Source organism: Faecalicatena contorta (genome assembly GCF_003149105.1).
GTDB lineage: Bacteria > Bacillota > Clostridia > Lachnospirales > Lachnospiraceae > Muricomes > Muricomes contortus_C.
In genome coordinates, this window is record NZ_QGDS01000013.1 from 1 (window position 1) to 57,671 (window position 57,671).

Sequence of the window (57,671 nt, forward strand, 5' to 3'; positions counted from 1 at the left end):
GAGCATTTCCGAACGAGAACGCATTGCTAAAACTGCTGTATCTGCGAATAACAGAGCTATATAAGAAATGGGAAGGAGGTCATGTACATAGCTGGGCACTGGTGAGAAACCAGTTGGATGTAGATCCGAAAATCCAGCCAAGAATTCGAAAATATGAAAGAGTCTAAGAATCTAACAACCACCATCATATACGGATGGTCTGATTGTGGTACCCTAAAATGGGCCGCCCCCGTTGACGGGGAGAAAGCAAGGCTGAACTCATGAAAATACCGGTGCATGAACACCGGTATTATAAAAAATCAAAATTTACACATTTTACTTGACAAACCCTTTTATGTAATAGGAAAGTGCTTTACCTATTACATAAAAACCCTCCGGGGGATGCGCACTGCGGCGTAAAAGGTAGATGTCGCTATGCGACCGCCGCAGGCGCAAGAGTTTGCTTTGCAAACTCTTTGTTCTATTATAGGAATCTTTCTTGTCCTGCTTTGTGTCGAAACAATTCTCGTTTTCCCCGTCATCATCTGACAAAATTTCAGGGCCAATCCATTTATAATAAGTCTTGCTTGAGTGCCAAATCGATTTAGTACCAACGAGAAAGAGGGTGGAGCATGTACTATGAATTATACATAGACGTGTTATTTCTTGTAAATTTTATGATGGACTCCCTTTTGCTCCTGACCGTGAATCAGATGCTGAAATGTTCTACCACACATGGACGTATTTATTTAGGCGGAGCTGTCGGCGCAGGACTGACATGTGCTGTAATAGCCATACCGGTGCCAGCCGTTATAAAATTTATTATATTCCACGCAATTATCAATACAATAATGATTAAAACTGGATTGAGAGTCAAAGGAAAGAAACAATTTTGGAAAGCATTTGGTCTGTTGTATATCGCATCCTTCTTGTTTGGAGGAATTCTGCAGGCACTTCATCCATACGTGCGGGTAGGAAGCCTGTTTTTTGCTTCTGCTGTCGGCTGTTATTACCTGATAAAAGGAATCTGGAGATTTCTTACAGGGCAAAAAGAGCTGCAGAAAAAATTATGCGAGATTACATTATATACCGGTGCAGGTGAGCAGAGAGTAAAGGCATTAATCGACACCGGAAATAGTTTGAAAGACAATGTATCGAAAGAGCCGGTGAGTGTAATAGACCAGGCTCTGGCAAAAGCTATATTGACAGATAAAGATGCGCAAAACGGATTTCGTTACATACCATACAGAACGGTAGGGAAAGAAAGTATTATGCCCGTATTCCGTATAAAGAAAATGTGTGTCCATCTGGAAGAAGAACGATGGATAGAAAATCCGGTCATTGGAGTTTGTGAGGAGCGTGTTTCAGAACAAGAAGAGTATCAGATGATTTTAAATCCGGACCTATTAGGAGGCATATAAAATGGTTGTAAAAGTAGCAGTACCCCAGCAGTTTAAACTAAAAGTAATACCAGACATCAGAAGTATTTTCTTTCCAAATCATAAAGAAATACATTATATTGGAGGATCCGAGGTGCTGCCGGCCCCGCTGGAGACTGAGCGGGAAACAGAGGTGATACAACATCTCGGTTCAGAATATGACCAGGAGGCAAAGAAGCTTTTGATAGAGCATAATCTGCGGCTGGTTGTATACATAGCAAAAAAATTTGATAATACGGGTGTGGGCGTGGAGGATTTGATTTCAATTGGTACCATTGGATTGATTAAAGCCATCAATACCTTTAACCCTACAAAAAATATCAAGCTTGCCACATATGCGTCCCGTTGTATTGAAAATGAAATTTTGATGTATCTGCGCAGGAACAGCAAGACAAAAATGGAAGTATCCATAGATGAACCGCTGAACGTGGATTGGGACGGAAACGAACTTCTTTTGTCAGATATACTTGGCACAGAGGAGGATACCATATATAAGGATCTGGAGAATGAGGCAGAGCGTAAGCTGTTAATAAAAGCAATCAATAAACTATCCAGCAGAGAAAAGCTGATTGTAAAAATGCGTTTTGGGCTGGACCATCCCGACGGGGAAGAAAAAACCCAGAAGGAAGTAGCAGATTTGCTGGGAATTTCTCAGTCATATATATCCAGGCTGGAGAAAAAGATTATGCAGAGATTAAAAAGAGAAATGATAAGGTATACTTCTTGAACGACTAATGTTCAGGCTAGTTGATTGAGATGTAATTATGAACCTGGTTTTGCAATCAAAAGTCATTGCAAGACCAGATTTTTTTGCTTGTAATAGGGAGTGGGACAGGTATATAATGATTACATGAAGTACGAACTAAGGGGAGGAAAGGCTTATGAAACTGAAATTTATCGGAGCAGCTCATGAAGTAACGGGAAGCTGCCATCTATTACAGGCGGCAGGAAAGAATATTTTAGTGGATTATGGTATGGAGCAGGGGCCTGATTTGTATGAGAATCCGGGGCTTCCAATTGCAGAGTCAGAGGTTGACTACGTACTTTTAACCCATGCGCATATTGACCATTCAGGATTATTGCCTTTGTTGACAAAGAAGGGCTTTCAGGGACAGATAATTACCACATATGCTACTGCGGATTTGTGCAATATTATGCTTAGAGATAGTGCGCACATCCAGGAGTTTGAAGCAGAATGGCGCAACAGGAAAGGGCGCCGTGCAGGGCAGCCTGTGTATGAGCCAATTTATGTGCTCCAGGATGCACTGGATGCAATTGAGCGGATTGTCCCCTGTCAATACCGGGAACGTATCCGGTTGTGTGATGGTATTGAAGTACGCTTTACGGACGTTGGGCATTTACTTGGTTCTGCCAGTATTGAAGTGTGGATTACCGAGAGAGATGTTACGAAGAAAATCGTATTTTCGGGAGATGTGGGAAACATTAACCAGCCTATTATAAAAGACCCCAGCTATACGGAGTCTGCAGATTATGTTGTGGTTGAATCCACTTATGGAAACCGTGTTCATTCCCGGGAAGACATTGATTATGTAAAAGAATTTGTTCAAATTGTAAGGGAGACCTTTGATAAGAAAGGTAATGTAGTCATTCCTTCTTTTGCGGTGGGCAGGACCCAGGAATTATTATATCTTATCCGGGAAGTAAAAGAGCAGAATCTGTTGAAAGAATATCCTGACTTTGAGGTGTATCTGGATAGCCCGCTGGCCATTGAGGCAACAAAGATTTTTACAAAAAATATGAAGGAATGTTTTGACGAGGAGGCGCTTCAGCTGGTCAATGCAGGAATCAATCCTCTTATATTTCCAGGGCTGAAGACATCTGTCACTAGTGAGGATTCCAAGATGATTAATTTCATCCAAAAACCAAAGGTTATCATATCTGCCTCCGGTATGTGTGATGCAGGACGTATCAGGCATCATCTGAAACATAACCTGTGGAGGGAAGAATGCACCATTTTGTTTGTTGGTTATCAGGCCAATGGAACTCTGGGCAGAAGGATTTTGGACGGTGAGAAAAATGTGAAGCTTTTCGGTGAACCAATCGAAGTACATGCCAGGATTGCCAGCCTTCATGGTGTCAGCGGTCATGCGGATATGAACGGGCTGCTGGATTGGCTGGGGGGATTCAAGACGCCAATTGAGAGGGTATTTGTAGTACACGGTGAGGATACGGTGGCGGAGGAATTTGCCAATACCATACAGGAAAGACTGGGACATCCGGCGTGGGCTCCATTTCCAAGCGCTGAGGCCGACCTGGCGTCAAATGAAGTTGTAAGTGAAGGTGTCCGCATACCTGTGAAAGCAAAGAAGCCTGCTCAAAAACGTGCAGATGCGGCATTTGAAAGACTACTTGCAGCGGGCAGACGTCTGTTGGACGTTATTTATAAGAATGAGGGAATTGCCAATAAAGATAAAGCAAAGTTTGAAAGTCAGATTCATAATCTGGCGGATAAATGGGATAGCTGGAAGTAGAAAACCCTTGACTTTTATGCCATATATGCTAAAATGATTGTGTCATGCATAGATACTGTAATCGGAACTATCATGCAAATATAGGCCAGACAGTGATTCTGTCTAAAGCTCATCGGACAGGGCTGGCCGCTGCCGCGGGTGGTGATATAGCGCCACATATTGATCGAGTTAAAAGCTCAGTTTTATAAGCTGGTTAATTATAACCTTGCAAATGCATACCACTTGTGAAATGTTCAATAGAGGAGTAGTAAAAGTATATTTGCTGTATAAGCTCTGATGAGAGGACAAAGATTACTGTATACACTGTGCGGATTATTTTATTTGTGAAATACGATAAGAAAATTTCGGAACATGATGTATATAACAGGTAGTGCTGCTTTTGCGCACTATCTGTTTTTTTATGCCGCGCTTCACAGATATGGGAGGTGGAAGAATGAATCAAAAACGACAATTACAGGCACCAATTTACAGTGCACTTGAACGCTTCCGAAAAAAGAGGGTGGTTCCCTTTGATGTACCCGGCCATAAAAGAGGCAGGGGAAACCCGGAGCTGGTAGAATTATTAGGAGAAAAATGTGTAGGGATTGATGTGAATTCCATGAAACCGCTGGATAATCTCTGTCATCCAGTGTCCGTTATAAAAGAAGCGGAGGAGCTGGCAGCAGATGCGTTTGGGGCAGCCCACGCCTTCCTGATGGTGGGAGGAACTACTTCTTCTGTCCAGACCATGATACTTTCAGCGTGTAAAGCGGGGGACAAAATCATATTGCCCAGAAATGTACACAAGAGCGTGATTAATGCTTTGGTACTTTGTGGTGCCATTCCGGTATATATAGACCCAAAGGTGGATCAGATGCTGGGTATTCCGCTGGGTATGGAGTTGGAGGATGTGGAAAAGGCAATCAAGGAGCACCCGGACGCTTCGGCAGTGTTTGTAAATAATCCGACATACTACGGAATATGCTCTGATATCAGGAGTATTGTAAAAATAGCACATAAGCATGGTATGCTTGTGCTGGCGGATGAGGCCCACGGGACCCATTTGTATTTTGGAAAGGATTTACCCTGCTCTGGAATGGAAGCCGGTGCGGATATGGCGGCGGTGTCCATGCACAAATCGGGAGGAAGCCTGACCCAGAGTTCCCTGCTTCTTACAGGTCCGGGAATGAATGCCCGTTATGTGGGGCAGATTATTAATCTGACCCAGACAACCAGTGCTTCCTATCTGCTCATGTCCAGTCTGGATATTTCCAGAAGGAATCTTGCCCTCAGAGGGGAAGAGACTTTTGCAAAAGTAGCCCAGATGGCGCAGTACGCCAGAGAAGAAATCAACGGCATCGGGGGCTACTATGCCTATGGCTCTGAACTGAAGAATGGAGGCAGTATTTTTGACTTTGATGTGACCAAGCTGGCTGTTTATACGAGAGATATCGGTCTGGCGGGAATTGAAGTATATGATTTGCTGCGGGATGAGTATGATATTCAGATTGAGTTCGGGGATATCAGTAATATTCTTGCTTACATTTCCATTGGGGACAGGATTCAGGATATTGAGCGCCTGGTTGGGGCGTTGGCAGATATCAAAAGGCTTTACAAAGAGCCTAAGAAAAATGTATTCCTGGCGGAATATATTGCTCCTAAAGTTGTAACCACACCTCAGGCGGCATTTTATGCAGAGAAAGAAAGTCTTCCCATTGAAGAGACTGCAGGAAGAGTATCCGGGGAATTTGTGATGTGCTATCCTCCGGGAATCCCGATTCTGGCACCTGGGGAGCAGATTACAAAGGAGCTGACGGATTATATCCAGTTTGCAAAGGAAAAGGGATGTTCCATGCAGGGACCTGAAAGTCCCGACCTTTCCAGGCTAAATGTTTTAAAGGAGGGATAAGAAAATGGATTTCTGGGTAAGTGAGATGCATACGAATAACGTGAAAATCTCTATCCGGGTGGAGCAGCAGTTGTTCAGTGCGCAGAGTGAATTCCAAAGGATTGATATTTTTGAAACCCCTGAATTTGGAAAAGTGCTGACTTCTAACGGAAATATAATTTTCACAGAACAGGATGAATTTATTTATGATGAGATGATTGTGCATGTGCCTATGGCGGTACATCCCCGTGTCAGAAATGTACTGGTCATCGGCGGAGGGGATGGCGGTGTTGCCAGAGAATTGTCTTATTATGGGGAAATAGAGCATATTGATGTGGTGGAGCCGGACCAGTTATTTGTATATGCCTGTCGGGAGCACTTCCCGGAAGATGCCAATGGGCTGGATGATGCCCGGGTCTCCATGTATTATGAGGACGGGTTAAAATTCCTGCGTTCCAGACAGGATGCCTATGATTTGATTATCAATGACTGTACGGACCCCCTGGGGCATGCGGCAGGGCTGTTTACAAAGGAATTTTATGGAAGCTGTTTCCAGGCACTTCATGAAGACGGCATTATGGTTTACCAGCATGGCAGTCCTTTTTATGACGAGGACGAAGATAGCTGCCGGATTATGCATAGAAAGGCGTACCGCAGTTTTCCAATTAACAGGGTATACCAAGCCCATATCCCCACCTGTCCGGCAGGCTACTGGCTGTTTGGGTTTGCCTCACGAAAGTACCATCCAATTAAAGACATGGATGCTAAAAGGTGGAAGAAAAGAGAGATAAAAACAAGTTATTATACAACCAATCTGCATATGGGCGCATTTATGCTTCCCAGGTATGTGGAGGATTTGTTAGAAGAGGAGGAAGTTTAAAATGAGCAGAGTATTAGTAATCGGCTGTGGTGGTGTTGCGTCTGTAGCAATTCAGAAATGCTGTCAGAATGAGAGTGTATTCACGGAGCTTTGTATTGCAAGCAGGACAAAAGAAAAGTGTGATGCTTTGAAAGAAAAGCTGGAGGGAAAAACCTCTGTAAAATTAACAACGGCCTATGTAGATGCAGATTGTGTAGGAGAAGTGGTTTCCCTTATTAAAGAATATAAACCAGAGGTGGTTTTAAACCTGGCACTGCCCTATCAGGACCTTACAATTATGGAGGCCTGTCTGGAGTGTGGTGTGAATTATATTGACACTGCCAATTATGAGCCGGAGAATACAGATGATCCAAAGTGGCGCGAGGTTTATGAAAAGCGCTGCAGGGAAAAAGGATTCACTGCATATTTTGACTATAGCTGGCAGTGGGATTACGCTGAAAAATTCCGGGAAAAGAACCTGACAGCCGTTTTAGGTTCAGGATTTGACCCGGGGGTAACCAGTGTTTTTACTGCTTACGCACAGAAACATTATTTTGATGAAATACACACCATCGATATTTTGGACTGTAACGGAGGTGATCACGGCTATCCCTTTGCCACCAACTTCAATCCTGAAATCAACCTCCGTGAAGTCTCTGCCAACGGAAGCTACTGGGAGAACGGACACTGGGTGGAGACAGAGCCAATGGAAATCAAGAGGACTTATGAGTTCCCACAGGTAGGTGAAAAGGATATGTACCTCCTTCATCACGAAGAAATCGAATCGTTAGCAAAGAATATACCGGGTGTGAAGCGTATCCGATTTTTCATGACTTTTGGGGAAAGTTATCTGACCCATATGAAATGTCTGGAAAATGTAGGAATGCTATCCACCAGTCCCATTGAATTTGACGGAAAAGAAATTGTTCCTATTCAGTTTTTAAAGGCATTGCTGCCTGATCCTGCTACATTGGGCCCCCGCACAAAGGGTAAAACAAATATTGGCTGTATTTATACCGGTATCAAAGATGGAAAAGAGAGAACTATTTATATCTATAATGTGTGTGACCACCAGGAATGCTACAAAGAGGTAGGCAGTCAGGCAATCAGTTATACAACAGGAGTTCCGGCTATGATTGGAACTGCGCTGGTTGCAGAGGGAATCTGGGATAAGAAAGGTGCGGTGAATCTGGAGGAACTGGATCCCGACCCATTTATGGATATGTTGAATCAATATGGGCTGCCCTGGGTGGTAGAAGAACATCCAATGACGGTGGAATAAAAAATGAAGATAGAGGAATTAAAAACGCCGGTTTATTTGGTGGATGAGAAGAAGCTGGAGGAAAATCTTCAGATACTGGGAGAAGTACAACAGAATACCGGATGCCGGATTTTGCTGGCACAAAAGGCATTTTCCATGTATAAGGTTTACCCTTTGATTAGAAAATACCTGGCAGGGGCAACTGCCAGCGGATTATATGAGGCAAGACTGGGGGCAGAAGAGATGGGCGGTGAGAACCATGTGTTTTCCCCTGCATATACAGAGGCGGAAATGAAGGAACTTTGCACAATTTGCGGCCATATCAGCTTTAATTCTATTTCACAGCTAGAAAAACACAGAAAGATATGGGAAACGTCACCAGTCAGTGTAGGACTTCGGGTGAATCCGGAACATTCTACACAGGAGGATCATGAAATTTATGATCCTTGTGCTCCAGGCTCGCGTCTGGGAATTCGTTTGTCCCAGTTTCCCCGGGAATTGCCAAGGGGAGTGGAAGGGCTGCATATCCATACTTTGTGTGAACAGGATGCAGCGCCTTTAATTGAGACCTTTGAGACAGTAGAAAAGAAGTTTGGCAAATACCTTCACCAAATCAAATGGCTGAACCTGGGAGGCGGACATCATATTACGAAGCCGGGATATGACAGAGAGGTGCTGGAGACATTAATTTGCAGAATTCAGGACACATACAAGGTAAAGGTATATTTAGAGCCGGGAGAAGCCATTGCCCTGGATGCAGGATATTTTATTACAGAAGTGATGGATATTGTGGAATGGGAAACTCCTGCTCTTATTTTGGATGGATCTGCAGCCTGCCATATGCCTGATGTGCTGGAAATGCCCTACCGGCCTCCCTTGAGAAACAGCGGACTGCCGGGAGAACGGGCAGTTACCTGTAAGCTCGGCTCAAGAACCTGCCTTGCGGGAGATATCATAGGAGAATACAGCTTTGATGTCCGGCCTGAAATTGGCGACAGACTTGTATTTGAGGATATGGCAATCTACACTATGGTGAAAAATAACACCTTCAATGGAATGCCCCTCCCGGATATTGCATTGCTCCGCAAAAATGGAGAATGTGAACTTGTCAGGCGATTTGATTATAAAGATTTTAAGGAGCGCTTATCCTGATGAAGATATTAGACAGCTTACCTAAAAAAGACGGATATCATATGCCGGCGGAATTTGCCCCCCATGCAGGCACTTTGGTAATCTGGCCGGTGCGCCCGGGCAGTTGGGGGAAAGATCCGGCAGAAGCCCAGGAGGCATTTTGCAGGATGATTCATGAGATATCCAAAGGTGAAAAAGTTTACGTATTGGCAGATAACGAACATATAGAAGAGGCCCGGAGTGCAGTTGAAAAAACGAAGGGAGGAAAGCCCGGTCAGGAAATCGTCCTGCTGACCATAGACAGTGACGATGCATGGGCAAGAGATGTATGTCCTACCTTTCTGACAGATGGTTTACATGTCCGGGGCGTGAACTGGAAGTTCAATGCATGGGGTGGAGAAGAGGACGGCTTGTATGCTTCGTGGGAAAAAGATAATGTCGTAGCAGAAAAGGTTTGTGCTGCTTTGGATTGTTCCTGCTATGATGCCGGGGACTTTGTGCTGGAAGGAGGTTCCATCCATTCTGACGGTGAGGGAACAGTTCTGGTTACAGAAAGCTGTATGTTAAGCAGCGGCAGAAATCCCGGTCTTTCCAAAGAGCAGATAGAGCAGAAGCTAAAAGATTATCTGGGCGCTGAAAAGGTTCTGTGGCTTCCCAGGGGAATTTCCAGGGACGAAACCAATGAGCATGTGGATAATGTCTGTGCTTTTACTGCCCCGGGTGAGGTTGTTCTGGCCTGGACCGATAACTCTGAAGATGAGCAGTACGAACTCTCAAAGGCCTGCCTGAACTATCTGGAAGCACAAGAAGATGCCAAAGGGCGGAAACTGGTGGTTCACAAGCTGCCTATACCGGAGGTTCCCGTCTGTGTCAGGAAAGAGGACGTGGACAAATATGAGTTTGAGATTGGGGAAGACATCAGAGAGGCAGGGGAAAGGCTTGCTGCCAGTTATGTGAACTTTTATTTTACGAATGATTCTGTAATAGTCCCCCAGTTTGGCGGGGAGAATAAGGAAAGTGACAGGCGTGCCTTGGACATTCTGAGGCGTATTTGTCCCGGACGTAAAATTACAGGAATTGACAGCCGTATCATCCTGCTGGGCGGAGGGAATATCCACTGCATTACCCAGCAGATACCAAAAGGAGAAATGCAATGAGCAAAACAACAGTTGCCGTTATCCAGATGCAGTGTACAAAGGAAGTGCGGCAGAATATAGAAAACGCGGAAAAGTATGTACGTCAGGCAGCAGATATGGGCGGGCAGATTATACTTTTGCCCGAATTATTTGAGCGGCAGTATTTTTGTCAGGAAAGACAGTATGGATATTATAGTTATGCACTAAGCGCAGAGGAGAATCCGGCAGTATGCAGGATGCGGGAGCTGGCCCAGGAACTGGCACTGGTTATTATTGTCAGTTTTTATGAAAAGTCAGGAAATGTATTATACAACTCCGCAGCAGTAGTGGACGCAGATGGGAGTCTGCTTGGAGTTTACCGCAAAACTCATATTCCGGACGACCACTTTTATCAGGAGAAATTTTATTTTACTCCGGGAGATACCGGATTTACCGTGTGGGATACGAGGTATGGAAAAATCGGTGTGGGAATCTGCTGGGACCAGTGGTTTCCAGAGACTGCCCGGTGCCTGGCTTTAAAAGGGGCAGATGTGATTCTATATCCAACTGCTATTGGCAGTGAGCCTATATTGGATTGCGACAGCTCCGGTCACTGGATGAGAACCATGCAGGGCCATGCGGCGGCAAATATTGTCCCAGTGGCGGCAGCCAACAGATATGGCGTAGAAACTGTAGAACCATGCGCAGAAAATGCAGAACAAAATTCTGTCTTGGAATTTTATGGAAGCAGTTTTATTACAGATGAAACCGGTGATATTTTATGTTGTGCAAAAAAAAGTGGGACAAAAATTTTGCTTGCAGAATTTGATTTTGAAAAAATCAGGCAAGAGCGGCTGGAATGGGGGTTATTCAGGGATCGAAGGCCAGATTGCTATGGGGAGATATGCGGCCATTTTTAAATAGACAGTATTTGTCAAGGTCTAAAACTTTCTAAAATTTCCTCAGACTGGGAATAACCAGTGCATGGATTGAGAATCATTTTACTAGATTAAAATTTTTCATCTAGGAGGATTCTCATTATGGCTCTGAATAAAGTTGAACTATGTGGCGTGAATACAGCGAAGCTTCCACTCTTGAAAGAAGAAGAGAAGGAGGCTTTGTTTACTCGTATCAAAGCGGGGGACGAAGAAGCAAGGGAAGAGTATATCAAAGGAAATTTAAGGCTGGTCCTGAGCGTGATTAAGCGGTTTTCCAACAGCAATGAAAATGCAGACGATTTATTCCAGATCGGGTGCGTGGGGTTAATGAAGGCGGTAGACAATTTTGACCCTGACAGGCTGGTGAAATTTTCAACTTATGCCGTACCTATGATTATTGGGGAAGTACGCAGATACCTGAGGGACAATAATTCCATCCGGGTCAGCCGCTCTCTGCGTGATACAGCATATAAGGCAATTTATGCAAAAGAAGGATACATGAAGAAACACTTAAAAGAGCCTACTGTCCAGGAAATTGCGGAGGAAATCGGAATCTCCAAGGAAGATATTGTGTTTGCCCTGGATGCAATCCAGATGCCCATGAGTCTGCATGAACCGGTTTATAATGAGGGCGGGGACACACTCTATGTTATGGATCAGGTCAGTGACAGAAAGAACAAAGAAGAAAACTGGGTGGAAGAATTGTCACTTGAGGCAGCTATGGAGCGTCTGAATGAGCGGGAACGCTATATAATTACCCTGCGGTTTTTCGAAGGCAAAACCCAGATGGAAGTAGCAGAAGAGATAAAAATATCCCAGGCACAGGTCAGCAGACTGGAAAAAAACGCCCTAAAAGTAATGAAACAATATCTATTGGGGTGACCGATAGTGATTAGCGAGGTATTTTCGAGCTTAGCACGTAGGTCGTTCTTTGAGATTAGCGAGGTCTTTTACGAGCTTAGCGAAAAGAACTTCCTTTCCAAGCAGCAGAGAAAGATGAACTTAGCGAAAAGAACTTCCCTTAAACTTCCTTATGGCAACTTGATATTTACATTTTCACGACTTTATACTATGATAAATATAGAATAAAGTGAAAATGGAGAGGAACCATGTATAAAATTTGCATTTTTGACTTAGACGGAACCTTGGTGGATACGCTGGATTCTCTAACTTTTTCTGTAAATGAGACATTGAAAGAGATGGAACTTCCACCGGTTTCCAGAGAAGAGTGCCGCATATTTGTAGGTGAGGGCGCCAGACGGTTGATGGAAAAGGCGCTGCTGGCAGGCGGACAGGAAAATCTGCAGCGGATTGATGAAGCCATGGAAATATATGGTCGTATATTTGATGCCAACTGCACATATCATGTAATATCCTATGACGGAATCCCTGAGCTGTTAAGAGAAATGAAGGCTTTAGGTATTCGCCTGGCAGTGTTGTCCAACAAGCCTGACAGACAAACTGTCCGTGTAGCAGAAGAGATTTTTGGAAAAGATACTTTTCAGTGGATTCAGGGACAGAAGGCAGGCATACCCAGAAAGCCTGATCCATCCGCGGCACTTAAGATTGCCGGGGAACTGGGGGCCAGACCGGAGGAAACTATCTACATCGGAGATTCAGAGGTGGATATTGCAACCGGTACGGCAGCGAAGATGATGACCATTGGGGCATCCTGGGGCTTTAGGGGCAGGGCGGCACTTGAGGCAGCAGGAGCCGGAGTGATTGCAGATGCTCCGGAAGAAATTCTAAAATGGATTCGTGAAACTTAGGAGGTGGAAAGTCATGAATGAATATGATGAGGAGTGCCTGATCACATTTTTAAAGAAGCAAGCTCAATTATTTGATGAACCGGTAGCGGGAACATTGGAGGAAGCCGAAGCTTTTCTGGAAGACTGTATGGCAGTAGTAGTTGGCTCCTTCAAAGAAGTAAGGGAATATTTCGAGGAAAGTGGAATTGATGTGGACACAATGTCAGACGAAGAACTGGAAGACGCTTCCGAGGTTTTTGCACTTCCAGGCGGCCGGTATCTGATTGTGGAAGGATAATATTCTGAAAAGTTTTATAAGCAATGGGACAAGAAAGAATCCTGCAAGCAAGATTCTTTGTCTGGGGTGGGTTGCGATAGCAACACCTTCTTTGTCAACCCAGTGCGATTCCCGGTCAGGGGGTTATGTAATAGGAAACGAAGTTTCCTATTACATAAAAATAAAAGCCGCAGTATCATTTCACTGCGGCTTTTGCTATGGCCTCTTTTATTGCATCCAGTATTACCTGTGATGTATAAGGTGTATCTTTGGAGAGGGATATATCCTCCAGAGATTGTTTGTCATAGACCTGATCGGCGATATCCTCAATTGCAGGCTGGATAAGCGGGAATACAGTCGTCATAGCCTCATCCAGATTGGAAAAGCGTATAGAGTTAATATGAGCCTCATCTACCGACACTTCAACTTCGAGATTTGTGTTGTTTAAGGTCAGCGTGGAAGTATAGATGCCCGGAGTGTATTGTTTTTTCGCGTCTGCACCTTTATCCTTCCCTCCCGGGCGGAACATGACAACCAGTAAAATTACCAGCAGTATGCCAAGTGCCACGAAGACAGTAGTATAGATAATTTCTTTCATGTGCAGAACGATAATTTTAGTTTTGGAACCCATTGAAGAGACCTCCCGTGTAGTCATTTTAGTTCTGGATAATGGAAACAGAGAAAAAAAACTGCCCATTTCACTTTTTATAAGTGTATGACAGGAAATAGAAAAATATTCGTGAGTTTTGCGTGACAAATAGAGTGCCCTACTGTAAAATGGATAAGAAACAAGAAAACATCCATGTCACTAAGGAAACAACCATACTGCTAAGTTCGAAAGAACCTCACTAAGTAGTATAAGCAAGTCGACAGGATGTACTTTGCAGCTAAAGCTTGAAAAGACCAAGCTAAGCTGCATAAGCAAGAGGTGAAGGATATGTATATCATAGCAGGTCTGGGAAATCCGGATAAACAATATGAAGGTACAAGACATAATGTGGGATTTGAAGTGATAGATTCCATTGCGGAAAAATACAATATAGCTGTAGACATAAAAAAACACCGCGCTTTTATAGGAAAGGGAATTATCGGCGGACAAAAGGTCATCCTGGCAAAGCCGCAGACTTATATGAACCTGAGCGGAGAAAGTATTATCAGTCTTGTGGAATATTATAAAATAGATGTGGAGCAGGAACTGATTGTCATTTATGATGATGTCAGCCTTGATGTAGGGGCACTTAGAATCCGTGAAAAAGGAAGTGCAGGCGGACATAATGGAATTAAGAATATTATTGCCCACTTAGGAGGGCAGGTTTTCCCCAGAATTAAAATGGGGGTAGGTGAAAAGCCTCCCAGATATGATTTGGCAGATTATGTGCTGGGGCATTTTACGAAAGCAGAGCATGAGCTGATAGAAGAGGGCTGCAGATCTGCGGCACATGCTGTGGAAATGATAACCGCCGGGGATATAAAAGCAGCAATGAATCAGTATAACCGGAAAAAGAAGGAAGAGTAAAAGACATGCAGGCTTTTTTAGCACCACTTGCCGAATTGGCAGAGTATAAAGAAATATTAGACAGACGGCGAAAGGATGAAGGGATTTTACAGATAGCAGGCTGTGTTAATTCCCAGAAAACACATTTGATTTATTCATTGGGCGATGGTTGCTTTTATAAAATCATCGTTTTTTCCAGTGATGAAAAAGCCAAAAAGGCTTATGAAGAATATCGGTTTCTGGATGAAAATGTATATCTTTATGCAGCCCGGGACTTGTTGTTTTATCATGCCGATATCAAAGGGAAGTATCTTGCAAAGCAAAGAATGGAAGTTGTGCAGGCCATCCTTGAGACAGAAGAAAAACAGGGTACAGAGACAGCCGGTATTACGGTGATTACAACGATAGATGCATTTTTGGACGGTATGCCATCTTTGGAAGAGATTGCAAAACAAAAAATTCATGTATCAGGAATTGGAACTATTAACCTTACGAATCTGCAGGAAAGACTGGTATCCATAGGGTATGAGCGTGAGGTTGAGATTGAAGGACCGGGACAGTTTGCTGTCAGAGGCGGAATTTTGGACATATTTCCTCTGACGGAAGAAATGCCGGTGCGTATCGAATTGTGGGGGGATGAGGTAGATTCTATCCGTACATTCGATGTAGATAGTCAGCGTTCGGTGGAAAATCTGGATGAGGTAGATATTTATCCCGCGGCAGAATTTCTTGGAGAAAGTAAAGAAGGTGTTTCGTTTCTGGATTATTTTCCTAAAGGCAAGAGTCTTCTTTTTTTGGATGAGCCGCTGCGTCTCATAGAGCGTGCTGATGAAGTAGAAGAAGAGTTCCAAAACAGCAGGAGAAACAGGGAAGAGGCGGGAATTCAGGATACAGATGATGAACTTAAGGTATTTCCTGTAAAAGAAATCATTGAGAAGATGAACCGGTATTGTGGAGTCGGGACAACAACGCTGGAATCCAAGTGCGGCAGTTTTCATGTGCGGGAGACATACAGCCTTCAGACAAAGGGAGTAAACCCATATAATAACAGTTTTGAAATGCTTACCAGAGATTTGAAGAGACTGAAACGCAGCGGATACCGGGTCATTTTGCTCTCAGGTTCCAGAACCCGCGCCAGGCGTCTGGCAGAGGACTTGAGAGATTATGATTTGAGCAGTTTTTATAGCGAGGACATGCACCGTATTGTACAGCCGGGTGAGATTATGGTGGCTTACGGTCACGTGTCTGAGGGATATGAATATCCCATGCTGAAGTTTATGGTGATATCGGAGACGGATATCTTCGGAAAGCAGAAGAGAAAGAAACGCCGCAAAGTCTATGAAGGTCAGAAAATCCAGAATTTCTCAGAGCTTAAAGTGGGGGATTATGTAGTCCATGAGAACCACGGCCTGGGGGTTTACCGGGGAATTGAAAAGATAGAGGTAGACAAAATTACAAAAGATTATATGAAGATTTCCTATGCGGAAGGCGGAGCTCTTTATATTTTAGCAACACAGCTTGATTTGATCCAGAAATACGCAGGGGCCGATGCGAAGAAGCCTAAGCTGAACAAACTGGGCGGGACACAGTGGACAAAGACTAGAAATCAGGTGCGGCAGGCTGTAAAAGCTGTAGCAAAGGACCTGGTGGAGCTTTATGCGGCAAGACAGGAGGCCCAGGGTTTTGTATATGAGCAGGATACTGTGTGGCAGAAAGAATTTGAGGAAATGTTTCCCTTTGAGGAAACAGAAGACCAGTTAGAGGCCATCGCTGATACCAAACGGGATATGGAAAGTAAAAAAATCATGGACCGGCTGATTTGCGGGGATGTGGGATATGGAAAGACGGAGATTGCAATCCGTGCCGCATTTAAGGCGGTTCAGGAAGGAAAGCAGGTTGTTTATCTGGTACCTACCACTATCCTGGCCCAGCAGCATTATAATACATTTGTGCAGAGGATGAAGGATTTCCCGGTACGGGTGGACCTCCTCTGCCGTTTCCGCACGTCCATGCAGCAGAGAAAAACAGTGGATGACCTGACAAAGGGGCTGGTTGATATTGTGATTGGAACTCACAGAGTTTTGTCAAAAGATGTGCAGTTTAAGGATTTAGGCCTTCTGATCATTGATGAGGAACAGCGATTTGGCGTAACCCATAAAGAAAAAATTAAGAAGCTGAGAGAAAACGTGGATGTACTGACTCTGACTGCAACACCTATTCCGAGAACACTCCATATGAGTTTGATTGGAATCCGTGATATGAGTGTTCTGGAGGAGGCTCCTATGGATAGGCTTCCGATTCAGACTTACGTTATGGAATATAACGATGAGATGGTACGCGAGGCAATCGAGAGAGAGTTGTCCAGAGGAGGGCAGGTATACTATGTTTACAACCGTGTCAGTGATATTGCAGATGTGGCAGGCAGAATCCAAAAGCTGGTGCCGGAGGCAGCGGTATCCTTCGCCCATGGCCAGATGAACGAACGTCAGCTGGAAAATATCATGTATGATTTTATCAATGGAGATATTGATGTGTTGGTATCTACCACAATCATTGAAACAGGGCTGGATATTTCGAATGTAAATACAATGATTATCCACGATGCCGACAGGCTGGGACTGTCCCAGCTTTATCAGCTCAGAGGAAGGGTGGGACGTTCTAACCGGATGGCGTATGCATTTTTGCTGTACCGGAGGGATAAGCTGCTCAGGGAAGTGGCTGAAAAACGTCTGGCTGCAATCCGGGAGTTCACAGATTTAGGCTCCGGCTTTAAAATCGCCATGCGGGATCTGGAAATCCGGGGGGCAGGAAATCTTCTCGGAGCTGAGCAGCATGGACATATGGAGGCTGTGGGATATGATCTGTATTGTAAAATGCTGAATGAGGCAGTGAAGCAGCTGAAAGGGGAAATGGAAGAAGATATCTATACCACTACTATGGATTTGAATATCGATGCCTATATTCCGGAATCTTATATTCCAAATGAATATCAGAAGCTGGACATCTATAAGAGGATTGCCAGTATAGAGAATGAAGAAGAAATGGATGACATGATTGAAGAGCTGATTGACAGGTTTGGGGATATACCAAAGAAAGTACAGCAGCTTCTGAATATAGCAGGTCTAAAAGCACTTGCTCATTCTTCTTATGTAACGGCAGTGGAGCAAAAGGGGGATTCCTACCAGTTTACAATGTATGAAAAAGCCAGAGTACAGCCCCAGAGGATTCCCGGCCTCTTGAAAGCTTACAATGGAAGTCTGATATTCAAAGCAGAAACGCCGCCTTATTTCCTTTATCAGAAAAAGGGATATAATAAAAAGGAGAAGGACGAAAATGTACTGGAGCTGGTGAAAAAGCTGTTAAATGACATAAAAGGCTTGTTAGAATAAGAAAAACGGGATATAATGGTAAAGTTAAAACATACGCAGGAGGATGTTTATGGGACAGTTCAGAAAAAAATTGATAATTACAGCGGCGGCAGGTATCTTTGCAGTATCATCTCTGATGGGATGCAGCAGCCGTTCTATGGATAATGAAGCGGTAGTTGCGGAAGTAGGGGACGAAAAGATTTCACTGGGCGTTGCTAACTTTTATGCCAGAATGCAGCAGGCTCAATATGAGTCATATTATGCCAGTTTTTTGGGTACAGCCGGAGAAGAGATGTGGACTCAGGACATGGGGGATGGAAAGACCTATGAAGAGACAACAAAGGAAAATGTATTGAAAGCTTTGGAAGATCTGTATCTCCTGAAGCAGCATGCTGCAGATTATGAGGTGGCACTGACAGAGGAAGATGAAAAAGCAATTGATAAGGCTGTCAGCCTTTTTGTGGAAGGCAACACTTTGGAAGGAAAAGAAGCAGTGTCAGGAGAAGAGAAGTATGTGAAGACTTTTCTGGAACTTGCTACGATTCAAAGCCGGATGGACGGCCCAATGAAGGAAGGTGTGGATGAAGAGGTCTCTGAAGAAGAGGCCGCTCAGAAGAGTATACAATATGTATTTTTCTCTTATACGAAATCCACTGATGACGGCAGTACAGAGCAAATGTCTGATGATGAGAAAGCTGCACTTAAGAAAACCGCGCAGGAATTTGCAGAGAATATAAAGAACGGCGGGGACATGGAAGCGGCGGCGGCTGAGAAAGAGCAGAAGGTGTTGACGGCATCCTTTGACTCAAAATCAACATCTCCGTCTCCGGATTTGATAAAAGCAGCCGATGCGCTGGAAAAAGAAGGTGATGTAACGGATATTGTAGAGACTGATAACGGTATTTACGTTGCAAAGCTCACCAGCATGCTGGACCGGGAAGCTACAGACGCAAAGAAGACATCTATTGTGGAAGAGCGCAAACAGAAACAGTATGATTCTCTGCTGGAAGACTGGAGAAAAGCTACAGATATTAAAGAGCATAAAAGCGTATGGAAAAAGGTAAGTTTTATCGACCAGGGTGTTTCCATCAAAGATAATACAGAGGAATCTGCCGACAAAGCAACGAGTGAATCTGATAAGTAAACGAAAGGGGCAGTTTTAGCCCAAGTCAAATACCTCGCAGCATTCGCCAAGGTCAAGCGGGCTTGACTTTGGCTCGTTGCCCGCGGGAATAAATGAGACTCATATACGGTGTATTTGCCGTGCATGAGCCTCATTTTGCGTTTCTTGTAAGCCACAGAAACCTTCGCCGCAGACCTGGAATTTACTTACATAGGAGGAATACAAATGGGAATAATGGAATTATTTTTGCTGGCTTCAGGGCTGTCAATGGATGCGTTTGCAGTGTCTGTCTGTAAGGGCCTGGCGATGCCGGGGATTACCGTAAAAAAAGCGTCTGTAGTAGGCGTATGGTTCGGCGGGTTCCAGGCATTGATGCCCCTGCTTGGATATTTTCTTGGTACACAGTTTAAAGATAAAATTACAGCCATTGACCACTGGATTATATTTATCCTGCTTGGCATCATCGGTTTTAACATGATCCGGGAAGCATTGTCAGGAGAATGTGAGGCCACCAATGACGCACTGGATATAAAAACAATGTTTGTGCTTGCCGTAGCCACCAGCATTGATGCTCTGGCTGTGGGAATTACATTTGCATTCCTTAACGTGAAGATTTTTTCTGCCGTATCCTTTATTGGTGTGACTACATTTATTTTATCCGCTGCAGGTGTTAAAATTGGAAATGTATTCGGGACAAAATATAAGGCAAAGGCAGAGCTGGCAGGCGGAGTTATTCTGATATTGCTGGGAACAAAGATATTGCTGGAACATCTTGGCTTGCTTTTATAAGTCAGAAGTCCCAGCACCCATCAATCACTTCTCTTGCTACATAGAGGGAACGGTCCTCCCTTGTGCGCAGTGTCCATTTTACAAGTGTCAGCTGCCGTTCTTGTATTTCAATACAAGTAATGCATCTGGGATGCACGCAGCTCCCGGTATTGAAATAGGGAAATTCATTTGATCCTAACATGGGCCTGTGGGTATGACCCGCAACCAGAATCTTCTTCTCCTTGCTGGCCCAGTCCGACAGCCGTTTTTCTATCTTTTTTTTCTGTGTATAGCTTCTGGCTGCACTTGTCGGATCGGATACACCCACGGCCTCTAAAGGCTTCCAGAGATACCGGACAAGAAATCTGCTTACAGGACTTAAAGTGTTATTCAAAAAATCCGCCTGATGCCCATGTATCAGGTACAAATCATTTCCATGTTCCATATCTTTTAAAATCAGACTTTGCATATAACATATATCGGGAAATAGCGGAACTTCAGATATCTGACCGCTGACATGGTAAGTGGAACAATGCCGTCTGCAGTAACTACACCGCTTCTTACTTAGGTCATGGTTTCCATAGAGCATGAACAGACGGTTTTTATTCTTATATTTGGACAGCAGCCAGAATACATTGCTGTGTATGTCAATGATTCTTGCAAAGGAACGGTTTTCCCACAGTTCATCCCCATCCCCCAGTTCAATATAAGTGTATCCTTTTTCATAATAATAGTTCAGTGCGGCAAAATAGAGATTCTGATTTTTTAGAAAATTATCATTGTGGTTGCCGGTGCCCCTGTGACAGTCACTCATAAGTACAAAGCGGGAAGTGCTGTACAGGGGAACTTCCAGGGCATCTTCAAAAGCACGGGAAATACGTTTATACCAACTCATGAGCATCCCCATCTCTTTCTTCTGAACTTTCTGATACGAAGCATTTTCCGGAAAATAGGGGGCATAAAGTAATACAGATACAACATCCGGTCCACAGTCATATCAAAAGGACTGGTTATCCATAGATAGAGACGGCAAAATATTCTGGATTTCCAAAGTACGTAGCTCTGTACCCAGGAATCCCATGGGACACTTGGAATACTCTTGGGTTCCGTGAAGTAGAATTGTACAGTGCTGCTATAAACCAGCAGTTCACTGTTCTTATAGCCAAGCCTGTCAAGAGCAGCGGTAAAAGCATGGCACATATCTTCATCAGGAAAGGTTATGGTAATCTCTAGATTCAAATCTTCCGGCTGGTTGGAAACTCCTGTCATAAAACCTGCCAGCCACCAATGGGGCTTGTAAATGCTGAAAAGAGTTCCGTCAGAATCTATCAGGCGCAGTTTTATAGGAAGCATTTCTTCCTGAGGGACAGCATGGAAGATTGTCTGCGGTCTCAGTGCCGGGGGGACAACAGAGTCAGCGCAGTAGATTCCAGCTTCTGCTCCGGTATAAATACCGTACTGTCCCTTCCAGAACTTAATCAGCCAGGTTTTACCATGGTAATTGAAATATACCGGTTCACAGTCAAAGACCATATTCAGAGAAAGGGCTGCCAGATCGTAAAAATCCCCATATCCAAGCTTTCTCTGCCATGCATCGGTCCGGGCAGCAAACACATCCTGAACAAATAAGTAAGAGAAGCCGAAGGGGCGCGCCAATTCACTCAGCAGACTGCATTTCTCAAAATAAGGCATTTCATAAACTTTTCTTCGGATGTACGTTCTTCTGCGCCGGAGCAGCAGAAAAAAAAGAACCAATAATACAATCAAACCGGGAATAATGATATACATACTAAAATTCCTAAAGCTGTTCTTCCTATACTATATGCAGAATTTTATAAACCGTGTATCTGTTCATGGTTCTGAACAGATGCAAAACCGTAAACATTCCCCGGCACAGCCTTTAAATATATTCTAACTTCTCAAAATACTGCATCAGGATATCAGCACAGTTCTCAACCCCTAGTTTGGAAGTGTCAAGTATCATATGGTAGTCGTTTACATCTCCCCAGGTTTTTCCTACATGTTCATAATAATACGCAGCACGTTCTTCATCTGTATGCTCCACCTTCTCACGGGCATCCTCATAGGAGAGGGATTCCAGCTCCATGATTCTATGTATGCGGTCCTCTTTGTCTGCATAGACGAAAATGTTCAGAACATTCATTTTGTCTTTCAGGATATCGGAAGCACAGCGGCCAAGGATGATACAGGGATTGGCAGCAAGTTCACGGATAGCTTCCGCTTCGGTATCATACATGTGGGCACCCATCTGTTGTTCAATATATGCTTTGTCATATACAGGGATATCCAGCCGCTTGGAAAGCTCTTTTGCAATCACACTTGCACCGGTGCCGAAACGGCGGCTCATGGTAATTACTAATTTCATGTGAATTCCTCCTTCGTGTATGCGATTAAGTTTTATGTAAATACTTTGTTTTTCTTATTATAGCATTAATCCAGAAGTGGGAAAAGGAAAAAAAGAAAATTGCCCGGAGGGTTTGCATAATGGTTCTCCAGGTATTATAATAAGCAGTATCCGATTTGAAAGGAGACGTACCATGAAAAGTAAGAAAATCTGCTTGGTTATTGCCTGTGTGCTTGTATTTTTGGTACTTCTTTTCATATCGAAAGAAGTAGGAGAACACAGCAGCCAAGGAACCTTATCCAGACTGAAAAATGAGAGCACTTCCTGTCAAAGCCAGAACCAGGCAGCGGGCATGAAGACGGAAGATAGGGGAAACATTCTTTTTTGGGAATCCAAAGATGACAGCCTTATAAATGATGGCAGGACAAGAGAAGAGTTTGCTGTAATTTCTCTGTTTTTTCTGATAGATTTCCTGATAATTATTTTTTCCAGGCTATTTCCGGGAGGCAGGACATGGCTGGTTATCTGGTCATTCTGTATGGCGTTTCAAGGGTATACTATGCGTAAACTTTACATTCTCCAGGCCCAGGATGGAAAAAAGGAACCCTATTTCTACTTTGTTTCATAAGGATAAAAAAGGATTACCTGGATAGCTATGCAAGCCAGGGTAAATAAGAGGAGGATATATTTTGAAAGCGAATAAAAGAAATATATGGATTGTACTGTGTGTCATTGCAGCGTTTATTTATATTGCCATTTTCGGATTAGGAAGTGGATTTAAGGGCGCAGTGGATATGCGTTTTGGAATTGACATCCGTGGTGGTGTAGAAGCTATATTTGAACCTGAGGGAGTGGACAAGACGCCCTCTGCATCGGATCTGGAATCTGCCAGAATCGTAATAGAAAACCGTCTGGATGCACAGAACATACTGGACCGTGAAGTGACAGTAGATAAAGAGAATGGAAATATCATTGTCCGGTTCCCTTGGAAGTCTGACGAGAAGGAATTTAATCCTGAGGCGGCGATTGCTGAATTAGGAGAGACTGCAAAACTGACCTTCCGTGATCCGGATGGAAATGTACTGGTAGAGGGAAAAGACGTAACCGACAGTCAGGTGGTAAGAGACCAGAAGACTGGGGAATATGTAGTCTCTCTTAAATTTGACAAGGCCGGTGCAGAAGATTTTGCAGATGCTACGACAAAGCTTGTAGGTCAGTCGATGGGCATTTATATGGATGAGGAGCAGATTTCCAATCCCCTTGTGCGGGAAGCTATTCAAGGCGGAGAGGCTGTTATCAACGGAATGGATTCTCAGGAGGAGGCAAAGGCCTTGTCTGAGAAAATCAACGCCGGAGCACTGCCTTTTTCTCTCAAGACAACCAACTATAATACGATCAGTCCCACATTGGGCAGCGGCGCACTGAAAGCAATGACATCAGCAGCAGCAGTAGCTTTTATTCTGGTATGCCTGTTCATGATAACATATTACAGGCTTCCGGGCCTGATTGCCTGCCTGGCAATGGTTTTCCAGATGAGCCTGCAGGTACTTGCACTTTCTGTCCCTCAGTATACATTGACCCTTCCAGGTATTGCAGGTTTGATCTTATCGCTGGGTATGGCCGTAGATGCGAATGTCATTATTAATGAGCGTATCGGTGAAGAATTGAATAAAGGAAGCAGTATTAAGAATGCAGTGAAGATGGGGTATAAAAATGCATTTTCTTCTGTATTGGACGGTAATCTTACAACGGCGGCAGTTGCTGTAATTTTAATGATTTTCGGATCTGGAACGATGCTGAGTTTTGGTTACACGCTGCTGACAGGAGTTCTCCTTAACCTGGCAGTTGGCGTCTGGCTCTCCAGAATCATGTTAAGCTCAGTGGTTCTGTATTCTAAGTTCCAGAACCTGAAGCTGTTCTATGTGAAGAAGACAAGGAAGGTTATAGATTTTATCGGAAAGAGAAAGGCTATCTTCACATTTACAGTAGCAATAGTTCTGATAGGCGCTATCATCAGCGGGATGCGTGGGATTACACTGGATACCCAGTTTACAGGCGGAGTTATTCTGAAATATACTTGCGAAGGTACACCGGATACCGCCCAGGCGGCCCAGGCTGTTGAGGAAGTGTTGAACCGTCCGGTCAGTGCCCAGGCGGGAGAAGATTTTGTATCCGGGCAGACAAAGCTTGTATTGAATCTTGGCGGAAATAAGGGGATTTCTCCACAGGAACAGACAGAGGTGCTGAATGCTTTAAATGAAATTCAGCCGGAACAGAAATATGAGTCTTCAGAAACCTATGCGGTAGAGCCTTACATTGGGGCGCGTGCACTGAAAAATTCGGTGATTGCTATTGTACTGGCAATGTTGTTTATTATTGCATATATAGCAGTGCGCTTTTCCGCATTGTCAGGATTGTCTGCAGGGGTATCAGGCGTAATTGCCCTTATATACGATGTATCTATTGTATTTTTGGTGTTTGGAGTCTGCAAAATACCGATTAACGACGCCTTTGTATCTGTAACCTTGACGATTATCGGATATTCAATTAATGATACAATTGTTCTCTATGACAGGATACGGGAGCATATGCATACACGTACGAAAGAAGGACTTATACCCCTTGTAAACCAGAGTATTACTGAAACCTTGGGACGGTCAATTAATACGGCAGTTACCGCCGTGCTCTGTGTGGCGATTATTTTGGTTTTTGCGGTGATTTATAATATAGATTCTATCAGAGTGTTTGCACTGCCTATGCTGGTCGGAATGATAAGTGGATGTTATTCATCTATATGTGTAGCAGCAGCTGTGTGGGTGACATGGAAAAATAGAAAAAAATCTTAATTTTACTTTAAGAATCTTTAATAGAACTTCATCCTGTTGCGAAAAATGCGGAAAAATGATATCATAACTTGATATATACTCTATGCATACTTGAGAGATAAAGGAATAACTGCAGAGCATAGGAAGAAATGAAGGGAGTATGACGGATGAGTCAGCAAAAGATGAGCGCAAGTGAGCGGGAAGCATATAGAAAAGAACAGGCCAGAAAACGCCGCAGGATGGAGGAAAAGCAAAGAAGGACAGTAAGTGAGAATCCGGCTAAATCAGTGGCGGGAGGTTCCGGCAGAAAAAGCAGCAGCCAGGGTCCGGCTGGAAAAAACAGAGGAAATAATAAAGGCATCGGGAAGAAGCAGGCTTCTAATAAGATAAGCAGACAGATTGGAATCATTCTATGTGGAATCCAGTTGGTTGTAACTTTGGTATTTGTTGTAGCTTTGCTGGTACTGAACATGCTGCCGATGAAATACCTTGGGGCGATTGTCGGTATGCTGCTGGTGCTTTGGATTATTCTGCTGGCTGGACAGCTTATATCTAAGAAAAAAGCAATTGCCGGAAAGGTAATTAGTGTTTTCATGTCCATTGTGCTGGCGTTTGGCTCCTACTATATATTTAAAACAAATGGAACAGTTGAAAATATAAGCGGCGGTAATAAAAAGGTGGATAAGATGGTGGTTGCGGTGCTGGCAGAGGATCAGGCCGAGACGATTGAAGATGCAGCCGGTTACGATTTTGGTGTACAGTATGCCATGAAAGGTGACGATGTTAAAAGTACAGTAGAATCAATCAATCAGGAATTAGGAAGTGATATTTCTACCGTAGAATACAAAAGTCTTAATGAACAGGCAGCAGCATTGCATGACAGCGAAGTCCAGGCAATTATCTATAATGATGCTTATACATCAATTTTAGAGGAAGCTTTTGAAGGATACAGCAATGCAGTGAGGATTATTTACTCTCATGAAATTACAAGTGAAATTGAGAATACGGCAGCGGACGTAAAAGTAGCCGATGACTCTTTTACAGTGTATATCAGTGGTATTGATGTGTATGGGGCTATTGAGACTAACAGCCGCAGTGATGTAAATATGATAGCAACTGTGAACCCGACTACTCATCAGATTCTTTTAGTCACTACACCCCGGGATTATTATGTAGAAATTCCTGGGATTTCAGGTGGACAGAAGGATAAGCTGACCCATGCGGGTATTTACGGAGTAGACGCTTCTATGGCTACTTTGGAAGAGCTTTATGATACAGAGATTGATTTCTATGCAAGAGTAAACTTTACTTCTCTTGTACAAATGGTAGATGCACTGGGCGGTGTGGATGTAATATCCGAGCAGGCATTTACAACGAGTGACGAATCCGGGCTGGTAATGAATGTGGCACAGGGAGAGAACCATTTTACCGGGCAGCAGGCGCTGGCGTTTTCCAGGGAGAGAATGAATGTGGACGGCGGTGACTTCCAGAGGGGAAAAAACCAGCAGGCTGTAATTATAGCTATGATTAAGAAGGCAGTTTCACCTGCCATTTTGACTGGTGCCAATGGGATTTTGAGCAGTATAAGCGGAAATGTGGATACGAACATGTCCCAGGAACAGATTCAGGAACTGATTAAAAGCCAGTTAGCCGGCGGGGGAGCATGGAATATCAAATCCATGGCAGCAGAAGGAAGCGGGGATGACCAGGAATGTTATTCCTCTCCGGGAAGTATACTCTATGTAACCCAGCCTGATCTGAATTCCATTACGGCTATCAAAGGAGCCATTGATGCAGTGGAAAACGGTGAATTGCTGCCGGATTCAGAAGTGGCTCAATAAAAAGGGATACTGAGGAAAAGAAATATGATAAAACTGTTTAAAAAGTGGGACCTTTCTATTGTTTATAAAGTGCTTTTGGTATTTTTGGACCTTGCATTTATTAATGTCAGTTCGTTTCTGGCATTGTGGGTCCGCTTCAATATGCATATTAGTGAGATACCAATTGAGTATGCCGATTCGGTGAAAGAACTGATTGTGGTGAATACACTTGTTACGGTTGCCATTTTTGCGGTATGCAGGCTTTATACAAGTTTGTGGAGATTTGCAAGCATCAAGGAGCTGATATATATTATTGAAGCCTGCATGGCATCGGTTTTATTTAATATTTTAGCTTATTATCTTACTTACAGGATTATATACAGAAGCTATTTTCCACTGTATGTTACGGCCTTGTTCCTGCTAACCTGCTTAAGCCGTTTTTCTTACAGGCTGGCAAGGCTGCTTTACCGCGGAAATATTCATGGGCGGCATGTGCGCAATACCATGATTATCGGAGCAGGAGAGGCGTGCAATGTAGTGATGAAGGAGCTGGAACTCAGCACAGAGCTGGACGCAAAAATCTGCTGTGTGATTGATGATAATCCAAGGAAACACGGAACCTATATTCATGGAGTGAAGGTAGTCGGCGGCAGAGAAGATATCCTCAAGAATGTGGAGAAATATCGTATAAATGAGATTATTGTTGCCATTCCCAGTGCAGATAAAAGAGAAAGACAGAAAATTCTGGAAATCTGCCAGAAGATTCCTGACTGTGAGCTGAAAATTCTTCCCGGAGTATATCAGTTAGTAAATGGGGAGGTCAGCGTTTCCAAGCTGCGTAATGTGGAAATAGAAGACTTGCTGGGGAGAGATCCTATACGGGTGACGACAGAGAAAATCGGGCGTTATGTATCGGGAAAAGCCGTGCTGGTGACAGGCGGAGGCGGAAGCATCGGCAGTGAGCTTTGCCGTCAGATTGCGGCAAACGGCGTGAAACAGTTGATTATTTTTGATATTTATGAGAATAATGCCTATGAAATCCAGCAGGAGCTGAAAGCCAAATATCCAAATCTGGATTTGATTGTACTGATTGGTTCTGTCAGAAACGGAAGAAAGTTAAATAGTATTTTCGCCAAGTACCGCCCTGATATCGTATATCATGCGGCAGCGCATAAGCATGTTCCGTTGATGGAGGACAGCCCAAACGAAGCAATTAAAAATAATGTGTTTGGAACGTATAAGACTGCATTGGCGGCAGACAGATACGGGGTAGAAAAGTTTGTCCTCATTTCTACAGATAAAGCAGTGAATCCGACGAATATTATGGGGGCATCCAAGCGGATGTGTGAGATGATTATCCAGGTGTTCAACAGGCGCTCAGAGACAGAGTATGTAGCGGTACGTTTTGGAAATGTGTTAGGCAGTAACGGCAGTGTGATACCATTATTTAAGAAGCAGATAGAAGCAGGCGGGCCGGTTACAGTAACCCACCCGGATATTATCCGGTATTTTATGACCATACCGGAGGCAGTATCTTTAGTACTGCAGGCAGGAGCCAGTGCGAAAGGCGGAGAGATATTTGTTCTGGATATGGGGCAGCCGGTACGAATTGTAGATTTAGCAAAAAATTTAATCCGGTTATCCGGATATACTCTTGGTGTAGACATAGATATCCGGTATACCGGTCTGCGTCCGGGAGAAAAATTATATGAAGAGCTTTTGATGGCAGAAGAAGGCTTGGAAAGTACGGAAAATCAGAAAATCCATATTGGGAAACCTATTGAATTTGATGAAAAGGAATTTTTAAAAGATTTGGAAGACTTATACCAGGCAGCATATGCGGAGACAGACGATATGAAATATATTGTCCATAAGATTATTCCAACTTACCGTTTAAGAGAAGCAGATATCCTCAGAGATCAGCAGATACAGGCATGTTGGAAAAAGGAATTTACAGACACCCGCTCCAAGCTGCCCAGTGCTTTTTTGGACGGAGGAACCGCTCATAAGGAGGATATATGAAAATACCATTTTCACCACCGGATATTACAGAAGAAGAAATTACAGAAGTAGCTGAGACATTGCGCAGCGGATGGATCACCACAGGCCCCAGGGCGAAGGAGTTTGAATGCAGAATTGCAGAGTATTGCCATACTAGAAAAGCAGTCTGTCTTAACTCTGCCACGGCCTGTCTGGAGATGACACTTCATGTGATGGGGATTGGCCCGGGAGATGAGGTCATTACCACTGCATATACTTACTCGGCTACAGCCAGCTGTATTTGCCATGTGGGAGCAATGCCCGTTCTGGTAGATACATTGCCGGGTTCTTATGAAATGGACCCACAAAAGGTGCGTGAGGCAGTGACGGAACGTACGAAGGCTATTATCTCAGTAGATTTAGGAGGTGTAATTTATAGCCGGTATGATGAAATTTTTCGGATTGTGGAAGAAAAGAGGCCTATATTTAGTCCCTCCAATGAAAAACAGGAGGCTTTGGGAAGAATTCTTATAATCGCGGATGCTGCCCACGCTTTTGGAGCCTGGAGAGATGGGAAGATATGCGGGCAGATTGCAGATTTTACCTGCTTCTCATTCCATGCTGTGAAGAATCTGACTACAGCGGAAGGCGGCGCTGTGACATGGTCACATGCAATTGCACAGGCGGGGCTGGATGAAGAGAAGTTATACAAAGAATATATGCTCCTTTCCCTTCATGGACAATCAAAAGATGCATTGGAGAAAACGCAGGCTGGTGCATGGGAATATGATATCGTGGCACCTTATTATAAATGCAATATGACAGATATTATGGCTGCAATAGGACTGGTACAGCTAAAGCGCTATCCGGAAATCCTGAAACGCAGGCGCAGTTTGATAGAGCAGTATAATAAAGGTTTGGACGGATGCCCTGTGGAAGTTCTGAATCACTATGGGGAGGATATGCAGTCCAGCGGACATCTATATCTTGTACGTGTGCTTGACAAAACCCGTCAAGAATGTAACAATATAATCAATGAACTGGCAAAATCTGGGATTGCATCAAATGTCCACTATAAGCCTCTGCCCATGCTGACAGCATACAGTCAGATGGGATTTGATGTGAAAGATTATCCAAATGCTTATGCACAGTTTGAAAATGAAATTACACTGCCGCTTCACACCTGTCTCACAGATGAACAGGTAGAATATGTTGCAGGTACATTCAGGAGATTAGTAATATGATACTAAATTGGGAACAATTGCCGGAATCTATGCGCAGCGATTCTGTGCGGCCTTATTATGAAACATTGAAAAAGAAGCAGTCCGGCCTTTATATGAAACGTGGCTTGGATTTCTTATTTGCGTTTGTCCTGACGGTTGTCTTGTCACCAGTCATGGCAGGTGTAGCATTGTGGATAAAATTAGATAGCAGAGGTCCGGTCTTTTACAGGCAGGAGAGAATTACACGATATGGGAAACCATATCGTATTTTCAAGTTTAGGACTATGGTTAATGGGGCTGATAAAAAAGGACCTCTGGTTACGGAAAAGCAGGACTCCAGAATTACAAGAGCAGGGCAGACTCTGCGCCGGTGCAGGTTGGATGAGCTGCCTCAGCTGCTGAACATTCTCCGGGGAGAAATGTCCTTTGTGGGAACAAGGCCCGAGGTAAGGAAATATGTAGCCCAGTATACAGGGGAAATGCATGCAACATTGCTGCTCCCGGCGGGGGTTACCTCCCGGACCAGTATCCTGTTTAAGGATGAAGATGTGCTGCTGGAAAAATACCAGAAAGAAACAGGAAAGACAGTGGACCAGGTGTATGTAGAGTATATCCTTCCGGTGAAGATGAAATACAATTTACAGTATTTGAAGCAGTTCAGCTTTTTCGGTGATATCAAGGTGATGTTTGAAACAGTTCTGGCGGTGTTAAAGTAAATATAGAAGCATCCATGTCACTAAGGCAGAAAGGACTAGGCTCAAGGAAACATCCATGTTACTAAGACCTGAAACTACCAGGTCAAGTCACCAGGATGTACTTTGCAGCGTAAGCTCTGAAAATACCAGCGCTAAGCAGCATAAGCAAGTCGGCAGGATGTACTTTGTAACTAGGGCTTGAAAGAACCAAGCCAAGTTACATAAGCAGGAGGCGTAAGATGAAGAAGATAGCAGTCATAACAATGGGCGTGAGGCTGGATGGAGAACCAGGGTATACCCGATTCCGATATCTCTGTGAATTTTTGACAGAGGCAGGGTATCAGGTGGACTTGATTACAACTACATTCCAGCATTGGGAAAAAGCTCAGCGTGATGTTAAAAAAATAAAAAAAGAAGATTACCCGTTTGGTTTGAAGTTCATCTATGAGCCTGGGTATAAAAGGAACGTGGATTTAAGAAGGGTACGCAGCCACCAGATTGCTGCAAAAAATCTGACAGCGCTGCTGGAAAAGGAAGGGAATTATGATTTGCTTTATGCAGAAATCCCTCCTAATGATGTAGCACTGGCATGTGCAGAATATGCGAAGAGAAAAGGCATTCCATTTGTGGCGGATGTGAATGATTTGTGGCCAGAGGCGATGAGGATGGTACTGGATATTCCTGTCCTCAGCAACCTTTTATTTTATCCATTGCAAAGGGATGCGGAGAAGGTATATTCTCTGGTATCAGGGGTTATCGGCACTTCCGATGAATACAGGGACAGGCCTTTTAAAAATCAGAAGAGAAATGTGCCAAAGGCCACCGTATATGTAGGCAATGAGATTGCTGTTTTTGATAAAGGGGCCCAGGAAAATGATATGGCTGTAGTGAAGTCCTCAACCGAGTTCTGGGTGACCTATGCGGGGACAATCGGAACCAGCTATGATATCCGCACGATGGTTTTGGCAGGGGAGGAACTGGCCAAAAGAGGGAAACAGAATATCAAGGTCAAAATCCTGGGCGGCGGACCGTTGAAAGATGAGCTGGAAGCGCTTGCACGGGGCAGAAAGATTGATAACGTGGAGTTTGTAGGATATGCACCTTATGATAAAATGGCAGCATATTTGAAAAAATCTGATATCCTGGTAAATTCCTTTGTAAGGAAAGCGCCCCAGAGTATTGTAACGAAAATCGGGGATTACCTGGCTGCCGGGAAGGCAATGATTAATACTTGTATGAGTCCGGAATTCAGAAATAAAGTAGAGACGGACGAATTTGGTGTGAATATCGAGCCTGAAGATGTGAAGATTCTGGCATATGCCATTGAAGATTTGTACAAAAATGAAGAGAAACGCCTGAAAATGGGAAAAAGAGCAAGGGAAATTGCAGAGGAACAGTTTGACAGGCCAAAGTCATATAAAAAGATAGAAGAGATGCTTAGAGCATTGCTTACAGTTTAGCCATGGGTACGATGCTGCTTTGATGCATACATCATTGAAAATTGCCATGGCCAGACTACAATAAAAAAGTAACAGTTGAGAGGTACTTTCATGGATACAGAAGAAGTTAAGAAGCCTTATTTTACAATTGTCATGCCTGCCTATGGTGTGGAGAAGTACATAGATAGAGCCATTTTGAGTATACAGAAGCAGACATTTGAAAATTGGGAAGTAGTGGTAGTAGATGACTGCTCAAAAGATAAGAGTGGTGAAATTGCCCGTAAGTATGCGGCAGGAGATTCCCGTATCCGGGTTATCCGGCATGAAATTAATCAGGGTGTGAGTGCTGCGCGAAACACAGGTACAAAGGCGGCGTCAGGAGAATATATCTGGTATATGGACCCAGATGATTATGTGGATGCTACGCTGCTGGAACAGGTATATGCCTCTATAGAGCGTAATCCGGCACAGGTCATCCTATTTGGGCATGTGGAAGAGTATTATGACAAAAAGGGAAATCTTCAATATACTCATTCTATTTGTCCTAAAGAATACTATTTTCAAACGTCAGAAGAGTTACGGCCTTATATCATTGAGTTAGAGCAAGAAACAATGTACGGGTATCCATGGAATAAGATTTATCTGCTTTCCTATATCCGGGAATTAAAACTGGAATATGAGAATGTAAAACTGATAGAGGATATTGTATTTAATATTAAATACTTTATGGATATTGAAACTTTGAATATTCTTCCTGTCACACCGTACCATTATGGAAAGAAAATGGAAGAGAATCTGACAAACAGGTTTGTACCTGATTACTTTGTGTTACACAGGCAAAGGATAGAAATGTTGTTTGATCAGTTTTCCTACTGGGGAATCTGTACTCCAGAGGTCCGAAGTATACTGGGGAGCCTCTATGCCCGGTATATACTTTCTGCCTTGGAACGAAATTGTAATAAAAATACAGGAATGAACCATGCACAGCGCTATAAATGGTGCAGAGAAGTATTCGCCCAGGGGCTATTTAATGAGCTGATTCCAATAGCGCGGGCAAAAGATAGTATACCGCTTCGCATTACACTGGTATTATTCAGATGGAAAAAGGTAATCCTCTGTTTAATAATGGGCCGGGGAATCTATATTGTAAAAAAGTATATTCCTATGGTTTATTCAAAGGTGAAATCAGGACGGTAAATGTGTGTGTTAAAAACTTTAAGGAGGATCATGAAGAAAAATAAAGGATTCAAACAGGTACTATTTCTTTTTAAAATATGTTATTTAATGTATGTATTACTGGCATTTAATGCGTTTGTAAACGGGACAGCCTGGATGAACAAGGCTTCGTATGTAATTACGGTATTGGGAATCGGGGGAATCCTGTGGATGATCTTTCGCTATAAACGATATAAAAAAGCATATAACGTATGGCTGCTCGGGGCTTTTGTGGTCAGTTACCTAATCAGTGCTGTAACACATCTTTCATATGGAGTGACAGAAAATGTGAAGGGTATGATTTGGCTTGTTCTTCCCCTTGTACTTGTCTATGTGGGGACATTTGATATGTCAGGCACGGAAATACGCCGGGAGATGAGAATTCTGTCTGGTATCTATATTTTTTATTGTACGATAGCTAATCTTATAAGTTTAAGCATGGTATATTGGGGGCGTATGTATGACCACATAGATGACATGGGAGTCGCCCATGGAATCGGTTACCGCTGGAATCGTCTGTGGGGAGTCTATGATGACCCAAATCATGGGGCAACCATTACCGTGATAGCTTTGTTTATGTTGATATATCTGTTTTGCTGTGCAAAAAAACTGTGGCAAAGGTGTGTGTGCATTCTAATTATTATTGTGAACTATCTCTATGTAGTACTGTCGGATTCCCGAACAGGTATGATATCTTTGGGAGGAGGAATTCTGCTTTACGGCCTTCTTCTGTTTTGTATGAAAATAAAGCAGAGAGCTCACCTGAAGCGGGCGTTCGTACCTCTGGCATGTGTAGTAGTGATAACCGGAATCACTTTTGCCAGTGATGCAGCTCTGAAATTAGCGTATCAACCTATTGAGCAGAAAATTGTACAACAATTAGAAGAAAAGAAGGAAATAGTTTCTCAGCCTAAGAATAATAAAAATAATGTGCGAAAAAGTGAATTGAAAAAAGATTACACCAATGGAAGAATGGAGATATGGAAAAATGGATTACAGATAGCACAAAAATCTCCTGTAGTTGGTGTCGGATATAGGAACATAGCTCAGTATGCAAAAGTGCATTTCCCGGAAGGATATCTTGCCAAAAATGATTCCGGTGTGAAATATGACTCTATGCATAATCTGGAATTAGACGTTTTAGTAGGACAAGGAATTTTAGGAATAACAATTTGCATTCTTTTGGCAGGAAATATACTTTTTATTTTATATAAGAAGGTACATCAAGTACCAGCAGAATATCATAGAGAGTTTGTGTTCTCGGCAACTATAGTAGGAGCCTTAGCTGTGGCAGGAACGTTTTTGTCTTTTATTTTCTATGTAAATGCACCTCAGAATATCTGCTTTTGGTTGTTCCTGGGATATGCGATGAGATTTTGTCAGATAGGAGTAGAGAAAGAGGCATGAGACGAATATTAGTTGGTTTCATCATGAATGGGAAAGCAGGAGGAATTGATAAATATCTATTGAATTTTTTAGAGTCTATATGTCAGGGAGAAATTCATGAGGAGGTACGGATAGACTTTTTGACCAATGAAATTGAAGAAGAATTAAGGCAATATCTGACACGATATAATTCGGAGTTGTATGCAATTGCGAGTTTAAAACATCCTTTGAAACAGTTTCGGCAAGTATGTGATGTTTTAGGGGAAAAACATTATGATATGGTATATCTCAATGTATCCACTGCAATTGATTGTGTTGCGGCATTTGCTGCAAAAAAAGCAGGAATCTCGGAACGGGCAATACATAGTCATTCCAGTGGAAATGATTGTGAAAGTGCGTTACAGCGTTTTGTATATAATATAGCACACCGGGTGTGTAAGACGTTTTTCTACAAAGCCGGGACCAGATTTTACGGCTGCTCTGTAAAAGCAGGAGAGTGGGCTTTTCCCAAAAAGATTGTGAGCTCAGAGCAGTTTGAGGTGGTTTATAATGCTGTAGACGGAAACAAGTTTCAATATAATCCTGCTGTAAGAACGGGAGTACGACAGGAATTAGAGCTCGGAGATGAAAGGTTATTTGTTATTGGACATATTGGTAATTTTTGTTACGTGAAAAATTATCCATTTTTGATAGAAGTATTTGAGCAAATATATAATCGCAATAAGGCGTCAAGGCTGTTACTTGTGGGAACTGGTGTGGAACTAGAGGATATAAAGAAAATAGTAAAAGAAAAGAAGTTAGAGAAAGTTGTACAATTTTTAGGCTGGAGATCTGATACAGAACGATTATATCAAGGAATGGACTTGTTCTTACTTCCGTCAAGGTTTGAAGGACTCCCCGTTGTAGGAGTAGAGGCACAATATACCAAACTTCCCTGTGTATTTAGTGACTCCATTACAAGAGAAGCTAAAATACAAGATCATTGTTATTTTCTTCCTTTAACAGATACTCCTAAGAAATGGGCAGAATTTATTTTACAGCATTCAACTGTGGACAGACATCAAATAAAATTGACTGAGGAAGCAAGTCATTATAATTTGGATACACAAAAAGAGCAGTTAAGGAGGATTGTATGCCATTAGTCAGTGTGATTGTAGCCGCCTATAATGTAGAACGCTACCTTGAAGTGTGCATCAAGAGCCTTATGAGACAGAGCTGGAAAGATTTGGAGATTTTATTGATTGATGATGGTGCTACGGACAGGACTGGAAAAATCTGTGATGAATATGCCAATATAGATTCCCGTATCCGTGTTATACATAAGAAAAACGGCGGAATATCAGATGTGAGAAACACAGGATTGGCACAGGCTTTGGGAAAATATGTCATGTATGTGGATGGAGACGATTATGTGGCAGAGAATTATGTAGAGGCTGCCGTTTCCTGTGCGGAGAAGCATCAGGCAGATATAGTCATCATGGATTTTGAGGAAATAGAAGAAGCTACGGGCAGGCGGGATAAATGGAGTATGCAAATTCCAAGGGATAGAGTAATGGATATAAAGCAAATTCCTGAGTTACTTATTACGGTGCCAAGTCCTTGTAATAAACTGTATAACCGAAATTTTTGGCAGAGCACAGGATTGATGTATCCTTTGGGCAGGAATTATGAAGATCTTACAATGACTCCTCGACTTTTAGTAAATGCAGCCCGGATTGTATATTTACAAAGTCAGCCGCTGTATTATTATATAGTACATGAAGGTTCTATTATGCGCAGCAGAAACTTTCAGAAGAGCTATATGGACAGAAAAGCAGCAATTGAAGATATCCTGTTGTATTTCCGGGAAGAAGGATTGTATGAAACATTTCGGGATGAGCTGGAATATCTTGCCTTTGAGCATGCCTATTTTATACCTATAAAGGAAATACTTGTATATGAGCCGAGAAGTCTATATTTAAGGGCGTTTAGGGAATATATATCTGAGATATTTCCCAAGGCTTCGAAAAATCCATATGTAAAGAAATCTTTGTCCTCAAAGGATAAAATAATGTTAAGACTAATGAAATGGAGATTATATGGTGTTATGATTATCTTGTCCAAAGCTCGCAGGCAGGTGGATATCATGCGTCATAAATAGTAACAAAGTGGAGGAGAGTAATGAAAAAAATTTTATCAATTGTAATTCCGTCCTATAACGTAGAAAAATATCTGGAGCAAACTTTGACATCCTTTGTAGAGACAAGCATTTTAGGAGATATTGAGGTACTGGTGGTGGATGACGGTTCTAAAGACAGTACAGCAGAAATCGGGAAAAGATTTGAAGAACAGTACCCTGAGACATTCCGGGTGATTTCTAAGGAGAATGGGGGACATGGCTCTACTATTAATAAAGGAATTGAAGAATGTACAGGAAAATATTTTAAAGTAGTGGATGGAGATGACTGGGTAAATACGTCAGGTTTTAAAATTCTTGTAGAAAAGCTCAAGTCCTGTGACGCAGATTATATTGTTACAAACTATTATGAGGTAGATGACCAGACCGGTGAGAAGACAGGAAGAGATTATGCCCAACTGAAGAAAGAGGGTATGGAAGAAAGCCGGTGGAATTTCAATGATGTGGCAAAAAGGGCACAGCCGGCCATGCATGCTCTTGTTTTCAGAAGCAGCATTTTAAAGGAAAATCAGATAAGATTGGATGAACACAGTTTCTATGTGGATGTGGAGTACGTTCTTTATCCCCTTCCCTATGTAGAATCTGTAGTTTATTTTGACTTGTATGTGTATATGTATCGACTTGCTCTCGTCACACAGAGTGTTAGTATACAGGGCTTTCGGAAACATATACAAAACCATATAGACGTTATCTTGCATTTAGCGGAATTTGCTGAGAAATATAAGAATTCAGCAACCGAAGAAAAACAAGTTAAGGTGGATTTTATTGGAAAACGGATTGCACAAATGGTGGGGGACCAGATTACTATTTTTATGAGTTATCCCACTGGAGATAAAGAGAATAAAGCTAAGTTTTTGCGATTTGATAAAGATCTAAAGGAAAAGAGTGAATGGATATATAATCTGTCTTCTTATGAGAGTGGAACACTAAGGATTTTGAGGAAGATGAATTTTAATGGGTATAAACTTATTATGGGAGCAGGTCAGAAAAGGAATGGCATGGAAGGGTAGCTTAATATGAAAATTAGATCTGTAAGATTCAACTTTATTATGAATTTCATATTGACTGCATCATCAATTATCTTTCCATTAATTACTTTTCCATATATCTCCAGAGTTTTGCAAGCAACTGGAAATGGGAAGGTTGCGTTTGTCACTTCTGTGCTGACGTATTTTACAATGTTTGCAAGTTTAGGTATTCCAACTTATGGAATACGGGCATGTGCAAAAGTACGGGAAGACAAAGAAAAACTATCACATACGGTTCAAGAATTACTGATTATCAATACGATAACGATGCTTTTCACATATATCGTATTTGTAATTTTGTTACACGTTATTCCTGAATTTGCAGTAGAGAAGGAATTGATGTGGATTAATAGCATTAGTCTCGTGTTAAATATTTTTGGAGTGAGTTGGCTGTATAATGCATTAGAACAGTATGCTTATATAACAATATGTTCCCTTGTTTTTAAGGTGATTTCTATTATCATGATGTTTGCCTGGGTGAAGAATCCGGAGGACTATGTGAAGTATGGAGCAATCACAGTATTTGCAGCATCCGGGTCTTATGTAATGAACTTCATTAATATGCATAGATATGTATCGTTGCGAAAGACAGGGACATATAACTTCAGGCAGCATTTAAAACCAGTTGGTATTTTTTTTGCAACATCTGCGGCTATCAGTGTATATACAAATCTTGATGTGGTGATGCTGCGTTTTATGAAGGATGATGCAGAAGTTGGTTATTACAATGCGTCTATTAAAGTAAAAACGATTCTGGTAAGTCTGATTACTTCACTGGGCACAGTGCTTTTGCCCAGGCTGTCATTTTATGTACATACAAAAGATAAGGCTGCGTTTCACAGTACAATTGTCAAAGCCTTTAATTTTGTACTCGTGTTAGCGACATCTGTGACAGTATACTTTATGCTGTTTGCAAAAGAAACTATTTTAGTGCTCTCTGGGGAAGGATATGCCCCGGCTGTAATGCCAATGTTCTTATTAATGCCGACAGTATTGTTTATAGGGCTTTCTAATATAACGGGAATACAGGTATTAGTTCCTATTAATAAAGAGAAGAAAGTACTGATGTCAATTATGTATGGGGCAATTTTAGACTTTATACTTAATCTGATATTGATACCAGAATATGGAGCTTCAGGAGCAGCGTTTGCTACGTTAATAGCTGAAGTGGTTGTATTTATTGTACAGTGCATCTATTTGAGAGATATGCTAAAAGCAATTGTAGGTGAATTGAGTATTGTGAAAGTGCTGGCTGCAGTTACGTGCAGTAGTGTTGTTGTAATATGGATTAAAGGTGTATTGATTTTATCACCGTTTTTCATTATTAGCATAACAGGAATTATATTTTTTGTGGTATATTTCTCTTTGCTGTTATTAATGCGAGAGAAATTTATAATGAGTGTTTGGAATTCCGTATGGGAGAGAGTGAAGGAAATTTCAAAGAAAAGATAAAGCAACGAAAATAATTATAAAATCAATAAAATGCTGTGAACATTAAGTAAAAGATGTGGAGGGGAAAGATGGCTGCAGGAGGGACAAGATATTGGATAGATATAATACAAAAAGGAATAAAACGTATCTGGAAATGGGCGGGAAATTATAATCTGTTAACTGCAATCTGTATTAATGTTATTTTTTTGTCTCTCGTACTTACATTTTGTGAAGTAAAATATGAAACATCAGATGATTATATTATGGCTGCAATTATGGCAGGGGCCTATAATGGAACTCCAAATCCGCATATGATATTTATTAATATCTTATGGGGATATCTTCTATTACCATTTTATAATCTGATTCCTCAAATTAGTTGGTATTTAATCTCCCAATTGGTTCTATGTTTCTGTTCTTTTACAGTCGTGACATATTTATTGCTAAAAAGGCTGAATATGATAATGGGAATTATGCTTTCTATCCTATTCATAACTTTTTTTTCTGATGATGCCTACATTGTGGTTCAATTTACAAAGACGGCTATCCTGGCTGTAATGTCAGGTAGTATTTTGTTTCTTTATGCATTATTTCACAGAGGTATTAATAGAAAAAGAGAGATGATTTTAGGAGCACTCCTTATTTTGGTGGGTAGTTTGGTACGATTTAATGTAATTTATATAGCAGGTGGATTTTTGCTACTAATATTAGTAATTGAATTTATTAATATGTTTTGGATAAAAAAAGATGGAAGTTTTAGAAAGGTGATGAAGATTATCATCATTGGATCTGTACTGATAGGTACAGTTTTTGGGGCAAAAGAATTAGATGAATTTATCTATAAATGTGATGTGGGGTATTCTTATTTTAGAGATTATGGAAATGCAAGGGGGAACATTGTAGACAAAAGAGATCATGGTTATGTGGTAAATGCAGAAGAATATCAGAAAGCTGGTTTATCTGAAAATGATTACAGGTTATTGAGAACATGGAACTTTGGTGATCCTGATTTTTATACGTTGGAGCGTATGAATGAGGTGAAAAAAATAATTGATGATTATCAATCCACATTAGATGTGGACAGAGATGCAGTAAAATATGAATTGAGGAGCAGAAACTATTGGTCATACCCTTCTTTGTGGGCCTGCTTTATTTTGTTTTTAATTAGTATTTTTTTAAATAAAAGATATTGGTGGGTTTCTATTTTTTCGACAGGATGCGGATATTTTTATTTGTACTATTTTGTTTCTAGTGCAAAAACAGTGTACAGAATAGAATATGCGGTATTCTTATGCATTTTTTTGACAGGTATTTACTTTTGGGATGAGAGAAATTGTCGAGAATTGAAAAACAAATTGGAAATCTTTAATATATGTGTTATATTAATAATGTTATTATGCATATACCAAGTACCAACATATCGTCTAAACCGCTGGGCAGAATATATCTATGGTGAAGAATACAAAAGTCATGTAGAAGATAATTTTTTCAATTCGTGGGATTATGACAGCAGACGATACAGATGTTCTGTTTATAATAAAGAAGCATTTTCACAACTTCGTGGAGAAGTGGAAGAAAACACAGATGGTTTTTATTTTTTTAATTTTAGTACAGGAATTCAAACTTTATATTTATCTGCAAACCCATGGAAAGATGAGCAAAAAAGTTTCTGGAAGAACTCTTCATATTTGGGCGGCGTGAGTGTGAATTTTCCGGACGAATTAGAGCTACTAAAAACGAAAAATGTAAAAAATCCGATAAAAAGTCTTGTAAATGAAAACGTTTATTTAGTTGATAACTTCTATCAGAAAGAAATATTAAAATATATTCAAGAACATTATTATCCAGAGGCAAGGATGGAATTATATAAACAAATTGACGGATTTCAAATTTGGAAATTTTACAGAGATTGATAAGGGAAATGGAGAAACGAGGATGATAAGCTTTAATGTACCGCCAGTTATAGGAAAAGAACTGATTTATATTGAAGAAGCTATACGTTCACAGAAAATTTGTGGAGATGGGGATTTCACAAAACGATGTTCGAAATGGATGGAAGAAACTACAAGAACTTCAAAGGCATTACTCACAACTTCTTGTACACATGCGATGGAATTGGCGGCAATTTTAGCGAATATACAACCGGGGGATGAGGTGATTATGCCATCATATACTTTTGTGTCAACTGCTGATGCATTTGTATTACGTGGAGCAAAAATTGTTTTTACAGATATCAGACCAGATACTATGAACATAGATGAAAAATTAATTGAAGAAGCAATAACAGAAAGAACGAAAGCTATTGTTCCAGTACATTATGCGGGTGTAGCCTGTGAGATGGATACAATATATGATATTGCAAAAAGACACAACCTATATGTAATTGAGGATGCGGCACAGGGGATGATGTCTACTTATAAAGGTCGATCTTTAGGAACTCTTGGTGATTATGGTTGTTACAGTTTTCATGAAACTAAAAATTATAGTATGGGAGAAGGGGGGGCTTTATTAATACAAAACCCTGATAATGTAATACGAGCAGAAATTATTAGAGAAAAAGGCACTAACCGTAGTCAATTTTTTAGAGGGGAAATAGACAAATACACATGGATGGATGTAGGTTCTTCTTACTTGCCAAGTGAATTGAATGCAGCATATCTTTGGGCACAGTTAGAGAAAGCAGATGATATATATCAAAACCGAATGAAATCATGGCAATTGTATCACGACAATTTAAAAAGATTGCAGGAAGAGGGCACTATTGAATTGCCAAAAGTACCTAATGAGTGCGTACATAATGCACACATGTTTTACATAAAGGCTAAAAATTTAGAAGAGAGAAGCAATTTGATACATTACTTAAAAGGGAAAAACATAAATTGTGTATTTCATTATATCCCGTTACATTCGTCCCCAGCCGGGAAAAAATTAGGGGTATTTCAAGGTGAAGATAAATATACAACAAAAGAGAGTGAACGATTGATGCGCCTTCCGCTATATTATGGCTTAGGAGGGGATGCAGTAGAGTATATTGCTGAACAAATTAGAAATTTTTATAAAGATTATAAAAAGTAGGGTTGAAATATAATGGAGAAACTAATGAAACCTAAAGTAGCTATTATTGGAGCTAATGATTTTCAAAATCAATTAATAACTAAAGCTAAAGAAAAAGGATATGAAACACATGTTTTCGCATGGGAATGTGGTGACGTGGGTGAAAAAAATGCTGATTATTTCTATCCTGTAAGTATAGTTGAGAAGGAAGAAATATTAGAAATATGTAAGAAAATACAACCTATAGGAATTATTTCTATTGCGTCTGATTTAGCAAGCATAACAGTTAATTATGTGGCGGAAAAATTGGGATTAATTGGGAATGGTATAGAAAGCACTATATTGTCCACCAATAAGCACAACATGCGTGTGATTTTTGAGAAAAACGAAATCCCCTCTCCTAAAAGCATTCTGGTTGAGAACGAGCAGGGAAGCAAGGACTTAAAATGCACTTTTCCAGTAATTGTTAAACCTACGGACCGTTCTGGGAGTCGGGGAATATATAAAGTTGAAGCTTTAAAAGATTTAGAGTTTGCTATCAGAAGAGCATTACATGAATCTTTTGAAAAAAGGGTTTTAGTTGAGGAATTTGCAGAGGGAGAAGAGTATAGTGTAGAATATATATCATATAATGGAAGCCATTACTTTCTGGCATTAACCCAAAAATATACAACAGGATCACCTAAATTTATTGAAACAGGTCATTTAGAACCCGCTGAGATAGATGAAAAAATAAAAGAAGATATCTTCAAAATTGTAGAAAAATCTTTAGATGCCCTTAAGATTAAGAATGGAGCTTCACATTCTGAAGTTAAAATTGATAAGAGAGGAAATATAAAGGTCATAGAGATAGGTGGAAGAATGGGGGGGGACTGTATAGGCTCTGATCTTGTAGAACTTTCAACAGGATATGATTTTGTAGGGCTAGTGCTTGATATAGCATGTGGGAAACAGTTGATTTTGGACAAAAAGAAAGTACCCCAATATTCTTTTGTTAAATTTATATTTAATAAAATGGATGTTGATAATATGATAATGATTCAAGAGAGATATCCTGAGATAGTACATAGGATTAGTAGAATTGAAGATATGGATAATGATAAAAATATAGATGATAGTTCTCAAAGGCTTGGATATTATATTTTTTCAACCCCCGACAAAGGTAAGATGCAGGAAGTCATAAATTTGCTTTATGGAATAGGTGAGAAATGAAAAAAGTAAACATTATTTTATCTACATATAATGGTGAAAAATATTTACCGATTCAAATGGACAGCCTTTTGAACCAATCTTATCCTAATATAACTATTTATATTAGAGATGATGGATCATCAGATGGTACATTAAGAATAATTAAAGAGTATCAAAGACAACAAGGTAATAAGAAAATAATATTATTGGAAGATAACGAGGGGAATTTAGGATATGTAAAAAGTTTTATGAAAATAATACGCAATTGTGATCCTGCAGATTATTATGCCTTTTGTGATCAAGATGATTATTGGTTGTCTGATAAGATTGAACGAGCTGTACAACATTTGAGCTCTCTGGAATCGGATAAATGTTTATTATACACATCTGCCTATGCAGTATGTGATAGTAAATTGAATGTTATAGATTCAGGGCACGAACCCATGCCATTAGAAGAATTAAGTGTAGGAAAATCTTTGTCCTTATATGATGGAGGTTGGCTATTAGGATTTACATGTGTAATAAATGATGAATTGAGAATTAAAGCTTTTAATAATGAAATAACGGACATGTATAGTCATGATATATGGGTTCAAGCAGTTGCAGTGGCAATGAAGGGGATTCAGGTTTATGATAAGAAGGTAACGGCCTATTTTAGACGCCATGAGAATACCACTTCTGTTGCCGAGACAGGGATGGCAAAGTCTGTTCTAGATGCATGGAAATATAGATGGAATGAAACTTTTGGAAATGGCAAGATGTTTGAACGGCTGAAATCTGGAGTAGTATCTTTTCATAGTGCATTTATGCAAGATGTTACCCAAGAGGAAGATATACTTTTTTTAAAGTTGTTTGTGGGTGATAAGGGGAAGTTGATTAAAAGAATAAAGAAAGTTTTTTATCCATATCGATTGAAAAAAGGGTTTTTTGTAGAAATTGCATGGAGATTTGCAATTTTACTGGGGAAAATATAATAAAGTTGGAGTGCTATTATGAAAGTATGTCAAAGTAAAAATTATTTGGTTACTGGCGGGACATCGGGAATTGGACTGGCAGTTGCAAAAAAATTGGCTAGTGTAGGCGCAAGAGTAATTATTATTTCTAATAATGAAGAAAAATTGAAGAATGCAATTCACGTTATAAAAGGAGATTCAAATCTTTACTTTAAATATAATTTAGAGGACACAAGAAATATAAGCAGTATATTTGAGTTTCTGCATTCTAAAGAAATAATTCTCGATGGAATGGTACATTGTGCAGGTATAGCACCATTATGCCTTATTCAAGATAATACTGTTGAATTAATGGAATCTGTTTTTAATGTTAATGTATTTTCATTTCTAGAACTGGTGAAATATTATCAGCAAGAAGAAAATTCTAAAGCAAATACTAAAATTGTTGCCGTTTCATCAATAACTGCAAAAGGTGCAGGATATAGGCAAACCTTATATGGTTCTTCAAAAGCAGCATTATCTTCATCAGTTAAATTGATGGCAAAGGAACTGCTTAATAGGAATATTCATATTAACACAATATCGCCGGGAGTATGCGATACAGAATTGTTAAATAAATTAAAGTACGAATCAGAAAATTTAGAGGATAAAATTATGCAGTCACAAAGCTTAGGAATTATATCTCCAGAAAAAGTGAGTGAGGCTATTTTATTTCTGCTATCAGACGCAGCGGACTATTTAACTGGTACCGATTTGATATTTGATGGAGGAGCATTTTTAAAATAAAATGCAATAAAAAAATGAAATTAGCAGATTATGTAGTGAATTATTTGAAAAAATATAATATAAAGGTGGTATTTGGATATCAAGGTTCTTCGGTGGCACATATGATAGATGCCATTTCTAAAAGTGAGGATATAGTCTATATCCAGACATTACATGAGCAAGCAGCAGCATTTGCAGCTAATGGTTACTCATTAGGGGGGCAAAATATAGGTGCAGCATTAGCATGCAGTGGCCCGGGGGCAATAAATTTAATGAATGGTATAGCAAATGCATATTATGATTCGTTACCCTGCATTTTCATTACCGGGCAAGTAAGTACATCAGGGATTCGTGGAAAAGATAGCCGTATAAGACAATTAGGATTTCAGGAGACTGATATTGTGTCTCTTGTAAGCCCTATCACAAAATATGCAGTTACCATTATGAACAAAGAAGATATAGCGTATCAGTTAGAAAAGGCATTTCATCTCATGTTAGATGGACGATCAGGCCCTGTTGTAATTGATATTCCACATAATATCCAAGCCAGTATGATAGAGCCGGATAGTCTTAGGCACTTTAATACGGAATGTGAACCGGAAGTATCGTGCATTTTTGATGAGATGGAGAAGAGTATAGAAATATTAAAGATGGCTCAGAGACCACTAATATTACTCGGATCAGGTGCACGGGGACTTAGGGATACGACTCTTTTAGAGTCTTTTTTAATAAATAGTAATATACCGGTTGTGTCGTCGTATTTAGGAAAAGATATCTTAGATAATCAATCGAATAATTATGTCGGAGTGATAGGAGCATATGGCAATAGATATGCAAATTGGGCAGTCAAGTACTGTGATGTTTTACTTGTCATGGGTTCTAGGGTTGATGGTAGGCAGACAGGAGATAATATTGAATGTTTTGCATGTGATGCAAAGGTAATATATGTAAATGTTGATATCGATGAAATCAATGAGAAACCAGTTAGGTATTATAAAATATGTAGCAAGGTGTTTGACTATTTTTCCTATGTTTGCAAAAATATAGGTGAACTTACATGGAGTAAGGAGTGGTTAAATACTTTAAATAATTGGAAAAATCGTTTTAGACATTGGGAAGAGTATGCATTGTCTGAAAAGAGTAATCCCAATAAATTTATATACGAACTGACTAAAGAAAATGAACAAAAATTTATTATGACAACAGATGTGGGGCAAAATCAAATCTGGACAAATGCATCAGCAATTATAAAAAAGGATTGTTATTTAATTCAGTCGGGAGGGTTGGGAAGTATGGGATTTGCTTTACCAGCATCGATTGGAGCATATTATGCTAATCCCCAAAAAGAAATCATATGTATTTGTGGTGACGGCGGATTACAAATGAATATGCAAGAATTAGGTACTATTACACTAAACAATATTCCTATAAAAATAATTGTTTTTAATAACGAATCGCTAGGGTTGATACGTGTATATCAGGAAAAAGCTTTAAGTTCGAATTTTGAAGGTTCTGTAAGAGGATTTGGTTCGCCAAATTTTGAAACTATCGCAAAGGCATATAACATTGAGTATATGAAAATTACAGATAATATAAATGCGGATAAGATACAGAATATTTTGAAAACAAAGTCATCCGTTTTGGTTGAAGTATGTGTCAGCATCAAGTCGACATGTTATCCAGAACCTACTTATCAATCAACGATAGATAATCAAAGTATGATATTGGAAGACAAAGAGAAAGAGAGGATAAGATTAGAGGCCTATGCAAAAAAAGAAATATAATATTTTAGTAACAGGTGTTGGCGCGATTATTGGATATGGAATTCTCAAATCTTTAAAATCACTTGACTGTATTAATACTGTTGTGGGAATGGATATATATGCAGATGCCGTTGGGCAAAGATGGTGTAATAAATTCATTCAGGCAAAATATGCAGTTGATCCTAACTATATCGAATTTTTGATGGATGTGATGAATGAACATGATATAGATATTGTCTTCTTTGGAACAGAACAAGAAATATATAAAGTACAAGTAAGTAGAAATCAGTTGGGGAATTATTTTCAAAAAATGGTTATAAATAAGGAAGAATTATTAGTACTCTCTAAAGACAAATGGAAGACCTATCACTTTTTATTAGAAAATGAATTGGTTAAATATGCTATTCCCAGTGTGATTTCTGGAACCTATATTGAAATATCAAATAAATTTGGCGTTCGATTTATGTTAAAGCCACGTTCATCGTATGCTTCAAAAGGAATTGTTATCATAGAAAATAAAGAAGAATTTGATTTTTATAAGGAGAGAATGGGAGATAACTTCATGGCCCAGCCCTTGATTGGTGACGCAGAACATGAATATACAGTTGGCGTTTTTGGTTTAGGAGATGGTACATATTCTTCTAAGATATGTATGAGGCGTAAATTGAGCCAAGAAGGTGCAACATCGAAAGCAGAAGTTATATTTGATGAGAGGTTTGATCAAACTGTGAACGAGTTGGTTAATAAATTTAAGCCTATAGGTCCAACTAACTTGCAGTTTAGACTTCATGAGGGGCAATATTATTTATTGGAGATAAACCCTAGGATTTCATCATCTACATCATTAAGAATGGCATTTAGTTATAATGAGGCAGAGATGTGTATAGCTTACTTTCTTCAAAATAAAATTTCTAAACCGCAGGTAAAAAGAGGATTGGCTTATCGATATATTGATGAGGTGATTGAATATTTATGATTGGAATAATTTCAGATATACATGGTAATTATCCAGCTTTAGCTGCTGTGATAGAAGAGCTAAAAAAAAAGAATTGCACGGATATTTTTTGTTTAGGAGATATTGCAGGCTATTATTGCATGATTAACGAATGCATAGAACTTTTAAGGGAAAATAATGTGATTTCTATAAAAGGGAATCATGATAATTATTTGATTGGAGAAGGAATATGCCCTAGATCAAACACAGCAAATTTATGTATACAATATCAACAAAAAGTAATAAATGAATCTAATAAAATGTGGTTGCAGGCGAATGAAATAATTTTACTTAATGAAACATTCTGTGCAGTTCATGGAGGATGGAATGATTTTTTAGATGAGTATGTAGTAAACTTTAATTTTGAAGACAAGAAAGTGCAGCAATATAAAGTAAATATGTTTCTGAGTGGTCATACTCATAAGCCACTAGTTCAGAGAACGGGAGAGAAAGCCTATTGTAATCCTGGTTCTGTTGGACAGCCAAGGGACCATAATCCTAAAGCCTCATATGCCATTATTGATGGTCAGGATGTAATGTTGTATAGAATTGAATATAATATAGACGAAATTGCCAGAGAAATGAATAAAGCCGGATTTGATGAATATTTTTATTCTAATTTGTACAAAGGATGTCGTATTGGCGAAGTACAAGCTGAAAATACAGAGCGAAATGTTGATTGGAGAAGAAGATGATGGATAAGAAAAAGCTATCTTTTGTTATACCTTGTTATTGCTCAGAGAAAACAATCACAGGAGTAGTAGAAAAGATTATTGAAACTGTCAAAAAAGACAACTCCTTTTTGTATGAAATCATATTGATTAATGATGGTTCGCCAGACAACACTTTTCAAGTTATTAGTTCTATGGCGCAACAAAACTTATCAATAATTGCTATAGATTTATCTAAAAATTTTGGGCAGCATTCGGCATTAATGGCTGGATATTCTCATGTGAGCGGTGATTATATTATAGGCCTTGATGATGATGGTGAGCATAATCCAAAAGATATGTTTAAATTAATCAACGAGTTAGAAAAGGGTTATGATTATGTCTGTGCAGATTTTCCTAAAAGAAAACGTTCTTTCATAAAGAAGTTAGGTTCTAGATTGAACAATTGGATGGCTACGAAACTAATTGGAAAACCTAAGGATATAGATTTTTCAAGTTATTATATAATGCGTAAATACGTTGTAGATGAGATTGTGAAGTGCAGAAATCCGTTCCCTTATGTTGGTGGAATGCTTGTTGCTATTACTAAAAAACTTTCATCTGTTCCTATAGAAGGATATCCTAGAGAAAGTGGTAAAAGTGGATATAATATAAAGAAATCAATTTCTTTATGGTTAAATGGTTTTACAGCATTTTCTGTTAAGCCTTTAAGAATTGCAATTGCTACAGGTTCTATACTGGCTGGGATAGGATTCGTTTATGGTATAGCGATTATTATTAGAAAATTACTTAATCCCTTACTTTTGACAGGATATGCATCTACTATGGCGGTATTACTCTTTATTGGTGGAATGTTAATGATAACACTTGGACTTGTTGGTGAATATGTTGGAAGGATTTATATTTCCATAAATAATATGCCACAGTATGTGGTTAAGCAAGTAGTTATTAAAAGGGACAGTACTTCTTCCGATGTATAAGTAAAATTAGATTGAAATTATGTAAGTAAAGGGAATGAGGTCTGTAATGAACAAAGAAAATTTAAGTGACAAAAGAATAAAGGAAATGATGCTTTCTTTATTCATGACGATTATAGCTATAGTTATTATGGTGTTATTAGGAGCTTCTTATGAAACAAATGATGACTGGAGTATTGCATTACAGTTATCTCGAGGAGGAATTGCAATCTCTTCATTTCAGTCTCCGTATTTAGCACTATTGGTTAGTAGTTTCTATATGAGATTTCCTTCATTGCCTTGGTGGGGGATGTTAGCATTTTTAGGCGCTGCTAGCTTAATGTGGATTGGATTTTATATAACATTTAGAACATATCGAGGGGGAAGAAGGTATGTTTTTTTATTTGGCATAGCGGTGTTAGTGTGGCTAGTAGGGATTAGGCAGATAAACTTTACAAGAACAGCAATGTTATTTACTATAGCTGGAAATTTATCATGCACATTTTATTTGTATACTAAAGATAAAAAGATTGAAATTGTGTTAGGAATATTGGGAATTATTATAGGTGGAATGATTAGATTTCAAGCTGCTTTGGTAGTAATTCCTTTTTTTATAGTGCCAACACTGTATTTTCTTATAGTTAAAAGACAAGTTGTTTTGTATAAATATTTTTTATTATTAGGAACATTAACTCCGGTACTTGCGTTAGTAAGTTTATATGCTTTTAATACACTTTACTTGAATGAGCATAATGAATGGCAAACATATCAGAGTTATAATTATAAAAGAGGAATAATACAAGATTACGCAGAACGGTATCCCTCATGGGATGAAGCAAAAAGAGAATATGAACGATTGGGCTTAAAGAAAGATGATATAACAATGTTTATGTACAATTGGTTTTCAGAGGATACGGAAGTTTTTGATGATAAAATAATGGAAGGAATTATGAGCCTAAGTGATTCGAAAGCTGACTTGAATCATGTTCTGAAGAGTATATTTGAACAATTAAAAAATACAGTTATCTTTTGGATGGTATTAATATATAGTATATTTGTTTTTATTGAAAGTAGAAAGAAGATACTATTGCCAATCGTTTTAATTAATTCTATGGTATTAGGAATCATAACTTATTTCTGCATTCAGGGAAGAATTCAAAATAGGGTGTCCGAACCCCTCTTATTATGTGCTCTTTTTGCAATATTTTTAATAGCTATATATATAGATGACGGAAATGAGTTTAAGAATTCTTCTTATAATTTGGAAATTAAAATAAATTCTTTGGGGGAGAAAAACGAGGATAAGATAAAAATCATTAAAATACCCATGGTATCAGTACTTTTTTGTGTTTTAACAATATTACTATTATTTCCCAACATTAAGAGCAATTTAGAAAATATGCATATTCCATATTTTGATGAAGGGAGAAATGGAATTGTAAAACAAAAAACAGATTATATCAACGAAACAGCAGATAGGATTTATCTTTTGACTGTTACATCTGATGAATGGGATAAAGGTTTTAATATGTGGGAGAATGTACCTGTTGGATATTGTGAAAATATGTTTTTTCTAGGAGGTTGGAGCGCCAGAACCCCAGATAATATACAGCGGTTAAAAAGAGAAAATATTGATAATCCAGCAGCAGCACTTTTTGAAAAAGAAAATGTATATTCGGTTTATGATGAGGGTATCCTAGAATTTTTAAAAAGACATTATGATGCTAGGATTACTTCTAGCAGAGTTGATAGTTTCCCAGATGATAATAATACTTCTATTGTCCAATATACGGCACCTAAAGAGAGGCCAGAGAAAAATGATGAAACAATAAAGAAAGTGAAGATATTTTCTTCAGAGTATTGTCAATATGACAATAGAGAAGGTTGGACAATAACAGGAGAGATAGAGTCCCCTAATGCAGAGGATTATCAAGTATTATATTGTAATGTGAAAGTTGGTAAAAATATATATACTTATAGATTGCATTATGATAAAGGGGAGTTTTCAGGAAATATGTATGATTTAAACAAACTGATAGATAGGGAAATATCAGAATGTTATCTAATAGGTAAAAATGCTGCAGATGAATATATTTATATAGAGGACATTAAAGATTTAATACATTAATAGTTGTGGAGGAACTCTTGAAATGCTAAATAATCGTTTCATAAGGTTTATAGCCAAACATAGAATTTTTTTTATGACAATGGTTATGAGCATAATTTCAGTTTTGATATGGATTTTAATAGGACCACGTCAGGATACAGGAGATGACGCATTTATAGCCTGGGAGTTGTCAAGAGGATTAGGATCAATAGCTGCATTTATATCCCCATACTTTTCTCTTATACAGAGCACTTTATATGCCTATATACCTAATATTGCATGGTGGACGTGGACTGCAATTGCCGGAGGCGGTATTTTAATGTGGATAGGATTTTACATGATACAGAAATATTATAAAGGGTTCTTTATATGGTTGATAAGCGTAATTTGGTTTATCATGACGGGAACAGCCATTATATATAGAATTAATTTTACAAGAACTGCAACATCCTATGCATTGGCAGGTGGTATGCTTATAATTATTGCATCAAATGTTAAAGGTAGCCGTTCGATAAAGAAAACAATTTTATATTTAGCGGGAATTTTTTTGTTTTTGACTGGGGCTATGATTCGTTTCCAGCCTGCGCTTTTAATTATTCCGTTTATGAGTATAATTCTTTTTTGTCAGCAGGGGGTAGAAAATTTTAAACAGATAAAAAGTTGTTTCAATAAAATCTGGATATTGTCTTTCATGAGGAAGATACTACCATTAATATCTGTTGTAATTTGCACAATTTTTCTATATTTTGTAAATGAGGCTTACTGGAATACTCATCCGGAGTGGAAAGCCTATAATACATACAACACTACACGCTCAACAATAGCTGACTATGTAGATTATTATCCAACGTGGGATGAAGCGAAGGATGAATATAAGGCATTGGGATTAAAGAGTGAAAATGATCTCGATATGCTATTTGGATTTGTATTTGTAGGTGATACAGAAGTTTTTAATCTACAAACTTTAAAAGGAATTTCTGAGTTGAAAGACCAGTCTATAGATGTAGTCCGACGTATATACAGGATGCTGGAAAAAGTAGTAAATATATTAACGAAAAGTAAAACGTTATTTTGGTTCATTTTATTTTTACTAATATTAAGATATCATATTGGGAAAAATCGCTATTTGCCAATTTGTTTGTGTGTCATTTATACTCTGGCAATTTTATTTCTATTTTCTTTTTTAGGGCGGATGATGTTGCGCGTATGGGAGCCAACCCTTTTGTGTTGTGCAGGAATGCTTTTATTATATTTCGAACCAGATATGGAGAAGGTGTCTGGGTATTGTATTGAAGTATCTGGTATAAAATTAAAAAGAGAAATGCAGACGTTATTTAGTATAATGGTCAGAGATCGCATAATAATAGCTGCTATCGTATGTTTATTGGCTTTTAAGACGGGAGTGTTTCAAATGGTATCTCAAGTTCAACTTCCAAATTATTCAGATGATAGAGATGAATTAATGAGAAGTAGAGCTGAATATATTAATGATACGTCTCAAAGAATATATTTGTTGAGTTGGCCTTTAATACACCATCCTCCTTATCCAGGGTTTTTTGGTATATGGGAACCACTACCGGCAGCTTACATGGACAATGCTTTTGCGTTAAGTAATTGGGATGCCAGAACACCTGGTAATTTGAAATCCTTAAATGAATTAGGTATTGAAAATCCTGTAGAGGCGCTTATTAATAGGGCAGATACGTACTCTGATTATGAACAACGAATGCATCAATTTTTGAAAGAGCATTATAATAAAAACATAACTGTGAGTAAAGTTGGAAGCTTTGAAGATGGGGGGGATATAGTACAATATACATCTCCAGTAGAGGAAAATAAAATTAAAGACTCTTCCTGCGATGTAGAGGTAGATATAGATAAAAGCGAATATGATATGCAAAATGATGTAGATGCATGGTATATTAAGGGCAAAATAGATAGTGACATTAAATATGAAGCTATATACTGTAATATTATATTTAATGACGGAACGTATACATATCGATTAAATTATGATTCGGATAATATAGAAGCATATTTTTATGGAATTAATGATAATAAGGTCGAAAGTATGACAAAATGCTTTCTAATTGGTTTAACTTCTGAAGGGAGTTACTGCAATTTAGGAACAATTAATTTATAAATAGAAGTTAATAGATAAATTGAGAAGCCTAATAATGTGGTGAAATGTTTCTGCGGGATTAGTGAGGAAAAAGGACGAGGTTTTGTATGAAGATAAAGGGGTTCTTTCTGAATGATAAAAGAATCGAACGAAATAGTTATATATGGAATATGATTGGAAGTATGCTCATGGCTTTTCAATCAGTTATCATGCTCATGATTTTAACTCGTACTTTGGGATTACTGGAGGCGGGAATTTTTACGATTGCTTATGCTAATGCAAATTTATTTCTTACAATTGGGAGATATGGTATGCGTTATTTTCAGGTTTCGGATGTAAAAGCTCAATTTGGATTTATAGAATATAAAATATCTAGGGTAATTACATCCGCTATCATGATAATGGTGGCAATTGTATATATTATATATGCAGCTTACAATAATGGATATTCTGTAGAGAAGACGCAAGTTATTATATGGATGTGTATATTTAAGGTTATAGATGCAATGGAGGATGTGTATCATGGTCTGTATCAGAAAGAAAATAGATTGGATGTAGCCTCGCGTGTTATGAGCGTAAGAATGATTATTACAATTGTAGTTTTTGGTTTAGGCCTTATATTCTTAAAAGATTTATTGCTTTCTTTGATTATCACAACAGTTGTCACGGCTATATTATTTCTCCTATTTACATTATGGACTTTTCCGGTTTTTCAAATGACAAAAGAGAAAGTGGATTGGAAAAAAGTTGGTTTATTGCTGAAATTATGTTTCCCTTTATTTGCAGGATCTTTTCTTTCTTTTTATATAGGAAATGCTCCTAAATATGCAATTGATGCAATGCTTACAGATGAGTTACAAGCTTGTTATGGGTTTATTGCGATGCCAGTTTTTGTAATAGGTTTATTAAATAGTTTTATTTTTAATCCAATGCTATACCAAATGTCCGTATTATGGAATGAAAGAAAAATAAAAAAATTTGTATTGAAAACATGTATACAAGTTGGCCTAGTTGGTGCTATTACAGTTATCTGTATAATAGGAGCATATTTGATAGGTGTTCCTGTATTATCTTGGCTTTACAATACTGATTTATCTCCGTATTGTAAAGAACTATTAGTCTTACTTTTAGGAGGAGGATTTTTAGGGGTATCAGGCCTGTTAAATGCTGTGATTACAATTATCCGAAATCAGAATAGTCTAATGTGGGGATATGCGATTGTTGCAGTATTGGCTTTTACATTTTCAAATAGAGTTGTAGAACAATATAAGCTGGTAGGGGCATCAGTATTATATACATCACTTATGGGAGTATTATGTTTGATATTTATAGGGGTATTTATATATGGAGTACAAAAAAGTTGTCAATGTGATAAAGATGTACAATAAAGTTGCTAAAGAAGAAAGCGTAGGATAGGAGATGCTATTTACTAATTTTATTTTTTTATTTGTATTTTTTCCGCTTTGTGTGGGCGGTTATCTAGTGCTTTGGGGTATACAGAAGAAAATAGGGAAGATGAATTTGCGAATTGGTGATATTTTTTTAATTCTCACTAGCCTGGTTTTTTATGGGTGGGCGAGACTGGAAGGTATTCTGTATCTGTGTATTTATATATTCCTGGCATACATAATGGGGAAAATGATTGAGAAAAAAGACCGCAGTGTGGATAAGTCCAAGATTATAGTTGGGATTTTCGTTCTGGTTTTGGCGGGTATCTTGTATTTTTACAAATATATTGATTTTACGCTGCAATCGCTGAATGATATTCTGCAAACAGACTTCACTTTGTTTTATGTGTTTGTGCCACTGGGGATTTCTTTTATTACATTTTCTGCGATTTCCTATGTGGTGGATATTTACCGTGGAAATAGTACTGCAGGAAGTCTGCTGGATGTGGCGCTTTATATCACATTTTTTCCTAAAGTGGTATCAGGACCAATTGTTCTGTGGAAGGATTTTCAGGCACAGATGCACAACAGGACTATGAATGATGTGCGGTTTATGTACGCATTGAACCGTATTATGATTGGATATGCGAAAAAAGTGTTTCTTGCGGACAGCTTTGGTTTGATGGTCTCAGACATACAGCAAAATATGATGGTTGGTATGGATGTGCCCACAGCTTGGTGGTGTGCGCTTTTGTATATGCTGCAGATTTATTATGATTTTGCTGGATATTCGGATATTGCACTGGGACTTGGGGAGTTGTTTGGTTTTCAATTTAAGGAAAATTTTCATTTCCCTTACGTATCGGCTTCTATCACTGAATTCTGGAGGAGATGGCATATTTCTCTGGGAACCTGGTTTCGGGAATACATTTATATTCCACTGGGCGGCAACAGAAAAGGAAAAATCAGGACACTGGGGAATCTTTTTATTGTATTTCTGGTGACAGGAATCTGGCATGGGGCAGGTTGGAACTATATTTTCTGGGGTATTCTAAATGGGACGTGTATGCTCGTAGAACGCTGTATCAGGGGCAAGAAATTTTATGTCCGTATACCGTATGTTGTGAAATGGGCAGGTACGATGTTTATTGTCCTGATAAGCTGGGTGATTTTCAGGATCCCATCTTTAATAGAAGGTGCATACTTTTTGAAAATTATGTTTGGTATGAAAGAGTTTTCTTCTGTCAATTTTACGTTTGCCTATTATTTTACACCGAAAATGATTACATTGGTGATGATTGGTATTTTAGGGGCAACTGCTTTACACCGAAAATGTTTTTATGATATTTACAGTAAAGTGAATGAATCTAAGATATTGTTTGTAATGCAGGAAGTGATTTTGTTTGGAATAATGGTTTTGGTGGTAATGTTTGTGGTAAATTCAACTTACAGCCCATTTATCTATTTTCAATATTAAAGGAGAAAGTGAAGTATGAAAAAACTGAGAATAGTTATGAGCATCTGCTTTTTCCTTCTTCTACTGTTTCCAGTAATTAAATTGAACTGGAAGGAAAATGTGGTGTCTAAAATTGATAACCGGATTTTGACCAATAACCCTTTTGGTCCTGATTACGAGCCGGAAAATGGGATGGATCTGACAGACGGGATTGAGAGCTATCTGGAAGACAGAATCGGATTCAGGGATGCTATGATATATGGATACACTGCTTTGAATGATAAACTCTTTCATGAAATGGTGCATCCGACCTACATGTATGGAAAAGACGGGTATATATTTGCAAAAGTAGGCATGAACATTTCTCTTGAGGAGTACCATTTTGTTTTTGCAGATATGGTAAAGCAGATACAAGATTATTGTACAAAGAGAAATGTCCCTTTTCTGTTCGTGTTTCAGCCGGAAAAGGCGGCACTTCTTACCGATAAATTAGGAGCGGGTATTAATTATAACGATGACTGGGTAGCGCAGTTCAAACAAGCTTTAGATGAACGGGGAATTCATTATATTGATAGTTCTGATGTCCTGCAGGAGAAACTGGATGCGGGAGAACAAGTGTTTAACAAACAGTATAATGCGAATCATTGGAATGATTTGGGAGCATTTTATGGCGTAAACTATATGTTGGAAACCATGAAAAAAGATTATCCTGGGATACATGTAAATACAAAAGATGAATTTGACATTGAACAGATATTGCATACCACTCTTCAGGTTTCTGAATTTCCTATTCATGAGTATGAGTCTA

At 39.6% G+C, this 57,671-nt stretch carries 47 protein-coding genes and 1 pseudogene (1 of these 48 running past the window's edge); 44 read left to right on the plus strand and 4 right to left on the minus strand.

The genetic code is table 11. From position 1 onward, the window contains the following. The 13 genes and pseudogenes from A8805_RS23160 to A8805_RS16920 all read left to right on the plus strand — a co-directional run. Positions 1-167 (plus strand): annotated as a pseudogene (locus tag A8805_RS23160) (IS256 family transposase); the annotation flags it as partial. Between the two features lie 444 nt (positions 168-611). After that, positions 612-1,400 carry a sigma-E processing peptidase SpoIIGA gene (locus A8805_RS16865; RefSeq protein WP_109713310.1) on the plus strand — a complete coding sequence of 263 codons (789 nt, stop codon included), beginning with the start codon at positions 612-614 and terminating at the stop codon, positions 1,398-1,400. A gap of 1 nt (position 1,401) precedes the next feature. Next, positions 1,402-2,145, plus strand: a complete 744-nt coding sequence (gene sigE, locus A8805_RS16870; protein ID WP_109713312.1) for an RNA polymerase sporulation sigma factor SigE — start codon at positions 1,402-1,404, stop codon at positions 2,143-2,145. Positions 2,146-2,299: 154 nt separating this feature from the next. After that, positions 2,300-3,910: an MBL fold metallo-hydrolase RNA specificity domain-containing protein gene (locus A8805_RS16875; RefSeq protein WP_109713314.1), complete on the plus strand. Its 1,611-nt coding sequence runs from the start codon at positions 2,300-2,302 to the stop codon at positions 3,908-3,910. Positions 3,911-4,343: 433 nt separating this feature from the next. Further along, the gene (locus A8805_RS16880; RefSeq protein WP_109713316.1) at positions 4,344-5,798 is read left to right on the plus strand and encodes an aminotransferase class I/II-fold pyridoxal phosphate-dependent enzyme; all 1,455 of its coding nucleotides are present in this window, start codon (positions 4,344-4,346) and stop codon (positions 5,796-5,798) included. 4 nt (positions 5,799-5,802) lie between these two features. Continuing rightward, complete coding sequence (speE, locus tag A8805_RS16885; RefSeq protein WP_109713318.1) at positions 5,803-6,657, plus strand: polyamine aminopropyltransferase; 855 nt, start codon at positions 5,803-5,805, stop codon at positions 6,655-6,657. 1 nt (position 6,658) lies between these two features. Then, a complete protein-coding gene (locus A8805_RS16890) occupies positions 6,659-7,918 on the plus strand; it encodes a saccharopine dehydrogenase family protein (protein ID WP_109713320.1) in 1,260 nt (419 codons plus the stop codon). Between the two features lie 3 nt (positions 7,919-7,921). Next, positions 7,922-9,049 carry a carboxynorspermidine decarboxylase gene (gene nspC, locus A8805_RS16895; RefSeq protein WP_109713322.1) on the plus strand — a complete coding sequence of 376 codons (1,128 nt, stop codon included), beginning with the start codon at positions 7,922-7,924 and terminating at the stop codon, positions 9,047-9,049. Beyond that, positions 9,049-10,185 carry an agmatine deiminase gene (gene aguA / locus A8805_RS16900; protein WP_109713324.1) on the plus strand — a complete coding sequence of 379 codons (1,137 nt, stop codon included), beginning with the start codon at positions 9,049-9,051 and terminating at the stop codon, positions 10,183-10,185. The genes nspC and aguA overlap by 1 nt, the downstream gene beginning before the upstream one ends. Next, a complete protein-coding gene (aguB, locus tag A8805_RS16905) occupies positions 10,182-11,063 on the plus strand; it encodes an N-carbamoylputrescine amidase (protein WP_109713326.1) in 882 nt (293 codons plus the stop codon). The genes aguA and aguB overlap by 4 nt, the downstream gene beginning before the upstream one ends. A gap of 120 nt (positions 11,064-11,183) precedes the next feature. Then, the gene (sigG, locus tag A8805_RS16910; RefSeq protein WP_109713328.1) at positions 11,184-11,963 is read left to right on the plus strand and encodes an RNA polymerase sporulation sigma factor SigG; all 780 of its coding nucleotides are present in this window, start codon (positions 11,184-11,186) and stop codon (positions 11,961-11,963) included. A gap of 227 nt (positions 11,964-12,190) precedes the next feature. Beyond that, the gene (locus A8805_RS16915) at positions 12,191-12,850 is read left to right on the plus strand and encodes an HAD family hydrolase (RefSeq protein WP_109713330.1); all 660 of its coding nucleotides are present in this window, start codon (positions 12,191-12,193) and stop codon (positions 12,848-12,850) included. Positions 12,851-12,863: 13 nt separating this feature from the next. Beyond that, the gene (locus A8805_RS16920) at positions 12,864-13,127 is read left to right on the plus strand and encodes a glyoxalase (RefSeq protein ID WP_109713332.1); all 264 of its coding nucleotides are present in this window, start codon (positions 12,864-12,866) and stop codon (positions 13,125-13,127) included. 175 nt (positions 13,128-13,302) lie between these two features. On the opposite strand, the gene A8805_RS16925 is transcribed toward A8805_RS16920, so the two are convergent. Then, positions 13,303-13,737: a hypothetical protein gene (locus tag A8805_RS16925; RefSeq protein WP_109713334.1), complete on the minus strand. Its 435-nt coding sequence runs from the start codon at positions 13,735-13,737 to the stop codon at positions 13,303-13,305. 306 nt (positions 13,738-14,043) lie between these two features. Between A8805_RS16925 and pth the strand changes: the two genes are divergently transcribed. From pth to A8805_RS16945, 4 genes are all read left to right on the plus strand, one after another. Then, positions 14,044-14,622 carry an aminoacyl-tRNA hydrolase gene (gene pth, locus A8805_RS16930; RefSeq protein ID WP_109713336.1) on the plus strand — a complete coding sequence of 193 codons (579 nt, stop codon included), beginning with the start codon at positions 14,044-14,046 and terminating at the stop codon, positions 14,620-14,622. A gap of 5 nt (positions 14,623-14,627) precedes the next feature. Further along, complete coding sequence (mfd, locus tag A8805_RS16935; protein ID WP_109713338.1) at positions 14,628-17,990, plus strand: transcription-repair coupling factor; 3,363 nt, start codon at positions 14,628-14,630, stop codon at positions 17,988-17,990. Between the two features lie 49 nt (positions 17,991-18,039). Further along, the gene (locus A8805_RS16940; RefSeq protein WP_109713340.1) at positions 18,040-19,113 is read left to right on the plus strand and encodes a peptidylprolyl isomerase; all 1,074 of its coding nucleotides are present in this window, start codon (positions 18,040-18,042) and stop codon (positions 19,111-19,113) included. 204 nt (positions 19,114-19,317) lie between these two features. Then, a complete protein-coding gene (locus A8805_RS16945; RefSeq protein ID WP_109713342.1) occupies positions 19,318-19,881 on the plus strand; it encodes a manganese efflux pump MntP family protein in 564 nt (187 codons plus the stop codon). Position 19,882: 1 nt separating this feature from the next. Here A8805_RS16945 and A8805_RS16950 read toward each other — a convergent pair whose 3' ends face one another. The 3 genes from A8805_RS16950 to A8805_RS16960 form a co-directional block, all read right to left on the minus strand. Further along, on the minus strand, positions 19,883-20,755 hold the full coding sequence (locus A8805_RS16950; RefSeq protein ID WP_109713344.1) for a metallophosphoesterase: 873 nt from the start codon (positions 20,753-20,755) through the stop codon (positions 19,883-19,885). Beyond that, complete coding sequence (locus tag A8805_RS16955; protein WP_109713346.1) at positions 20,752-21,648, minus strand: DUF4474 domain-containing protein; 897 nt, start codon at positions 21,646-21,648, stop codon at positions 20,752-20,754. Before A8805_RS16955 ends, A8805_RS16950 begins: the two co-directional genes overlap by 4 nt. A 112-nt stretch (positions 21,649-21,760) precedes the next feature. Next, positions 21,761-22,246 (minus strand): AAA family ATPase, encoded by a 486-nt coding sequence (locus A8805_RS16960; RefSeq protein WP_109713348.1) that lies wholly within the window; start codon positions 22,244-22,246, stop codon positions 21,761-21,763. Positions 22,247-22,418: 172 nt separating this feature from the next. On the opposite strand from A8805_RS16960, the gene A8805_RS16965 reads away from it, so the two are divergent. From A8805_RS16965 to A8805_RS17095, 27 genes are all read left to right on the plus strand, one after another. Continuing rightward, positions 22,419-22,853: a hypothetical protein gene (locus A8805_RS16965; protein WP_109713350.1), complete on the plus strand. Its 435-nt coding sequence runs from the start codon at positions 22,419-22,421 to the stop codon at positions 22,851-22,853. Positions 22,854-22,914: 61 nt separating this feature from the next. Continuing rightward, a complete protein-coding gene (gene secD / locus A8805_RS16970) occupies positions 22,915-25,071 on the plus strand; it encodes a protein translocase subunit SecD (protein ID WP_109713352.1) in 2,157 nt (718 codons plus the stop codon). Between the two features lie 146 nt (positions 25,072-25,217). After that, positions 25,218-26,891 carry an LCP family protein gene (locus A8805_RS16975; protein WP_181392887.1) on the plus strand — a complete coding sequence of 558 codons (1,674 nt, stop codon included), beginning with the start codon at positions 25,218-25,220 and terminating at the stop codon, positions 26,889-26,891. A gap of 24 nt (positions 26,892-26,915) precedes the next feature. Beyond that, positions 26,916-28,892, plus strand: a complete 1,977-nt coding sequence (locus tag A8805_RS16980) for a polysaccharide biosynthesis protein (RefSeq protein WP_109713353.1) — start codon at positions 26,916-26,918, stop codon at positions 28,890-28,892. Next, positions 28,889-30,094, plus strand: coding sequence for a DegT/DnrJ/EryC1/StrS family aminotransferase (locus tag A8805_RS16985; protein WP_109713354.1), 1,206 nt, complete (start codon positions 28,889-28,891; stop codon positions 30,092-30,094). Before A8805_RS16980 ends, A8805_RS16985 begins: the two co-directional genes overlap by 4 nt. Beyond that, positions 30,094-30,789, plus strand: coding sequence for a sugar transferase (locus A8805_RS16990; protein ID WP_109713491.1), 696 nt, complete (start codon positions 30,094-30,096; stop codon positions 30,787-30,789). The genes A8805_RS16985 and A8805_RS16990 overlap by 1 nt, the downstream gene beginning before the upstream one ends. Positions 30,790-31,007: 218 nt before the next feature. Continuing rightward, a complete protein-coding gene (locus A8805_RS16995; protein WP_109713356.1) occupies positions 31,008-32,228 on the plus strand; it encodes a glycosyltransferase family 4 protein in 1,221 nt (406 codons plus the stop codon). Between the two features lie 90 nt (positions 32,229-32,318). Further along, the gene (locus A8805_RS17000; protein WP_109713357.1) at positions 32,319-33,404 is read left to right on the plus strand and encodes a glycosyltransferase family 2 protein; all 1,086 of its coding nucleotides are present in this window, start codon (positions 32,319-32,321) and stop codon (positions 33,402-33,404) included. 30 nt (positions 33,405-33,434) lie between these two features. After that, complete coding sequence (locus tag A8805_RS17005) at positions 33,435-34,829, plus strand: O-antigen ligase family protein (RefSeq protein ID WP_181392888.1); 1,395 nt, start codon at positions 33,435-33,437, stop codon at positions 34,827-34,829. Next, entirely contained in the window at positions 34,826-35,950 is a 1,125-nt protein-coding gene (locus A8805_RS17010; protein WP_109713361.1) for a glycosyltransferase, read from the plus strand. The genes A8805_RS17005 and A8805_RS17010 overlap by 4 nt, the downstream gene beginning before the upstream one ends. Next, entirely contained in the window at positions 35,941-36,948 is a 1,008-nt protein-coding gene (locus A8805_RS17015) for a glycosyltransferase family 2 protein (RefSeq protein ID WP_109713363.1), read from the plus strand. Before A8805_RS17010 ends, A8805_RS17015 begins: the two co-directional genes overlap by 10 nt. 20 nt (positions 36,949-36,968) lie before the next feature. Further along, the gene (locus A8805_RS17020) at positions 36,969-37,994 is read left to right on the plus strand and encodes a glycosyltransferase family 2 protein (protein ID WP_109713365.1); all 1,026 of its coding nucleotides are present in this window, start codon (positions 36,969-36,971) and stop codon (positions 37,992-37,994) included. A 6-nt stretch (positions 37,995-38,000) separates the two neighbouring features. After that, the gene (locus tag A8805_RS17025; protein WP_109713366.1) at positions 38,001-39,464 is read left to right on the plus strand and encodes a flippase; all 1,464 of its coding nucleotides are present in this window, start codon (positions 38,001-38,003) and stop codon (positions 39,462-39,464) included. 68 nt (positions 39,465-39,532) lie between these two features. Further along, complete coding sequence (locus tag A8805_RS17030; RefSeq protein WP_109713368.1) at positions 39,533-41,356, plus strand: hypothetical protein; 1,824 nt, start codon at positions 39,533-39,535, stop codon at positions 41,354-41,356. Between the two features lie 22 nt (positions 41,357-41,378). After that, complete coding sequence (rffA, locus tag A8805_RS17035) at positions 41,379-42,518, plus strand: dTDP-4-amino-4,6-dideoxygalactose transaminase (RefSeq protein WP_109713493.1); 1,140 nt, start codon at positions 41,379-41,381, stop codon at positions 42,516-42,518. A 24-nt stretch (positions 42,519-42,542) separates the two neighbouring features. Continuing rightward, a complete protein-coding gene (locus A8805_RS17040) occupies positions 42,543-43,709 on the plus strand; it encodes an ATP-grasp domain-containing protein (protein WP_109713370.1) in 1,167 nt (388 codons plus the stop codon). Further along, positions 43,706-44,662: a glycosyltransferase gene (locus tag A8805_RS17045; protein ID WP_109713372.1), complete on the plus strand. Its 957-nt coding sequence runs from the start codon at positions 43,706-43,708 to the stop codon at positions 44,660-44,662. The genes A8805_RS17040 and A8805_RS17045 overlap by 4 nt, the downstream gene beginning before the upstream one ends. Positions 44,663-44,680: 18 nt before the next feature. Then, positions 44,681-45,427, plus strand: a complete 747-nt coding sequence (locus A8805_RS17050; RefSeq protein ID WP_109713374.1) for an SDR family NAD(P)-dependent oxidoreductase — start codon at positions 44,681-44,683, stop codon at positions 45,425-45,427. A gap of 14 nt (positions 45,428-45,441) precedes the next feature. After that, the gene (locus A8805_RS17055; RefSeq protein WP_109713376.1) at positions 45,442-47,190 is read left to right on the plus strand and encodes a thiamine pyrophosphate-binding protein; all 1,749 of its coding nucleotides are present in this window, start codon (positions 45,442-45,444) and stop codon (positions 47,188-47,190) included. Next, the gene (locus A8805_RS17060) at positions 47,171-48,145 is read left to right on the plus strand and encodes an ATP-grasp domain-containing protein (RefSeq protein ID WP_109713378.1); all 975 of its coding nucleotides are present in this window, start codon (positions 47,171-47,173) and stop codon (positions 48,143-48,145) included. The genes A8805_RS17055 and A8805_RS17060 overlap by 20 nt, the downstream gene beginning before the upstream one ends. Beyond that, on the plus strand, positions 48,142-48,858 hold the full coding sequence (locus tag A8805_RS17065) for a metallophosphoesterase family protein (RefSeq protein WP_109713379.1): 717 nt from the start codon (positions 48,142-48,144) through the stop codon (positions 48,856-48,858). The genes A8805_RS17060 and A8805_RS17065 overlap by 4 nt, the downstream gene beginning before the upstream one ends. Further along, positions 48,855-49,814, plus strand: a complete 960-nt coding sequence (locus A8805_RS17070; RefSeq protein WP_109713381.1) for a glycosyltransferase family 2 protein — start codon at positions 48,855-48,857, stop codon at positions 49,812-49,814. The genes A8805_RS17065 and A8805_RS17070 overlap by 4 nt, the downstream gene beginning before the upstream one ends. A 46-nt stretch (positions 49,815-49,860) precedes the next feature. After that, a complete protein-coding gene (locus A8805_RS17075) occupies positions 49,861-51,918 on the plus strand; it encodes a hypothetical protein (RefSeq protein ID WP_109713383.1) in 2,058 nt (685 codons plus the stop codon). 22 nt (positions 51,919-51,940) lie between these two features. Beyond that, positions 51,941-54,040 carry a hypothetical protein gene (locus A8805_RS17080; protein ID WP_109713385.1) on the plus strand — a complete coding sequence of 700 codons (2,100 nt, stop codon included), beginning with the start codon at positions 51,941-51,943 and terminating at the stop codon, positions 54,038-54,040. A 149-nt stretch (positions 54,041-54,189) separates the two neighbouring features. Then, complete coding sequence (locus tag A8805_RS17085; RefSeq protein WP_207657721.1) at positions 54,190-55,407, plus strand: lipopolysaccharide biosynthesis protein; 1,218 nt, start codon at positions 54,190-54,192, stop codon at positions 55,405-55,407. A 127-nt stretch (positions 55,408-55,534) separates the two neighbouring features. After that, complete coding sequence (locus A8805_RS17090) at positions 55,535-56,884, plus strand: MBOAT family O-acyltransferase (protein ID WP_181392889.1); 1,350 nt, start codon at positions 55,535-55,537, stop codon at positions 56,882-56,884. Positions 56,885-56,899: 15 nt separating this feature from the next. After that, positions 56,900-57,671, plus strand: the 5' portion of a protein-coding gene (locus A8805_RS17095) for an alginate O-acetyltransferase AlgX-related protein (protein WP_109713391.1). It continues 647 nt past the right edge of the window; only the first 772 of its 1,419 coding nucleotides appear in the window; the start codon lies at positions 56,900-56,902; its stop codon lies beyond the right edge, outside the window.

Bases quoted from the DNA above. Each gene is read 5' to 3' on its own strand.
- aguB (WP_109713326.1), top strand. From the start codon at position 10,182: ATGAGCAAAACAACAGTTGCCGTTATCCAGATGCAGTGTACAAAGGAA.
- A8805_RS17060 (WP_109713378.1), top strand. From the start codon at position 47,171: ATGCAAAAAAAGAAATATAATATTTTAGTAACAGGTGTTGGCGCGATT.
- A8805_RS16945 (WP_109713342.1), top strand. From the start codon at position 19,318: ATGGGAATAATGGAATTATTTTTGCTGGCTTCAGGGCTGTCAATGGAT.
- A8805_RS17075 (WP_109713383.1), top strand. From the start codon at position 49,861: ATGAACAAAGAAAATTTAAGTGACAAAAGAATAAAGGAAATGATGCTT.
- A8805_RS16865 (WP_109713310.1), top strand. From the start codon at position 612: ATGTACTATGAATTATACATAGACGTGTTATTTCTTGTAAATTTTATG.
- pth (WP_109713336.1), top strand. From the start codon at position 14,044: ATGTATATCATAGCAGGTCTGGGAAATCCGGATAAACAATATGAAGGT.
- A8805_RS16880 (WP_109713316.1), top strand. From the start codon at position 4,344: ATGAATCAAAAACGACAATTACAGGCACCAATTTACAGTGCACTTGAA.
- A8805_RS16985 (WP_109713354.1), top strand. From the start codon at position 28,889: ATGAAAATACCATTTTCACCACCGGATATTACAGAAGAAGAAATTACA.
- A8805_RS17050 (WP_109713374.1), top strand. From the start codon at position 44,681: ATGAAAGTATGTCAAAGTAAAAATTATTTGGTTACTGGCGGGACATCG.
- A8805_RS17005 (WP_181392888.1), top strand. From the start codon at position 33,435: ATGAAGAAAAATAAAGGATTCAAACAGGTACTATTTCTTTTTAAAATA.
- A8805_RS17090 (WP_181392889.1), top strand. From the start codon at position 55,535: ATGAATTTGCGAATTGGTGATATTTTTTTAATTCTCACTAGCCTGGTT.
- A8805_RS16995 (WP_109713356.1), top strand. From the start codon at position 31,008: ATGAAGAAGATAGCAGTCATAACAATGGGCGTGAGGCTGGATGGAGAA.
- A8805_RS17085 (WP_207657721.1), top strand. From the start codon at position 54,190: ATGATTGGAAGTATGCTCATGGCTTTTCAATCAGTTATCATGCTCATG.
- aguA (WP_109713324.1), top strand. From the start codon at position 9,049: ATGAAGATATTAGACAGCTTACCTAAAAAAGACGGATATCATATGCCG.
- A8805_RS16915 (WP_109713330.1), top strand. From the start codon at position 12,191: ATGTATAAAATTTGCATTTTTGACTTAGACGGAACCTTGGTGGATACG.
- A8805_RS17030 (WP_109713368.1), top strand. From the start codon at position 39,533: ATGGCTGCAGGAGGGACAAGATATTGGATAGATATAATACAAAAAGGA.
- A8805_RS16980 (WP_109713353.1), top strand. From the start codon at position 26,916: ATGATAAAACTGTTTAAAAAGTGGGACCTTTCTATTGTTTATAAAGTG.
- A8805_RS16960 (WP_109713348.1), bottom strand. From the start codon at position 22,246: ATGAAATTAGTAATTACCATGAGCCGCCGTTTCGGCACCGGTGCAAGT.
- A8805_RS16890 (WP_109713320.1), top strand. From the start codon at position 6,659: ATGAGCAGAGTATTAGTAATCGGCTGTGGTGGTGTTGCGTCTGTAGCA.
- A8805_RS16925 (WP_109713334.1), bottom strand. From the start codon at position 13,737: ATGGGTTCCAAAACTAAAATTATCGTTCTGCACATGAAAGAAATTATC.
- A8805_RS16940 (WP_109713340.1), top strand. From the start codon at position 18,040: ATGGGACAGTTCAGAAAAAAATTGATAATTACAGCGGCGGCAGGTATC.
- A8805_RS17000 (WP_109713357.1), top strand. From the start codon at position 32,319: ATGGATACAGAAGAAGTTAAGAAGCCTTATTTTACAATTGTCATGCCT.
- A8805_RS17040 (WP_109713370.1), top strand. From the start codon at position 42,543: ATGAAACCTAAAGTAGCTATTATTGGAGCTAATGATTTTCAAAATCAA.
- sigG (WP_109713328.1), top strand. From the start codon at position 11,184: ATGGCTCTGAATAAAGTTGAACTATGTGGCGTGAATACAGCGAAGCTT.
- A8805_RS17025 (WP_109713366.1), top strand. From the start codon at position 38,001: ATGAAAATTAGATCTGTAAGATTCAACTTTATTATGAATTTCATATTG.
- A8805_RS16965 (WP_109713350.1), top strand. From the start codon at position 22,419: ATGAAAAGTAAGAAAATCTGCTTGGTTATTGCCTGTGTGCTTGTATTT.
- A8805_RS17055 (WP_109713376.1), top strand. From the start codon at position 45,442: ATGAAATTAGCAGATTATGTAGTGAATTATTTGAAAAAATATAATATA.
- A8805_RS17045 (WP_109713372.1), top strand. From the start codon at position 43,706: ATGAAAAAAGTAAACATTATTTTATCTACATATAATGGTGAAAAATAT.
- A8805_RS16975 (WP_181392887.1), top strand. From the start codon at position 25,218: ATGAGTCAGCAAAAGATGAGCGCAAGTGAGCGGGAAGCATATAGAAAA.
- mfd (WP_109713338.1), top strand. From the start codon at position 14,628: ATGCAGGCTTTTTTAGCACCACTTGCCGAATTGGCAGAGTATAAAGAA.
- nspC (WP_109713322.1), top strand. From the start codon at position 7,922: ATGAAGATAGAGGAATTAAAAACGCCGGTTTATTTGGTGGATGAGAAG.
- A8805_RS16950 (WP_109713344.1), bottom strand. From the start codon at position 20,755: ATGAGTTGGTATAAACGTATTTCCCGTGCTTTTGAAGATGCCCTGGAA.
- A8805_RS16875 (WP_109713314.1), top strand. From the start codon at position 2,300: ATGAAACTGAAATTTATCGGAGCAGCTCATGAAGTAACGGGAAGCTGC.
- A8805_RS17020 (WP_109713365.1), top strand. From the start codon at position 36,969: ATGAAAAAAATTTTATCAATTGTAATTCCGTCCTATAACGTAGAAAAA.
- sigE (WP_109713312.1), top strand. From the start codon at position 1,402: ATGGTTGTAAAAGTAGCAGTACCCCAGCAGTTTAAACTAAAAGTAATA.
- A8805_RS17080 (WP_109713385.1), top strand. From the start codon at position 51,941: ATGCTAAATAATCGTTTCATAAGGTTTATAGCCAAACATAGAATTTTT.
- A8805_RS16955 (WP_109713346.1), bottom strand. From the start codon at position 21,648: ATGTATATCATTATTCCCGGTTTGATTGTATTATTGGTTCTTTTTTTT.
- A8805_RS17010 (WP_109713361.1), top strand. From the start codon at position 34,826: ATGAGACGAATATTAGTTGGTTTCATCATGAATGGGAAAGCAGGAGGA.
- A8805_RS17065 (WP_109713379.1), top strand. From the start codon at position 48,142: ATGATTGGAATAATTTCAGATATACATGGTAATTATCCAGCTTTAGCT.
- speE (WP_109713318.1), top strand. From the start codon at position 5,803: ATGGATTTCTGGGTAAGTGAGATGCATACGAATAACGTGAAAATCTCT.
- A8805_RS17015 (WP_109713363.1), top strand. From the start codon at position 35,941: ATGCCATTAGTCAGTGTGATTGTAGCCGCCTATAATGTAGAACGCTAC.
- A8805_RS16920 (WP_109713332.1), top strand. From the start codon at position 12,864: ATGAATGAATATGATGAGGAGTGCCTGATCACATTTTTAAAGAAGCAA.
- A8805_RS17070 (WP_109713381.1), top strand. From the start codon at position 48,855: ATGATGGATAAGAAAAAGCTATCTTTTGTTATACCTTGTTATTGCTCA.
- rffA (WP_109713493.1), top strand. From the start codon at position 41,379: ATGATAAGCTTTAATGTACCGCCAGTTATAGGAAAAGAACTGATTTAT.